Annotated in this window: 48 protein-coding genes (2 of these 48 cut by a window edge); 21 read left to right on the top strand and 27 right to left on the bottom strand. The window is 36.5% G+C overall.

Annotated elements, in window-relative coordinates; translation table 11 throughout:
* Positions 1-285, bottom strand: the 5' portion of a protein-coding gene (locus PKC55_RS03570; RefSeq protein ID WP_291129662.1) for a glycoside hydrolase family 20 protein. 2052 nt of this gene lie to the left of the window's left edge; 285 of the gene's 2337 nt are visible here — the first part of the coding sequence; the start codon lies at positions 283-285; its stop codon lies off the left edge, out of view.
* Positions 286-447: 162 nt separating this feature from the next.
* On the opposite strand from PKC55_RS03570, the gene PKC55_RS03565 reads away from it, so the two are divergent.
* The gene (locus tag PKC55_RS03565) at positions 448-684 is read left to right on the top strand and encodes a YecH family metal-binding protein (protein WP_291129659.1); all 237 of its coding nucleotides are present in this window, start codon (positions 448-450) and stop codon (positions 682-684) included.
* Between the two features lie 76 nt (positions 685-760).
* Here PKC55_RS03565 and PKC55_RS03560 read toward each other — a convergent pair whose 3' ends face one another.
* Together PKC55_RS03560 and PKC55_RS03555 are read right to left on the bottom strand one after the other, a co-directional pair.
* On the bottom strand, positions 761-1549 hold the full coding sequence (locus tag PKC55_RS03560; RefSeq protein ID WP_324371898.1) for a glycosyltransferase: 789 nt from the start codon (positions 1547-1549) through the stop codon (positions 761-763).
* The gene (locus PKC55_RS03555) at positions 1539-2234 is read right to left on the bottom strand and encodes a PIG-L deacetylase family protein (protein WP_291129653.1); all 696 of its coding nucleotides are present in this window, start codon (positions 2232-2234) and stop codon (positions 1539-1541) included. Before PKC55_RS03555 ends, PKC55_RS03560 begins: the two co-directional genes overlap by 11 nt.
* Positions 2235-2438: 204 nt before the next feature.
* Here PKC55_RS03555 and PKC55_RS03550 point away from each other — a divergent pair, with 204 nt between their 5' ends.
* Positions 2439-4787 carry an ATP-dependent helicase gene (locus PKC55_RS03550; RefSeq protein ID WP_296948217.1) on the top strand — a complete coding sequence of 783 codons (2349 nt, stop codon included), beginning with the start codon at positions 2439-2441 and terminating at the stop codon, positions 4785-4787.
* Between the two features lie 62 nt (positions 4788-4849).
* On the opposite strand, the gene PKC55_RS03545 is transcribed toward PKC55_RS03550, so the two are convergent.
* From PKC55_RS03545 to tamL, 5 genes are all read right to left on the bottom strand, one after another.
* Positions 4850-5458 (bottom strand): FKBP-type peptidyl-prolyl cis-trans isomerase, encoded by a 609-nt coding sequence (locus tag PKC55_RS03545; protein WP_291128283.1) that lies wholly within the window; start codon positions 5456-5458, stop codon positions 4850-4852.
* Positions 5459-5564: 106 nt separating this feature from the next.
* On the bottom strand, positions 5565-6749 hold the full coding sequence (locus tag PKC55_RS03540; RefSeq protein ID WP_291128280.1) for a MalY/PatB family protein: 1185 nt from the start codon (positions 6747-6749) through the stop codon (positions 5565-5567).
* A gap of 149 nt (positions 6750-6898) precedes the next feature.
* A complete protein-coding gene (locus PKC55_RS03535) occupies positions 6899-7534 on the bottom strand; it encodes a peroxiredoxin (RefSeq protein ID WP_291128278.1) in 636 nt (211 codons plus the stop codon).
* A gap of 131 nt (positions 7535-7665) precedes the next feature.
* Positions 7666-8487 (bottom strand): tetratricopeptide repeat protein, encoded by an 822-nt coding sequence (locus PKC55_RS03530; RefSeq protein WP_291128275.1) that lies wholly within the window; start codon positions 8485-8487, stop codon positions 7666-7668.
* A 129-nt stretch (positions 8488-8616) separates the two neighbouring features.
* The gene (tamL, locus tag PKC55_RS03525) at positions 8617-11031 is read right to left on the bottom strand and encodes a translocation and assembly module lipoprotein TamL (RefSeq protein ID WP_283686459.1); all 2415 of its coding nucleotides are present in this window, start codon (positions 11029-11031) and stop codon (positions 8617-8619) included.
* Positions 11032-11152: 121 nt separating this feature from the next.
* On the opposite strand from tamL, the gene PKC55_RS03520 reads away from it, so the two are divergent.
* A complete protein-coding gene (locus tag PKC55_RS03520) occupies positions 11153-11545 on the top strand; it encodes a VOC family protein (protein ID WP_135104009.1) in 393 nt (130 codons plus the stop codon).
* A gap of 44 nt (positions 11546-11589) precedes the next feature.
* Positions 11590-12342 carry an RNA methyltransferase gene (locus PKC55_RS03515; RefSeq protein WP_291128268.1) on the top strand — a complete coding sequence of 251 codons (753 nt, stop codon included), beginning with the start codon at positions 11590-11592 and terminating at the stop codon, positions 12340-12342.
* Between the two features lie 19 nt (positions 12343-12361).
* Here PKC55_RS03515 and PKC55_RS03510 read toward each other — a convergent pair whose 3' ends face one another.
* From PKC55_RS03510 to PKC55_RS03470, 9 genes are all read right to left on the bottom strand, one after another.
* Positions 12362-13555: a hypothetical protein gene (locus PKC55_RS03510; RefSeq protein WP_291128266.1), complete on the bottom strand. Its 1194-nt coding sequence runs from the start codon at positions 13553-13555 to the stop codon at positions 12362-12364.
* Positions 13556-13567: 12 nt separating this feature from the next.
* Positions 13568-15130 carry an MBOAT family O-acyltransferase gene (locus PKC55_RS03505; protein ID WP_291128264.1) on the bottom strand — a complete coding sequence of 521 codons (1563 nt, stop codon included), beginning with the start codon at positions 15128-15130 and terminating at the stop codon, positions 13568-13570.
* Complete coding sequence (locus PKC55_RS03500; RefSeq protein WP_324371888.1) at positions 15120-16565, bottom strand: LysM peptidoglycan-binding domain-containing protein; 1446 nt, start codon at positions 16563-16565, stop codon at positions 15120-15122. The genes PKC55_RS03505 and PKC55_RS03500 overlap by 11 nt, the downstream gene beginning before the upstream one ends.
* Positions 16562-17983 (bottom strand): GDSL-type esterase/lipase family protein, encoded by a 1422-nt coding sequence (locus PKC55_RS03495; protein WP_291128258.1) that lies wholly within the window; start codon positions 17981-17983, stop codon positions 16562-16564. Before PKC55_RS03495 ends, PKC55_RS03500 begins: the two co-directional genes overlap by 4 nt.
* 181 nt (positions 17984-18164) lie before the next feature.
* Positions 18165-18653, bottom strand: coding sequence for a pyridoxamine 5'-phosphate oxidase family protein (locus PKC55_RS03490; RefSeq protein WP_324371886.1), 489 nt, complete (start codon positions 18651-18653; stop codon positions 18165-18167).
* Positions 18654-18666: 13 nt separating this feature from the next.
* The gene (locus PKC55_RS03485) at positions 18667-19062 is read right to left on the bottom strand and encodes a hypothetical protein (RefSeq protein WP_291130070.1); all 396 of its coding nucleotides are present in this window, start codon (positions 19060-19062) and stop codon (positions 18667-18669) included.
* Between the two features lie 16 nt (positions 19063-19078).
* Positions 19079-20008, bottom strand: a complete 930-nt coding sequence (locus PKC55_RS03480) for a DUF3316 domain-containing protein (protein ID WP_291130071.1) — start codon at positions 20006-20008, stop codon at positions 19079-19081.
* The gene (locus tag PKC55_RS03475; RefSeq protein ID WP_291130073.1) at positions 19986-22715 is read right to left on the bottom strand and encodes a DNA gyrase/topoisomerase IV subunit A; all 2730 of its coding nucleotides are present in this window, start codon (positions 22713-22715) and stop codon (positions 19986-19988) included. Before PKC55_RS03475 ends, PKC55_RS03480 begins: the two co-directional genes overlap by 23 nt.
* Positions 22716-22973: 258 nt before the next feature.
* Positions 22974-23756 (bottom strand): TIGR02757 family protein, encoded by a 783-nt coding sequence (locus tag PKC55_RS03470; RefSeq protein WP_291130074.1) that lies wholly within the window; start codon positions 23754-23756, stop codon positions 22974-22976.
* A gap of 234 nt (positions 23757-23990) precedes the next feature.
* On the opposite strand from PKC55_RS03470, the gene PKC55_RS03465 reads away from it, so the two are divergent.
* Together PKC55_RS03465 and PKC55_RS03460 are read left to right on the top strand one after the other, a co-directional pair.
* Positions 23991-24860 (top strand): mechanosensitive ion channel family protein, encoded by an 870-nt coding sequence (locus PKC55_RS03465; RefSeq protein WP_283686471.1) that lies wholly within the window; start codon positions 23991-23993, stop codon positions 24858-24860.
* A 130-nt stretch (positions 24861-24990) separates the two neighbouring features.
* Positions 24991-26691, top strand: a complete 1701-nt coding sequence (locus PKC55_RS03460; protein ID WP_283686472.1) for a tetratricopeptide repeat protein — start codon at positions 24991-24993, stop codon at positions 26689-26691.
* Positions 26692-26761: 70 nt separating this feature from the next.
* On the opposite strand, the gene PKC55_RS03455 is transcribed toward PKC55_RS03460, so the two are convergent.
* Complete coding sequence (locus PKC55_RS03455; RefSeq protein ID WP_283686473.1) at positions 26762-27460, bottom strand: carbonic anhydrase; 699 nt, start codon at positions 27458-27460, stop codon at positions 26762-26764.
* 198 nt (positions 27461-27658) lie between these two features.
* Here PKC55_RS03455 and PKC55_RS03450 point away from each other — a divergent pair, with 198 nt between their 5' ends.
* Together PKC55_RS03450 and PKC55_RS03445 are read left to right on the top strand one after the other, a co-directional pair.
* Positions 27659-28612 carry an aldo/keto reductase gene (locus PKC55_RS03450; RefSeq protein WP_291130078.1) on the top strand — a complete coding sequence of 318 codons (954 nt, stop codon included), beginning with the start codon at positions 27659-27661 and terminating at the stop codon, positions 28610-28612.
* A gap of 74 nt (positions 28613-28686) precedes the next feature.
* Positions 28687-29454 carry a M15 family metallopeptidase gene (locus PKC55_RS03445; protein ID WP_291130080.1) on the top strand — a complete coding sequence of 256 codons (768 nt, stop codon included), beginning with the start codon at positions 28687-28689 and terminating at the stop codon, positions 29452-29454.
* A gap of 91 nt (positions 29455-29545) precedes the next feature.
* On the opposite strand, the gene aspS is transcribed toward PKC55_RS03445, so the two are convergent.
* From aspS to PKC55_RS03425, 4 genes are all read right to left on the bottom strand, one after another.
* Positions 29546-31300, bottom strand: a complete 1755-nt coding sequence (aspS, locus tag PKC55_RS03440) for an aspartate--tRNA ligase (RefSeq protein ID WP_324371878.1) — start codon at positions 31298-31300, stop codon at positions 29546-29548.
* Positions 31301-31319: 19 nt separating this feature from the next.
* Entirely contained in the window at positions 31320-31610 is a 291-nt protein-coding gene (locus tag PKC55_RS03435) for a putative quinol monooxygenase (protein WP_291130086.1), read from the bottom strand.
* A gap of 254 nt (positions 31611-31864) precedes the next feature.
* Positions 31865-32278, bottom strand: a complete 414-nt coding sequence (locus PKC55_RS03430) for a putative quinol monooxygenase (RefSeq protein WP_291130089.1) — start codon at positions 32276-32278, stop codon at positions 31865-31867.
* Between the two features lie 74 nt (positions 32279-32352).
* A complete protein-coding gene (locus PKC55_RS03425) occupies positions 32353-32859 on the bottom strand; it encodes a hypothetical protein (protein WP_291030320.1) in 507 nt (168 codons plus the stop codon).
* 368 nt (positions 32860-33227) lie between these two features.
* Between PKC55_RS03425 and PKC55_RS03420 the strand changes: the two genes are divergently transcribed.
* Positions 33228-33818 carry a sigma-70 family RNA polymerase sigma factor gene (locus PKC55_RS03420; protein ID WP_006842669.1) on the top strand — a complete coding sequence of 197 codons (591 nt, stop codon included), beginning with the start codon at positions 33228-33230 and terminating at the stop codon, positions 33816-33818.
* 136 nt (positions 33819-33954) lie between these two features.
* Complete coding sequence (locus PKC55_RS03415; protein ID WP_291130092.1) at positions 33955-34329, top strand: DUF805 domain-containing protein; 375 nt, start codon at positions 33955-33957, stop codon at positions 34327-34329.
* Between the two features lie 165 nt (positions 34330-34494).
* On the opposite strand, the gene PKC55_RS03410 is transcribed toward PKC55_RS03415, so the two are convergent.
* From PKC55_RS03410 to crcB, 4 genes are all read right to left on the bottom strand, one after another.
* Positions 34495-34890: a DUF1573 domain-containing protein gene (locus PKC55_RS03410; protein ID WP_291130095.1), complete on the bottom strand. Its 396-nt coding sequence runs from the start codon at positions 34888-34890 to the stop codon at positions 34495-34497.
* A gap of 126 nt (positions 34891-35016) precedes the next feature.
* The gene (locus PKC55_RS03405; RefSeq protein WP_291130098.1) at positions 35017-35694 is read right to left on the bottom strand and encodes a murein L,D-transpeptidase catalytic domain-containing protein; all 678 of its coding nucleotides are present in this window, start codon (positions 35692-35694) and stop codon (positions 35017-35019) included.
* Entirely contained in the window at positions 35691-41675 is a 5985-nt protein-coding gene (locus PKC55_RS03400; RefSeq protein ID WP_324371871.1) for an alpha-2-macroglobulin family protein, read from the bottom strand. The genes PKC55_RS03405 and PKC55_RS03400 overlap by 4 nt, the downstream gene beginning before the upstream one ends.
* Before the next feature lie 90 nt (positions 41676-41765).
* Positions 41766-42122, bottom strand: coding sequence for a fluoride efflux transporter CrcB (gene crcB, locus PKC55_RS03395; RefSeq protein WP_135104032.1), 357 nt, complete (start codon positions 42120-42122; stop codon positions 41766-41768).
* Between the two features lie 198 nt (positions 42123-42320).
* Between crcB and PKC55_RS03390 the strand changes: the two genes are divergently transcribed.
* The 11 genes from PKC55_RS03390 (at position 42321) to PKC55_RS03340 (ending at position 57207) form a co-directional block, all read left to right on the top strand.
* Complete coding sequence (locus tag PKC55_RS03390; RefSeq protein ID WP_291127031.1) at positions 42321-43220, top strand: GLPGLI family protein; 900 nt, start codon at positions 42321-42323, stop codon at positions 43218-43220.
* A gap of 25 nt (positions 43221-43245) precedes the next feature.
* Positions 43246-45873, top strand: a complete 2628-nt coding sequence (locus PKC55_RS03385) for a carboxypeptidase-like regulatory domain-containing protein (RefSeq protein ID WP_291127033.1) — start codon at positions 43246-43248, stop codon at positions 45871-45873.
* A 99-nt stretch (positions 45874-45972) separates the two neighbouring features.
* Positions 45973-47451 (top strand): DUF3943 domain-containing protein, encoded by a 1479-nt coding sequence (locus PKC55_RS03380; protein WP_324371867.1) that lies wholly within the window; start codon positions 45973-45975, stop codon positions 47449-47451.
* Between the two features lie 4 nt (positions 47452-47455).
* Positions 47456-47875, top strand: coding sequence for a GNAT family N-acetyltransferase (locus PKC55_RS03375; RefSeq protein WP_283686487.1), 420 nt, complete (start codon positions 47456-47458; stop codon positions 47873-47875).
* 383 nt (positions 47876-48258) lie between these two features.
* Positions 48259-49767, top strand: coding sequence for a hypothetical protein (locus PKC55_RS03370; protein WP_283686488.1), 1509 nt, complete (start codon positions 48259-48261; stop codon positions 49765-49767).
* Between the two features lie 176 nt (positions 49768-49943).
* Entirely contained in the window at positions 49944-51563 is a 1620-nt protein-coding gene (locus PKC55_RS03365) for an OmpP1/FadL family transporter (protein WP_291128912.1), read from the top strand.
* Between the two features lie 237 nt (positions 51564-51800).
* Positions 51801-52268 (top strand): SMI1/KNR4 family protein, encoded by a 468-nt coding sequence (locus PKC55_RS03360; RefSeq protein WP_291128914.1) that lies wholly within the window; start codon positions 51801-51803, stop codon positions 52266-52268.
* Positions 52269-53159: 891 nt separating this feature from the next.
* On the top strand, positions 53160-54044 hold the full coding sequence (locus PKC55_RS03355; protein ID WP_291128916.1) for a helix-turn-helix domain-containing protein: 885 nt from the start codon (positions 53160-53162) through the stop codon (positions 54042-54044).
* 544 nt (positions 54045-54588) lie between these two features.
* On the top strand, positions 54589-55710 hold the full coding sequence (locus tag PKC55_RS03350) for a DUF6080 domain-containing protein (RefSeq protein ID WP_324371862.1): 1122 nt from the start codon (positions 54589-54591) through the stop codon (positions 55708-55710).
* A gap of 7 nt (positions 55711-55717) precedes the next feature.
* Positions 55718-56602 carry a UbiA prenyltransferase family protein gene (locus tag PKC55_RS03345; RefSeq protein WP_291128918.1) on the top strand — a complete coding sequence of 295 codons (885 nt, stop codon included), beginning with the start codon at positions 55718-55720 and terminating at the stop codon, positions 56600-56602.
* Positions 56602-57207, top strand: coding sequence for an HAD family hydrolase (locus tag PKC55_RS03340; RefSeq protein WP_291128920.1), 606 nt, complete (start codon positions 56602-56604; stop codon positions 57205-57207). The genes PKC55_RS03345 and PKC55_RS03340 overlap by 1 nt, the downstream gene beginning before the upstream one ends.
* A gap of 57 nt (positions 57208-57264) precedes the next feature.
* Here the strand turns inward: PKC55_RS03340 and PKC55_RS03335 are convergent, their stop codons facing one another.
* On the bottom strand, positions 57265-57671 hold the end of the coding sequence (locus PKC55_RS03335; protein WP_291128922.1) for a M48 family metallopeptidase. It continues 442 nt past the right edge of the window; 407 of the gene's 849 nt are visible here — the last part of the coding sequence; its start codon lies beyond the right edge, outside the window — the gene reads right to left on this strand; its stop codon occupies positions 57265-57267.

Below are 57671 nucleotides of genomic sequence, written 5' to 3'. Positions count from 1 at the left end.
CGAGTTTTCAGATACTTTTTTATCTGTTACTTTTAGGCTCAAACCTGTACTCAATTTGAGGTACTCGGACAGAAATTCGGCTGTTTGCTTTTGTATCTCATCGCCTTTCGAATAACTAATCTGAGTGTTACTATTTAACGTGAAACTTTCATTTCCCGCCAAAGTTATACTTTGAGGTAATGGTATAACCTCGTAATTAGCCTTTAGTGGAATTTTGTTCTCGCATCCGGCTAATGTAGCGGTTACAAGTAAAAAATAACAAATGGTTTTAAGGGTTTTTCTCATGAACTTTTTTGATTTTAGATTTGAACACATAAAGATACAACAAAATAGAAAACTAAATAAAAATATTTTTTAAGTAAAGAGGAATACCTGTGTAACATATGTTACGTTTCTTCTGAGTGTTTACTCCTTATCTTTGTATGGAAAACTAAGAATAAGATAATTATGGAACAATTGCATGCTCATGAAGTACTTCATATGATGGAAGGAAATAATTACACGGAGTCTTCTTTAAAGGAAGCCATTATTGAACAATTTGGTAAAGATCAAAAGTTTTATGCTTGTTCAGCAGAAGATATGGATATTGATGAATTAATAGTGTTTTTAAAGAATAAAGGGAAATTTATGCCTTCAAATGATAATGCTTTTACTGTAGATGTAAGTAAAGTTTGTAGTCATTAGTTTAAACTGAAGAGTAGAACATATCCGATAGAAAAATAAAGTGACAAAAACAATGGTAAAAAACACCATTTTTTTGTCACTTTTTATTCCGATTAATGAGGCGAGCTCTTACTTCGGGATATGTATCTATAATATTATTCATATTCTTGTCATTGAGTTTTTTCCCTTGCGTGTTGTCATACATCAAGGCCTCAGTCTGAGACTCTTCTATGACTGTTATTTTCTCAGAGCTTCCTGCCGGAGCTGTTTTTGTACCATTAAGAATTGCCATTGCACAAAACCATAGGTCATCAGTTGTTGGACAAAGATTCATAAATATATCATCGCGGAAAACGTCCGAATGTAAAGAATGCGGCGGAAATAAAGTACCACCACCTGTTGTCGCTAGATTTCTAAATTTGGGTTTGCCTCCGTACAAAAATAGTCGCCATCTTTTACATCGCTTCCATGTTTCATATTTTCCAATATCCCCATTTTTAGTGGTTATTAACCTAATACGGCATCCGCAAATAGCATGTGGGTATCTCTGGTGTTTCTTTATCAATCTTTCAATTATATTCGGCGGATACAAAATATCATCATCGAATGTAACAATATTATCATCCGGAAACTCTTTTAATGCCGGAATCAATTTTTTAAATGATTTTATATCGCGTGCCCACCACCGGACTTCAAATTTTCCATTTTTTGCCAAATCAGTTAATGTTTGTGGCAATTGTCGATCGGGAAACTGTTCATCGGCCAGATACAGAATAACTTTATCCAGCGGTACCGATTGATTTAAAATAGTTTCGATTACACGGTGAACAGTCGTTATCCTAGCCGGATACGAAGTTAATGATCCTATCATTCTTTTATTTTCCATCTAGAAAAGTAATATCGTTAAACCGTTCATAAGGCTTGCCTGCATGTATACGTTCTTTTATATAATACTGGGCCGTTCTCTCTTTCCAATTTCTGCGAAATAGTTTTCGTAGGGTTTTCTTATACATCAACATTGCATCTAATTTCTCAGAAATTTCATTCTTTGTTAAATACACGTATGCATAATCGGCTGTCAATGGCGATTCCGTCTGTTCAATATCATAATAGAATTCTTCGTAGAAATAAACACGTCTATCCAGATCTTGAACTGCGATATTAACGATACGGTGATCTATATGATTACCGAGTCCTGCCGGAGCAATCAATATATCATCAGGCTTTGTATTTATCAGAATATAATCTCGGATTTTTTCTATCAAATCATACTCTGTAACTTCTACTGTGAATAACTTTTTCTTCGCCTGCTTCATCTGTTTTCTCATCCCTTTTCTATATACAACATCCAGAAACGGGGCATTTTTTACACTGCATTTTAATGCCTTGGCTGCATTCCTGTTTTCAGATTGTCTGTGTAATACATAATATGCATATTTGGGATGATACCATGGTATCGCTGTCATAATAGTCATTACGCAACATTCTTCTCCAGATTCAACGAGTCTGTTTATAACACCTCCGGACGACCCTATGGCATCGTCAAAATGTGGAGATATAAATACATACATCTATCTATTTCGATTTATGATTAATACTCTTGAATATTTATTTTACTGTAACAAAAACAAAGTTAGTAGATATATTCTTTCAACCTTATAATATTTATATAGATTAATTTGAAGAGTACGAAAAATACATGTACTTCTGTAGGTGATAAGCTTATTATTGTTCGCTGAAAAAGCATTACCTTTGTTATCCTATCTCAACTTTTTATGAATAACTTACTCGATCAATTAAATAAGCAACAACGCGAAGCTGTAGAATATAATAGCGGACCTTCTCTAATTATTGCCGGAGCAGGGTCGGGCAAGACTCGTGTATTGACATACAAAATAGCCTATTTAATGCAGCAAGGCTATCATCCTCAAAGTATATTGGCACTAACATTTACCAATAAGGCTGCACGTGAAATGAAAGAACGTATAGCGCAACTTATTGGTTGGCAATATGCCCGTTACTTATGGATGGGTACGTTTCACTCTGTTTTTTCACGAATCTTACGTACCGAAGCAGAAAGAATAGGATTTACAGCCAACTTCACTATTTTCGATTCTGCTGATTCCCGTAATCTTATAAAAACCATAATAAAACAGTTTCAGCTTGATGATAAAGTCTACAAGCCGGCACGTGTGCAATCGATCATATCGAATGCAAAAAATGCTCTGATATCTCCACAGATGTATGCTCAGAACAAAGAGCTTATAGAGTACGATCAGCGAGCAAAGATGCCCATGATAAAAGATCTATACAGAGAATATAACAATCGGTTGAGGGCATCGAATACAATGGACTTTGATGACCTTCTGTTTTATACCAACCGCTTGTTTCGAGACCACCCGGATGTGTTAGCTGCTTATCAGGAGCGTTATCAGTTTATACTTGTAGATGAGTATCAGGATACTAATTTTGCACAGTATCTTGTTGTGAAACAGCTTGCTGATGCACATCATCGAGTGTGTGTGGTAGGAGATGATGCCCAGAGTATATATTCGTTTCGTGGAGCCAATATTGAAAATATATTAAAGTTTAAGGAGGTATACCCGGAAGCTAAGATGTTTAAACTGGAGCAAAACTATCGTTCTACCCAGAATATTGTAAATGCAGCAAATAGTCTCATAAAACAAAATAAAGATCAAATAAAAAAGACAATATATTCCGAAAATGAAGAAGGAGATCGCCTCGAAGTGGCGAGTGCTTTCTCCGATTTTGAGGAAGGGGTGATTGTGTCTAATAAGATATGGGATCTGCGCCGTGATAAGAATGCTCCATACAGTGACTTTGTAATTCTATATCGTACAAATGCTCAGTCTCGTATTTTTGAAGAAGCATTGAGAAAGAAGAATATACCTTATCGTATTTATGGTGGACTATCTTTCTATCAGCGTAAAGAAATAAAAGATGTAATAGGATATTTTCGCATGGTGGTAAATCCGTACGATGAGGAAGCTTTTCGCCGTACCGTTAATTTCCCTACCCGGGGTATAGGCAATACAACCTTAAATAAAATTGCTGATGCAGCACGCCTGCATAATGTAAGCTTATGGGAGGTAATCAGCAATCCGTTGGGTTTCAATCTGGATGTTAATGCCGGTACTGCAAAGAAATTGGCTGGATTTAAAGAGCTGATAGAAAGCTTTATTTCCCAATTACAAGAACTCTCTGCTTACGAACTGGCTACCCGTATTGTGAAGGAAAGTGGTATTGCTTCTGATGCATACCAAGATCAGACACCCGAAGGTATGAGCCGTCAGGAGAACTTACAGGAATTGCTCGGAGGTATTCATGAGTACTGTGAAAGCCGTCAGGAAGAAGGTCTAGGCGGAATCGGATTGATGGACTTTCTGTCCGAGGTATCTCTTCTTAGTGATCAAGATACTGACAAGGAAGCCGATAAAGAGAAAGTGACCATGATGACAATCCATGCAGCTAAAGGATTGGAATTTAATAATGTCTTTGTCGTAGGGCTCGAAGAAGATCTTTTTCCTTCGGCTATGGCAAAGGATGAATTCAGAGGACTCGAAGAAGAACGACGTTTGTTTTATGTGGCAATAACACGGGCGAAGGAGTTTTGTATGATAACTTATGCGAAAAGCCGATTTCGTAACGGTCAGATTAATGCATGTAATCCAAGTCGTTTCTTAAGAGACATCGATACGGATTATCTGAATGTAAATGCCGGAGTACTCGGATCGGGAGGCTTTGGTGTTCTCAATCGTCCTGAGACATATACCAAAGAGCTGTTTGACTATTCATCCAATCCCCGTACTACTCATACGGAACGATCTGTACAAAGAGAATCAACTCCTCTATCCCAACCGAAAAATGAAAGCTTCGGTCAACCTAAATTTGTAAATGCTAGAACAGCTACACCTAAAGTGTCGGCTGGAAGTAATGCCGGAGAGGTAGGTGTAGGGGCTATAATCAAACACGAACGTTTTGGCATCGGAAAAGTGACCGCAGTAACAGGTGATGTAGATAGTCGTAAGGCAACCGTAGAATTTGAAAATTCCGGAGTAAAGCAATTATTATTAAAGTTTGCCCGGATTGAAATAATCGGATAAAAGAAAAAGACAGATGTTTTTTAGCATCTGTCTTTTATATATTATATAATGTCAATCAAATTTTAGTGACATCCACATCCTGAACCGCATCCGCCAGCTGTTTCTTTTTCGCTGCCGCATCCGCAAGAGTCTTCTTCTCCGTCGCCACAACCACATCCTGAACCGCATCCGCATCCACCACCTTGAGGTGCAAACAATGCTGCAATTTCTTCAGGTGTAGATTCTCTTACAGTTAGTACTTTTCCTGAGAAATTTAATGTTTCTCCAGCTAATGGGTGATTGAAGTCCATTTTTATAACATCTTCTTTTACTTCCACAACAGAACCATTCAAACGATTTCCGTTTGTATCCATCATTGGAACTGTATTTCCTTCAAAGATCACTTCTTTATTCAATACACCATCTTGTTCGAATATATTTCGTGGGAGATCAACCACATGATCATCATCGTATTCGCCGTATGCTTCTTCCGGAGTGAGTGTGAAATCGAAAGAATCTCCTTCAGCTAATCCATCGATGTTCTTCTCAAAAGCCTGAAGCATAGAGTCTGTACCAAAGATAAATTCAAGAGGAGTCTCAGCTGTAGCCTTTTCCATTAGTTCACGTTCCTCACCTTCACCAACTGTCAGGTCATAAGATAGAGCAACAAACTTATTAGTTGAAATTTTCATTTTATTTGTTAATTGTTTATATGGATTAATAACCAAGTCCTAAGACCTATTTTTACTTTATTTTTGTATGACAATAATCGTGCCCAAAATTGTAATAGAAACAATTCTAGTCACGTATTTGTTTTGCGTATACTGCCTTTTTAAGATTATCCAACGCTTTTTGTATGTTGGCTAAAGGCGTACCCACATTTAAGCGCATGTATCCTTCTCCCCCTTGTCCAAACATCTCGCCATCGTTCAGTGCCAATTTGGCATCGTCTACAAATAGAGAAACTAATGCCTTTTGAGAAAGATTCAGTTCTCTACAGTCTAGCCATACAAGAAATGATGCTTCAGGAGTCATTGCTTTTATTTGAGGAATATTCGTTTTTAGGTATTCGTCCACAAACTTGATATTATTCCATATATAATCTTTAGCTTGTGCCAACCATTCATCGCAGTGCTCGTATGCGGTTTGTGCTGCCAAATAAGCAAATATATGACCTTCGTCAAGCTCGCTGCTTTCTAAATATTTGTTGAATTTTTTTCTGAGTTCGTCATTCGGAATAATTGAATATGAACTTACAATACCCGCTATATTAAATGTTTTGCTGGGAGCCATGAATGTAATGCTGTTTTGCGCAGCTTTCTCTGATACACTGGCAAATGGAATATGCTTGTGTGGAGCAAAGGCCAAATCTGAATGAATCTCATCTGATATAACCAATATTTTGTGCTCGTAACATATTTCAGCTATATCAATTAATTCCTGACGTGTCCAGACTCTTCCACCCGGATTGTGAGGGTTGCAAAGTATCAGTACTTTACTAGCCGGATTGATTATATTCTTCAATCCTTCCAAATCCATTTTGTATTGTCCGGCTTCCAATGTTAGAGGATTGTCTACAACAATACGATGGTGCAAAGTCGGGATTATACGAAAAGGGTGATATACGGGCGGTTGTATTATTATTTGATGATCTTTGGACGTAAAGCAATCTAAAACGAAGGCTATTCCTTTTACTATTCCGGGAATAAATGTAATCCATTCTTGTTGGATTTGCCAGTTATGGTGGCGATTAACCCAATTTATAATAGAATTATAATATTCTTGAGATGCACAAGTATAACCAAAAATGCCGTGATGAGCTCGTTCGATGATGGCTTCCGTTATTGCCGGTGGGGACTTGAAGTCCATATCTGCAACCCATAAAGGAATGAGTTCGGCATTACCATAACGTGCCGCAAGAGCATCTGTTTTTAATGCATTGGTCCCCTTGCGATTGATAATTTCATCGAAATTATATTTCATTTTGAGTTAAATTAAAAATAACGAGTACAAAAGTATGAAAAATAAGGGCAATATATTCCTTTTATGTATTAAAAAGCCGTAATCAGAAGGACTACGGCTTTTATGAACTAAATTAACTTAAACTTATATCCGTTATAAACAAGACAGAACTAATGTTTATGGGATAAATAATCAGAAATCCCTTCTTGGGTTGCTTTTAAAGCTTTATCTCCTTTCTTCCAGTTTGCAGGACAAACTTCGCCGTATTCTTCAGTGAATTGAAGTGCATCGATTACACGTATAGCTTCGTCTACACTACGTCCCAGCGGCATGTCATTTACTACCTGATGGCGTACAACACCTTCTTTGTCGATCAAGAAAAGTCCGCGATAAGCCTGAGGCGCACCGTTGAATACATCTTCACCTTCATCGTTGTAGTCAAATGATCCTGCCAGTACATCATAAGCAGTAGAAATCATGAGTGATTGGTCTGATACCAATGGATATTTAACCCCCTTGATACCTCCATCATTTTGTTCTGTTTGTAACCATTTCCAGTGAGAGAAAGCTGAGTCGGTAGAAGCTCCAACAACAGCTACGTTACGTGATTCGAATTCTGCAATTTTTTCTTGGAATGCGATAATCTCTGTCGGACATACAAATGTAAAATCTGCAGGGTAGAAGAAAAACAATACATATTTCTTTTCTTTGTATTGTTCCAAAGAGAAGCCTTCTACTATCTCATTTCCATTCACTACAGCACTTGTATTGAATACGGGTGCTTTCTTTCCTACTAATACTGACATAATTACTTAATTTTAATTATTAGTTTATTTGTTATACTTGCAAATATAGAAGCATAATCTTAATAAATCAAATAGATAATAATTATGTTAATATTGATAAATGTTATGTTTGATGAAGGAGAGGCTTTTTGTTATTTGCACAATTTGAGAAAGTCGGCTACAATTGTTTGGCTAACTCCCATTTCCTGTGCTTTCAGAAAGTCTTCTTTAGCCAGACGTTTGTCATACTGAGCAAGTCTTAACTGACCTCTCAATAGATAGATAATAGGATCGCTGAAGCCTAGTTCCAGAGCCTTATTTATATCTTCATTCATCCGTGCCAGTTTGTTTAACTGCAAGTAGCATTCTGCTCTGTTGAAATACAGGTCTGCGTTGTTTTTGTGTTTGTATATTAAATCGCTGTATAGCTCTTCTGCCTCTTTAAATTCGCCTCTTCGTTTCATAATCAGAGCTTGTCCCAGTTTAGCTTGTAAATTATCCGGCGCTTCTTTTAAGGTCTTTTCAAAATCTTCTTCGGCTGCAAATATATTATTGTTATTGAGGTGCACTAGGCCTCGTCGATAAAGAGCTTCTATATCTTTCGGGTCGTTTAGCAATACCGTATTGTAGTCTTTCATAGCATCGTCATATCGTCCCATATCGCAATATAATGCTGCACGGCTATGTTTCAGGAAAGCCCGATCGGGATATCGTTCTATTGCTACATTATAAGATATAAGAGCCTCTTCGTATTCTCCCAAGTTTCGTTGTATTGTACCCAGGTTAACCATCAGCATGATATTGTTCGGATTCGCAGGTTCTTTACGCAATGCAGCTTTCAGAGCTTGTTCGGCAGCTGCATAGTCCTTCATATCTATGTAGTCCATGGCTCTATTCACCATATCTTCGTATGTCTGAGCCCAGGTAATAGTTGCGAAAGTAAGGAGTAGTAATAGTATGTATAATTTTTTCATCAAATAAATAGAAATTTTATTTATTGCAAAAGTACATCTTATTAACTCGCTTGCTTAAAACATATTGCCTAAAAAGAATTAAAACTTATAGGGCGGAGTCTTAAGATGTTATAATTTGCTAATGTAGTATTAGAAAGGATAGCCCACGGCGATGTGCCAAGCTGTATTTTTGGCTATGCGCCAAGGTTCCTTAATAGGCCATCGGGTTATATTGGGATCTCCCGAAGGATCATAAGCTTTCCATCCGCAATCTAAGCGAATAAGTACGAAATCGAAATTAAGGCGTAATCCTAATCCCCATGCTACAGCAACTTCTTTATAAAATTTATTTAATTTGAAAGCCCCATCGGGTTGATCTTCATAGTTCTTCACTGTCCATATATTTCCGGCATCGATAAAAGCTCCCATTTCTATAATCCAAAATAACTTACTTCTATATTCTACACTTGCATCGAGCCGTATGTCTCCCGAGTGATAATAAAAGTTGTCCTTATCATTACCATCTGCCGATTTTTTAAAATAATAAGACCCGGGGCCAAGTTCTCTTATCGACCATCCTCTTACACTGTTTGCACCTCCCGCAAAGAAGCGTTTTTGGATAGGTATCTGCTGATTATTTCCATACGGATAGGCTAGGCCTCCGCCGAGATGCCATGCCAGTGAGTTCTTTTCGTCTATTTGGTATGCTTTACTATAGTCTATAGTTGCCCGTACATATTGAGCAAAGTTCGTCCCGAATATTTGTCTGGAACCTAAAGAATCTGGTTTTGCTCCTGACATTTTAGCAGCTAGAGAGAGCAGGTTTCCGGCAGTTTCTATCGATGCTCGTAGCGAATATATTGGTTGATAAGACCGTCTGTTTACATTTGCTACATTGGTACGTGAAAAAGTATACCCTGTTCCCAGAATAAAGTGGTCTTTAAAACTATACTGTTTAGCTGCCGCAGAAAGTTTGCTTTCGAATGTTGAGTCGATAGATGGAAGGTGGATATAGCTGATCTCTATCAAATCAAATATATGGCGGTTAAGAGATTGTCGTCTGTCTTGCCATATATATTGCACTCCCGATCCTAATACGGTACGGGTAAAAAATCCCGGTCGCCGTTGGAATGAATAGCTCGCATTTAATTGCGTAGAGGCGTGTATCCTTCGTTTTTGTTCTTTACTCAAAAGAGGAAACATAAAGCTTGGGAATGTAAGTGATGTTTCTCCTCCAATTTCAAAATAGTTGTCAGAGAAGCTGGAGAAGCTAGGGGTAATAGCTTCGTAGGCTCCACGCAAACGTGCGCTGAACAGCTCCGATCCTTTAAATACGTTTCGGTGAAGATATCCTACGCTCGCTCCCACACCAAAATAACCGCCTGAGTTAGTGCCTTCCACCTCGGCAGAAATACCTTGCTTTTTATCCGGAACACAGGTAATCACGCAATGCAGTTTAGTCGAATCATTATCGATAAATTCGTAATAACTGATATTTATGTTTTTTAATATCTTAAGTTGAGCCAGCGAGCTGTATGTAAGGGATGTTGCATTCTCATTAAACAATGCTCCCGGCATGATATAACAATTATCCAAAACCGTTCTAGGACTGATGTAACGCTCTCTTGGTCCATACTTTATTTTATATCTACCTTCTTCGTATACACTTGTAGGTTCAAATTCATTAACGCTTTGGTCTGTTAAAGGATTATAGTCAACCAGAAAGACTACGTCTTCTACTATGTATTGTCTGTGAGGAACTTCTGTTATTTGTCCATCTGCCGCACGTGTAGCAAATGGCTCGATAGTCAGATCGAGCTTAACCATATTATTGCCGAGTGTGGTATCTGCATCAAATCCTACGTACTCTTTATTAAATGCATAGTATCCCGTTCGACGGAATAAAGATGATACCCGTTCTCTTTCCTGATCGAGAACATCCAAATCCAGTAAAGAGTTTTTGTGTACTAATGTGTTCCGAGATAAAATACTATCGATGCTCATTGGCAAATTTCCTCTGTCTCGTTTTCGGCTAATCAATGGCTGGTATTGCTGGGCAGGTATTATTGTTTTTTTTATTACACTGTCATTGATGTTGATAGTATAATCCTTTATACGATAAGGCGCCCCGGCTTTGATATCATAAATTACTTTTGCCTTTTTATTTTTTAGCTCTACTATGGGGGTAACTCTTGCATCTATATACCCTTTGTTAGTCATCATACGTTCCAGGTTGACTACTGTCTGCTCCAGCATAGTACTATCATATAGCACAGGGGGATCTCCCGCATTACGTAACGTACGATTAACCCATTTTGTGCTATCTTTTCCGGATAGGTTATATAAGAAAAGTGGTAGCTTGAATATTGCAAAGGTTTTATAGTTAGGTTTTTGTTTGATAAAGGTTTCCATATCCATGGTTGACATGACCTTTTTGTCACTCTTTACTGTAGTGCTTGCCAGTAAATATTCTCCGTCCGGGATATATTTCGTTGTACTGCACGACTGTATGAAGATCGTAAGAAGTATTACTACAAAGAAGGGAATCAAAAACTTATGTCTCATAGAAAATAACCTGAAGCAAACTCTATTTATTCAATTGAACGACAAATTTAGGGTTTTAATTGTTTCTTTTTGTAGTTTTGTTATTAAAAAGAGTATAAATTGATTTTAAATAGAATAGTTTATGAAACTTCACCATGCTGCTATTTGGGTTACAGACCTTGAAAAAGAAAAGGAATATTATGTTAAACATTTTGGAGCTCAAGCGAATCAACTGTACGAAAATAAAACCACAGGTTTCAGAAGCTACTTTTTAAGTTTCGAATCGGGCGGGCAATTAGAAATAATGCACAGAACGGATATTCCTGATAATGCAAATGATGTTGTGGGAACACAGCACAAAGGACTTATTCATTTGGCGTTTGTTGTTGATTCTATAGAAGAGGTGGATAAGAAAGCTGAGGAACTAAAGAATGCGGGATATCAGATATTAAGAGGTCCTCGGCAAACAGGCGATGGCTATTATGAGTTTGAAACGCTAGACCCTGAAGGAAATAGGTTAGAGGTAATGTTTTAGTTAGATTAAGGTATCGTGTGAAGTAAAATTTGGATAATAAATAAATGAGTTTAAGCAAAAATAAGCTGAAATATATTCGCTCTTTGAAAGAGAAGAAATATCGTGCCGAGTTCGGAACTTTTGTCGCTGAAGGTCACAAGATGGTAAGCGATTTACTGCCATTTATAAAATGTCAGTTACTCGTTGCTACTCCCGAATTTTTGAGATCGACAGATGTGGCAAATGTTGAAGAAGTAATAGAAGTGAATGATAGCGAGCTGGCTCAAGTGAGTTTTTTACAAAACCCACAGCAGGTGTTAGCTGTCTTCTACCAATCAGAAAATGTAGCTGATATAAAGATTGATGATGAGCTGGTTTTGGCATTGGATGGTATTCAAGACCCCGGCAATATGGGCACAATCATACGCTTGGCTGATTGGTATGGCATTCATCATATATTTTGCTCGCAAGATACTGTTGATGTCTACAATCCGAAGGTGGTACAAGCTACAATGGGGGCTTTAGCGAGGGTTAATATTCATTATACAGACTTATCAGATTTTTTGACTCGGAATAAACATTTGCCCGTGTACGGAACTTTTCTCGGTGGAGAAAATATGTACGAAAAAAAAATTACATCAGATGGAATTATTGTTATGGGAAATGAAGGCAATGGAATCCGTCCTGAAATAGAAAGATTGATTACTGAGAAACTGTATATACCAAACTACCCTGTAGGTAATCCCACATCGGAGTCGTTAAATGTAGCTATAGCTACAGCAATTATTTGCGCTGAATTCAGAAGAAGAAATTTGTAGTTATTAATAGGAGAGGGTATTAAAAGCCTTTTTCAACCAATACATAAGCTCTATATCTGTTGCTTCTGCTGATTGGGCATAACGAAAGGTATCCTGAGGTTATTTTGCCATTTTCTATTCGGATAGGGTGTTTTTCCTCCATCAAGAGATGGTTGTTATACATCTCTTCCGCTTTAGGATTAAAATCTATATAGAATTTCCCGCAAGACTGCGTAGCTATATAGTTTTCATACAACCGACAAGTGAGAAATCCCATATTGTATCGCATATTTATTTCAACGCAAGGATGTAATTTATACTCATTGTCTTCTAAATAAATAAGCATATCCACGCCGATACAGCCATTGTAAAGTGTTGTAAGCTTTTTAGATAATATGTTGATAAGCTTGCCCTTTACAGAATCAAGAAGGTCTAGCGATATCTTTTCAGACAATTGTTCTATGATACTTTCTTGTGAGCCTATATAATTTGCTTCGTAGCCGCCCTTCGCATTGGTATAAAAAAGAGAATAGCCTGCAAAGGCAATATTTCCTTTTCCATCTGCCATAAATTCCATGGCAAAATCCATTTGTTTATCTAAAACTCTTTCGATAGAGACACTCCCTTGTTTTTTTAGAATTCCATGTAATATCTGATTTTCGGTGCGGGTTAATCCTGTTGCCGGTAGCCATAGCAATCCCCTGCCGGAGGATGAATAAGGAGCTTTAGCTAATAGTTGATATGCCGAGGCATTTACAGCCCTGTTTATATTGTCCAGGTTTGTATAGAATTGTGGTATGATTGCTTGAGAGAGTAGGGGGATAGAGTTTATTAATTCAGACAGACAGTCTCTCGCTGCGAGCCTGCTGTTAAGATATTTATATTCTTCACTCCATTCAGGAATATCCAGATTAATTTCTAATTCCTTATTTAGTTCTTCGAAGTAGCGAATCGCTTGAGGAGATACTCCCCATAATGATACATTTGCATCTCTATATAGTGTCAGTTCGTTCTGAGATACTGGTTGAGCTAGGGTAGAGAATTTTTCTGTTAAGTATGAATAATATACTTCGTTTTTACTATCGACCAAAACTTTATCTTCCCGATCGGCGTACCATGCCGGCAGAAAAGACAATTCTTCTTGCATAGCCGCTATATTCACCGGAGGTGTATAGTAAGGCGACGCATTGTTGACTGCTGTCTCGTGCCCGGGATTAAAGTAGTGGATGTTCAACTAAATATATTTTTAGAATTGGAAATAAATAAATGGTTGTGGCCCGCTGGAGGCTGTTGCAAATATCATCCAAAAGATAAGACCTGCAAAAGCAGCTTTCCCGAATAACGGGATAGAGTCGAAGCCCGCTTTTATATTGTTAACCAATTTTTCGGGTAAGAAGTGCATAATATATCCTACAATCAGTAAGATAAATACATTTCTGTATCCTTCTATAATAACCAGCCATTCGTTCGGAGCAAATGTTAGTTTACCAATATTGGAAATAACGCTTCCAGCCAATTCGAAACTTCCGGCACGGAAGAATATCCAACAAAATGCTACGAAGTGAAAAGTTAGTAAGATACAGATTATGCGAGTGAAGCGGTTGTCAGGTATTTTTATAAATTGCTTAAAGAATCGCTCTATTGCCAGCATTGTTCCATGCAATCCGCCCCAAATAACAAATTTCCACGATGCACCATGCCATAATCCTCCTATCAGCATTGTCATGAATAGGTTGAAATAAGTTCTAATCTTGCCTTTACGATTACCTCCCATCGAAATATACAGATAGTCCCGCAACCAAGAGGATAGGGATATATGCCAGCGACGCCAGAATTCGGTGACTGATTGGGATTTATATGGCGTTAAAAAGTTAGGCGGTATCGTGAATCCCATCAACAGGGATAGTCCAATCGCAATATCTGAATAGCCCGAAAAGTCACAATATATTTGCAGCGTATATCCATATACAGCCATAAGGTTCTCGAATGCAGTATAGCTCATTGGTGAATCGAACACCCGATCAACAAAGTTGGTAGAGATATAATCTGATATAATCGCCTTCTTTATCAAACCGATAAGTATAAGGAATATAGCAGCACTTGCGTCTTCTTTGGTCAGATGCAGTTTATTCTTCATCTGTGGCAGAAAATCTTTCGCTCGTATAATAGGCCCAGCTACCAGTTTCGGAAAGAAAGTTATATAAAAGCAGAAATCCAAAAGGGAGTCGGCCGGTTTCATTTGCTTGCGATACAAATCTACAGCATAGCTTATCGCTTCGAATACAAAGAATGATATACCGATTGGTAATATAATATTATGTAATGCAAAGTTCCCATTGAAAATGGCATTTATATTATCGATAAGGAAATTCGTATACTTAAAGTATGCCAACATCAATAAGTTGCCGACAATAATAAGTGTCAATAAGAATTTTCGTGTTCCCGTTTTCTCAGATTCATGCATTTTTACAGCTAGCCAGTGTGTTGCTACAGCACAGATAACCAGTAGTACAAAATAGTTGAGCGGAAAATGAAATCCGAAAAGATTTATATCCATCGTATTTCCCCCTGCCAAATAGTAGAAGTAAAGAGAAAAAGCGATAAGGTATACTTTCCTGAAATGGTCGTGTTTCTTACTGGCTACATATACCATATAGAAGACAAGGAAGAACCCAAGAAAGAAGGCACTATTGAACAGGAGCGGTCGCGACGGGTCGTAAATAAAATATGGTGCTATATCGTTGATTACCTTTTCTAAAAAATCAGGTAAGTAGAAATCTCTTATACTTTCAAATATATTACTTATCATATTTGCTTTTATAATTATTGTAAGCGTTAAGAAAATCAGAAATAAATAATTGTCCCTGAGCTTCATACCCGCCGGTTGTGTAGTGTACTTTGTCGCGAGCTATCATCGATGCATAATCTCCTCTTGGTCTGATGGCAGAATCGCCACTCATGCGTGAGTATAAATCCCATACCGGTAGGTAATTAATCCCCATTAGAGCAACGCTATAGTCGGCAACAAATGTGTTTTGCCTGCCTTTTCGAAACATAGACGGAGGAGGGGTCATTACGAGTATAGTTGCATTTTTACAATATGCTTTTATATTGTTGATAAACTCATTCAGCTGAAAGATATACTCCGTGTCGCTCATTTTTCCGAAAGATTCATTTGTTCCAAAAGATAGGATGATAAGGTCGGGTTCGAGTATCGGTAGTTGTTTGAAAAATAGAGGATATTTAATGTAATCCGTCATTTTAGCGCCGTTTACACCTATTGTATGATATACAACTCCCGGCTCATTGTTTTCTATTACAAATCCGTTGAGGTTGTACATCGCCGTTTTACCATCGGGTACAAGGGTAATCCTGTTTATGGCGGAATCACTCGTATACGATGAGTAATATGGCTTGGATAACATATTCACAAATTTAAGATTCTCCGTATCCAAGTTGGTTTCCCTCGATCTAACCTGAACAGGCTTCGCTGTAGTTTTCGTTGGTATCTTAAGCGATTGGTTCAATCGGATTGTATTCGATTTCATTCCATTTGCTTTTTTTACCTGAGCAACTGTTACTCTGTATTTCCGGCTTATGGAAGACAATGTTTCTCCTTTTTTTACCTTGTGATATTTAATGCTTGTACCCGACGTTGAGCCTGTTGGCGCTGCTCCGGTTACTTCAAGAGGGTCGGCTGATATGCTCATTTTATAATGAGACTCTTTATCCGGATATATTACTTTAACATTGGTAAACTCATATCCTTCTTCTGTATATAGCTGCAATACGAAGTCGTTAGAAGAAGTATATAATGCAATTCCGCTAAGTCCTACGCCTACATCTGCTATCGGTAGTACATTCCTGAGGCTCTGCCAAGAGGCATTGCTGCTGTATCTTACATTTCGGGTTCCGTTTGTTTTTACCAGACTATAAGGAAAAGTAAAGCCATATCCTCCGTTTCCGAATTTGGACTGTAGTTCGCTTCTTATGGCATTCGTGAAAAAATCAGCTTGAATATGAGAGTCACCTATGTGGACAATATTAATCTTTCCTTTTTTGCTTTTCTCTAAGTTGTATAACTTATTGAAGATGGGATTTAATAATTCCTGATTCGCAAAAACATTATTCTTTATGTCCTTAACTCTTCTCGCATCTTTCGTTGAAGAATAGAAAAATGTAAGAGGGTAGAATAAGAATAATGTAAATAAACAGATTGTCCGTATTTTTTTCGAAAATATCATTTCTTAATCTCTGTTTCGGTCTTATGTTGTTTGTATTTCAGGTAGCCTTTATTAATCTCGTCGTAAAGCAATTTGGCTATCTTTTTCGAACCCGACGCATTAAAGTGGGTATAATCTTTATTTGCCAAATGATATTCATCGACCCATTTTACCATCGATCCATTGCCACCCATTAATTCATACAGGTTTATATAGCCCGATCCTGTTTTGCGTGCATAGTTCCTTTGTGCTTTTGCCAACGGAACTACTGCCGGATCTGTTTTCATTTCTTGTTCAATTTTGCTTGCCTTATCCGCTGTGGAAATAATCAGTATGTCAGCATTCGGGAAACATTGATGTAGGTTGTTTACAACCGTTGTCATGTTTTTTTCATACCAACTATAATTTAGAGTGCCATAGCCCAATACATTAGTTCCATATTGAAGAACAATGAGGTCGTACCCTAAAACTTTATCGAACGCATTCATTAGCGATGGATTGAGTATAGAAAGTGGAAGACCGGAGTTGCCACGCATGGAGAAATTGTCTACATGTACTCCTTGCCCGTCGTCGAAACTGAATCCATAAATAGGTATAGAGTCGGCATGAGCAAATGTAACCTGCAATGATTTTACACTTGAAGATGTAAGTGGCAGCGTATTGAGTAAATGTGAAGGGGTAAGCTTTTTGGTAGATACCGAGTCTTTGTCTGCACGAATCGTAATAGACGCATTTGCATTATTGGAACTACCATATAGAAGTATAGGATTATATAATGCAGTTGAATAGGGTTGAGCCTGAGCTTTATATTTTACCCAATAATTAGAGCCTGAACCACGTGTAAAGAATACCTGTCCATCTATCCCAAATGGTCTGGTTGGTTTCTTTACTTTTATAAAAGATTGTACAATCCATTCTTTTGAAACTTGGTGTGAGATAGATCCCCGTGAAGCAGCAGAAAGAGATGATATAGAAACAAAACCGACTCCGTGCCCTCCATAGTTTTTCTGGAATTCACTTCTGACGTCTTGTACAATATAATCGCCGTCGTTCATAGAATCGCCGAAATAGGCTATTCTTATTTTTCCTGACTTATTTGCTTCCAGCTGATGCAGCTTTTCATAAAATCGTTTTAGATTTTGATAACCATCTGCATTGAGCGAAGGGTTTATAGCTTCGTCTATTTCTTCGGGTTGGATGTTCAAACTGTCGGTTGTATTTGTGCTGTCAGCCTTGGCTATATGTGGAGAATCGTCAATAGCTGTAGTATCATTGATTGCATTCAGCATCAGGCTGTCTACAACAATATTTTCGGTTGTTATTTTATTCTCAGGGAATAAGCGGTTGGGAAGCAACTGTTTACAGAGTAAAAAGAAGCCTACGGATAAAACAATAAACAAGATTGCTTTTCCGAAGTAAGAATTATTAGATGAACTCACAATCAACAAATTAATAAGTTTTTATTGTTGCTACGATATATTTATAAAGTTGTGCAAAGCTAATCACTTTCTTTGAAAATCTATTTGAGAGAAAGTATAATTTAGCGATATTTTACTTTTCCCGATCTCCTCTATCTTGCTGCTATGAGGTACATATAGCTGAGCTTGGGTAAAAAGAAATTCAATGTGGACTATATTTTGCTTTGGCTGTTATGTGTTCTATTTCTATTTTGAATGTAGCTGTACGGCTCCACGATTTGTCTATGTATTTTTCTCCTATTTCTTCAAAGCCTTTTGAATATTTATTTACCAATAGCCTGAGAGCTTTTCGTTTTTCTTCATCAGATAGATTTATATCAGCTTTACCGTAGGATATAACACTTTCGTATAAGGTGGTGAATTGTTCCGCAATGGGTTTTGTTACACCTACTACACAAAATGATACCTTATTGTTTTGTTTTATCAGGTCTAGTTTCTGACCTTCGGGAGCACAATGAAAATAGAGAGTATTAGCTTCCTCATCATAAACATAACTGATTGGGATGCCATAGCCATATCCATTCTCGGATGTTCCTAAGCTAAGAAATCCGTATTCTGAAGTCTTTAATAGTTCGCTTATGCGAGCTTTATCTTCAAGTATTCTGTTTTGTCTTCTTACTTCTCTGAACATATTGGTTTAAATACTAATTGTTTAATCTTCTATTTATAGCTTTGTCTACCATATCGGAAATGAATACATGCCCAAAAACTCCCAGTCCGATTGTTGCTTCCTCATTATTCCAGAAAGCTTTTGTTGTAGAGAATAGGAAATAATTATTAACAGAGATATGATTATTCACCAATGGGTCTACACTGGGATGGCGGCCTACATATCCCGAACCCGAAGGGTCAGGTGGAAGCATAATGCTGTTTATTTTATGTCTAACGGCTTCTCTGTGTTTCTCTTCATCCGGATTTGTGATAAAGGCAATGAATAAGATGATAAAAAGAAGATACCTCTTTTTAAATAGATGTGATCCCTTTCTAGGTATCCTGTTCGGATCTTTATATCTTTTCTCTATTTCTTTTATATCTCTCATTTAAGCCTTTTACTGCTTATTGCCCATTCCAATAGTCGATACGGGCTTTTTCTTTTGGTTTCTTTACCCCTTCTATAGGGAATCCAATCACAAAGCTGTTTGTATACTGATGCGTTTGTATCTCATTTACTTTTGTCTGATACCATGAGCCCATATACCCCACTCTGATTGTATATTTGTTTATCGGGATATCCATTGATATGTAGTTGCGCAATGCTCGTTGATTGTGATAGGATGCGAAATTGACAAGTCCGACAGAGTTACCTAACGAAATCTCGTAGTACGATTGTCCGTATTTAGGAGAGAATAATATTCCCATAAACGGAGAATCTATTTGCCAGCGCACGGCACCCCATTTGAATTTATAAGATGCGGTAATAGACAGATTGAGATTGGAATATGCACGGGCAGAAGCCGGATTGTTTCCATTTCGTTCATTGTATAATACACCGCCATTTATATCCCATAGTCCTCCCAGTCCGAGGCGGAAGTTGTCAGTATTATACACCATGTAATGACCACCTATCCTATAGCTAAGAAGCGCCCAGTATTCCGATACGTTTTTTGCGGGATTATCTCCTTTCGAAAGATCCAGTTCGAATATCTGCTGTTTATAGAACTTATAATCAAACCACGTAGTACGGCGCATTTGCTCATACATCAAATGAATAGAGAAACCCTTGTACTCTAATGGCGATAGGTATGTATCGTACATGTTAGCAGAGCCGATAGAGACCGATAGGGCGTTGTTCGTCCTTAAAGGTATAGGAACCCCTAAAGAGGAATCATCGATAACTATCGTTCTCTTTTGAGGGGCATAACCTTCAATTTCTACTGAATCAAGAGCATGTGTTTTATCAACAAGGTTTTGAGCTTGTAAATTAATAAAAACGCATACACTCAGAAATAATAGAAATATATATTTATTCCTCCTCCTTATCATCATCTTTAAATAACGATTTCTGCCCTGTTATTTCATCCAAAATATCCGAGATAGGGCGATTGTCCACTTCATCATCATCATCGTCTATATGTACTTCAAATTTCTTTTCCTCTTCTTCTTCCGGTTCAGGAAAGCGGATAGGTTCAAGTTCTTTGATGTCGCCTATTTCGAATGTCGATAAACGCTTACCTTTAGCCTTGAAGCCTTTTACTGCAATAAATTCATCCGCATCTATTTCCAAGGCCTCACGATAACTGTCGCGCCCGCCAAAAGTGACAAGAATACGAGGATAAACAACGTCTGTAAGAATCTTCAGTTTCGAGTTCGGATTATCTCCAAGGAAATTCTGTTTTTTTGCAGAAGATTCGAATGTAAAGCGTTTCAGATACATAAATTGCTGGTCGGCATCAAACAGAACGGCTGTCCAATTTTTATTTACGTCGAATTTCTCGATACGGATGATTCCGGCTTCGTAGTGATTCGTTACATCGAAATTGGAGGTGTAAAATTCTCCATTGTCGTGTACAACCAATATTTGATCTTCGCTTTGGAATTCTCCAAGGAATTTGCCTCTGCCATCATAGTTTAGGCGCAACACATCCTGATCGAACCAAACTTTGCGTCCGCCAAGTGTTGATCCACCCTTTTGTTTCAGTGATATTTTATGTACTTCAGCTTTCGTTAAGATATTTCCCATAGACTGACGTCCTTTGATGACAATATCGCTAAAGTCTTTTTCGAATACAAGTATTTTTTGACGAGGTTTCGGCTTCAGTATTACTCGTATGGTTTCAGCTTCACCATTCGGGTTTGCGCTGAAATAGGTGATACGAGAACCGTCTTCTCCTTGTGTTACATCGTATTCTTTATCACGGGTTATTCCTGTTACGGCAAAGCGTTTAATATACGAAGGGCCATTCTTGCCGTGGCGATAGACCACGTTATAGATCGTGCGCTTGTCGTTCCGGCGGAAGACGTATAGATAAAGAATATTTTTACCGATAAACATCTTGTCGCTCACTTTTACAATCTTGTATTTACCGTCTTTGAAGAAGATAATTATATCGTCAATGTCGGAACAGTTGCAGACAAATTCATCTTTTTTCAGTGATGTGCCGATAAATCCTTCCTCGCGGTTGATATACAGTTTTTCGTTTGCTTCCACCACCTTTGTCGCTTCGATGGTATCAAAGCTGCGGATTTCTGTTTTGCGAGGAAAATCTTTTCCGTATTTTTCTTTCAACATTACAAACCATGAGATCGTATAGTCTACAATGTTTTCTATATTGTGCTTTATTTCTTCTATTTCGTCTTTATATCTGGCTATCAGCTCTTCTGCTTTGTCGGAATTGAACTTGAGAATACGTCCCATCTTGATTTCCATCAATTTGAGTATATCCTCACGTGTAATCTCACGGATAAACTGTTTTGCATACTTAGCTAATCTCTTATCGATATGCTCTACAGCCATATCCATATTGTCAGCATTCTCAAACTCTTTGTCTTTGTATATACGCTCCTCGATGAAAATCTTTTCCAGCGAAGAAAAGTGAAGGCTTTCTTCCAGTTCACTCTTTTGTATCTCCAGTTCTTGACGAAGCAGGCTTAACGTATTGTCTGTAGTATGACGGAGTATGTCGCTTACTGTAAGGAAATAAGGTTTATTATCTTCGATAACACAGCAGTTTGGCGAAATGCTTATTTCACAATCGGTGAAAGCGTATAGAGCATCTATTGTCTTATCGGAAGAGACGCCTGCTGCCAGATGTACCTGTATCTCTACATTCTGAGCGGTGATATCATCTACCTTGCGGATTTTAATTTTACCCTTATCGTTAGCTTTCAAGATCGATTCTACAACAGACGATGATGTACGACCGTAGGGAATGTCACTTATAACAAGCGTTTTGTTATCCAGTTTAGATATTTTAGCCCTAACCTTTACCGATCCGCCTCGCTCGCCATCGTTATACTTGCTGACGTCTATATAGCCCCCGGTTTGAAAATCGGGATAGAATGCAAATTTTTCTCCTTGAAGATGTGCTATGGCTGCATCGCAAAGATCATTGAAGTTGTGAGGAAGAATCTTAGACGAAAGTCCCACAGCAATACCTTCCGCACCCTGAGCTAGAAGTAGAGGAAACTTAACCGGTAGCGTAACAGGCTCTTTATTACGTCCATCGTATGATGGTTTCCATTCTGTGGTCTTGGGGTTGAAAATCACTTCCAAAGCAAACTTTGATAAGCGAGCTTCTATATAACGAGGAGCTGCAGCTCCGTCTCCTGTAAACACGTTTCCCCAGTTTCCCTGACAGTCTACCAATAAATCCTTTTGTCCCAGTTGCACCAATGCATCCCCTATAGAGGCGTCACCATGGGGGTGAAACTGCATAGTATGCCCGATGATATTAGCGACCTTGTTGTAGCGGCCGTCATCCATGCGCTTCATAGAGTGCATGATACGACGTTGCACCGGCTTGAAACCATCAGATATGTGAGGTACCGCACGTTCGAGTATTACGTACGATGCATAGTCGAGAAACCAGTTTTGGAACATACCCGAAAGATGTGTCTGATTGTCAGCCGTATCTTTTATCGGGACTTTATAGTCTGAATGGGATGCTGCATCAGCGTTCTCCAACTCATCATCCAATATTGGTTCGTCGTTATCTAAATTCTCTGGTTCGTCAATAATATCTTCAGGGAGCATATGTGTTTATTGGATTTAATAGCTACTAAAAAACTAGCTCAAAGATAGTTTTTTTTGCTTTGAATTCAAAATGAGAAAGGTGTTGTATATTGCAAATAAAAAAAATACAGAAATTTTATTTGTGTTTATTTATTTAGAATAAAATTGTCATATAATGAGGTCTTTGACATCTATAACAACTGAAATTTGAGAGCAGAAAGGTGACATGAAAAATATGTGTAAAATGTGTCACTTTTGTCACCTTTGTTACTTTTTATTCTAAGGGATAATACATTTTTCTTCAATAGAAATACCAAACAGAGCGAAGTCATATTTGGCAGGGTCGTTGATATCCAGTGTTTTTAGACTTTCTGTTAGTTCTAGCGCTGCCCTCCAATCGGGTTTGTCTCGTTCCAGCAGACCTAGCTTGCGGGCGGTACGTTCTACATGAAGATCGAGTGGGCAAATCAACTTGGATGGGCTGATTTGGTTCCATAACCCGAAATCGACCCCTTTGTTATCATCCCTTACCATCCATCGCAAGTACATATTCAGTCGTTTGCATGCTGATTTTTGAACGGGGGAGGGGATATGCTTTCGTGTACGGTGAGGTGCATCGGGATGAGAAAAGAAGTATGCCTGAAAGTGATTGAGGGCTGCCTCTACATTCATGTCGGAGGATGGGAAGAAAGCTTCCTCAAGGCTGTTGTATTGAGTGAAGTGTCTTTTCATAAAGTCGATACAGTATAGCAAGTCTGTATCGTTGAATGTTCTGTGTTTAAACTGTAGGAGTTTTTTTAAGTCTTCGTCACTATGTCCTTGTATGAAGTTGTATGGAGCGTTGTCCATTCTTTCTGACAACTCTTTACATTTATTGATAATGGTTTTGCGTTGCCCCCACGCAAAGATGGCAGCAAAGAAACCCATTATTTCTTTATCCTGTTTGCTTGTGAAGCTATGAGGAATGGAGATCGGATCGTTATCGATAAAAGTAGGGGTGTTGTACTGTTCTACTTTCTGGTCGAGGAAGTTTTTGAGATCAAATATATTTATACCTTTCACTTGTTAATCTATTTTGGTAGGACAAAGATATAAAAAACAAAAGAGCAGAAAGTCTTGCTCTTTGTCTGTTGCATGTTCGATAAATGCGAGATCATTTATCTACTCTTAGAAATGTACCATTCGAATCTGTAAAATTTGATTGTTAAAAATCTATTTTAATCCCGAATAAAATGACAATTGTATTGTATAAATATATAATTTTATGCTCGAATTATTGCACTTGTTATATAGTTTATGTTGTTAGATATATTTTCTACTGATAGTCTGTCTGTTGTGAATGCAGAAGCCACGGTTTCAACCCTCGATAAGTTGCTTGACTACCTGCTTGATGTTTCGGTGGCGCTAGGTACAAAAATTGTAGCTTCAATTATTGTATTTATTGTTGGCCGCTGGGTGATTGGGTGGATAAGAAAGTTTTTTGATAAGTTTCTACTTCGCCGACGGATAGAGGAAACAGTACGCTCGTTTTTGGATAGCCTGATCAATATTTCATTAAAGATTGTATTGTTTCTTTTTATAGTAAATATACTAGGCATTCAAACTACTTCTTTTGCTGCTATATTAGCTGCTGCCGGATTAGCCGTAGGTATGGCTATGAAAGATAATCTCTCTAATTTTGCAGGAGGTGTGATGCTGTTAATAAACAAACCGTTCAAAGTCGGAGATCGTATTGTTGCCCAAAGTACGGATGGTGTCGTTCAGTCTATTGGAATATTATATACTGTTTTGCTGACAGGCGATAATGTCACTATATTTATACCCAATGGCCCTTTATCTACCGGGAATATAACGAACTATTCAGCCCAGAAACAGAGGCGTATTGACCTCACGTTTAATATTAATTATGGAACAGATATTGACCTTGTAAAAAGTTTATTGCTATCAGTTATTAAAGAAAACAAATCAATAAACGATACCCCTACACCTTTTGTGGGTGTTACAGATGTTTCGAATGGCGTTATCAATGTAACAATACGGGTATGGGTGAATAGTGAGGATTATGGAAATACAAGTGTCTGTTTGAACGAGAATATATATAAGTCTTTCTCCGAAAAAGGGATCTATACCGCATCAACACTGAGTGTGAAAATGCTGAAAGATTAAAAAAAATTAAAAGTCTTAGGAATATTCAAAATAAGGTAATTGTATTTTATTTTCAGATGGAAATCAAGTAGCTTTGTGATACGAAGAATCGGAATTTAATAAATATATAAAACTAAATTACTTAAGTGTTATGAAAAGGCAGAAACTCATTCAATTCCTTTCGTTAGTAGCCTTTGTTGCTATCATAGCAACATCGTGCGGCAAAAAAACAATGCCTCCTTTGGCAAATTCTTTATTTACAACAAATCCTTCGCCGTTAGAATTGGTAGGGACTAAAGTTCCTGTTACAATAAACGGACGCTTTCCTGCTAAATGGTTCGAGAAAAGTACAACAGTTGTAGTTACACCGGTATTGAAGTATACAGGAGGTGAAACTCTTGGAACTCCTTATACATATCAGGGCGAAAAGGTAGCCGGAAACGGAATCGTAGTACCTTATGAAGCTGGTAGTGCTATAACAATGAAGTCTGAGTTTGATTATATTCCGGCAATGAAAAAATCGGAATTATTTTTACGCTTCGATTTTTACAGAGGCGGAAAACAAGTAGTTGGCTTTGGCGATGTAAAAATTGCTGATGGTGTAGTTGCAACTCAAGCGCTTGCAAATGCGGGCACTTCAGCTCCTGCTGTTGCTCCTGACGCTTTCCAACGCATAATCAAAGAAGCTTATGATGCTGATATAATGTTCTTGATCCAACGTGCAGAATTGCGTTCTAGCGAATTGAATTCTACAAACCTGAATGCATGGAAAGAATTGGTAAAAGAAGCAGATAGCAACGAGCGCAAGAAAGTAGATGTTGAAATTTCGGCATATGCATCTCCTGATGGAGGGTTCAAACTGAATGATCAGCTAGCTGAAAAACGTGAGAAGAATACAACAAACTATTTGACTAAAGAATTCAAGAAAAATAGTATTGATACTGAAATTAATGCTAAATATACAGCTCAAGACTGGGATGGATTCCAAAAATTAGTTCAAGCATCTAGCTTACAAGACAAAGATCTTGTTCTTAGAGTATTGTCTATGTATCCAGATCCAGAAACCAGAGAAAAAGAAATTAAGAATATCTCAGTTGTATACTCTGATCTAGCTGAAACTATTTTACCAAAACTTCGTCGTTCTCGCCTTTTGGCTAATGTAGAAATAATTGGTAAAACTGATGAGGAACTGAAAAATGTTGCAGTAAGCGGTAACCTTGGAGACCTTACAGTAGAAGAATTGTTATATGCTGCTAACTTGAATGGTGTATCTAAAGAGAAAGTATATACTTTCGTTACTCAAAAATTCCCTAACGACTATCGTGGATGGAATAACCTAGGTGCATACTATTATAAGAATGGACAAAACAGCAGAGCGGTTCAGGCTTTCAATAAGGCTGCTGAAGTTTCGTCTCGTGCAGCTGAAGCGAATATGAACTTAGCTTTAGTGTCATTGGCTGATGGAAATACTGCTAAAGCAGAGCAACTACTTGGTAATGCAGCAGGAGCTAACTCGTTAGGTGAAACAATGGGATTGATGTATATCCAAAAAGGAGAATATAACCGTGCAGTTCAATCGTTTGGTAACACTGTATCTAACAATGCTGCATTGGCTCAGATTTTGACTAAGAATTATAGCCGTGCTCAACAAATATTGGATGCAGTACCAACTAAAGATGCTACTACATATTATTTGGCTGCTATTGTAGCTGCAAGAACAAATAGTGCATCAGGTGTTGCCGGAAACTTGAAGTCTGCTATTCAGAATGGAGTTTCTCCAGCTGAGATAGCGAAAGATATCGAATTTGCTAAGTTCCTTACAAATCCAGATATTAAGAATATGTTATTCTAAAATAAAGCATATAATGAAAAAGCTCAGCCGCAAAGGCTGAGCTTTTTTATGATCAAAAACGAAGATTTTATTAAAGGTCTAAAAATTCAACCTCTCCTGATTCAATGTGGTAAATAGCTCCCACTATTTGAATCTTTCCCTCGTTATATTTTTCTGATAATATAGGTGTAGATTCTCTTAATTGCTTTACTCCATGTATAACATTTGCTTCGATAGCCTTTTGGTACTTATCCGAACCTTCTGTTTTGAAGACTTCGTTTTCTTCATCTTCACTGTTTAGCTTATTTACAATAGATTCTATATGACCTAATTTTTCAGCATGATCCGCATGCTGGTGATCCGGATTGTGCTTGATATCCATGAATGCTTTTACTGCACCACAACTGGTATGTCCTAAAACAACTATAAGCGTTGAGCCAAGATGTTCTGCAGCATACTCGATGCTTCCTTCTTCAAAGTCAGCCATAACATTACCGGCTGTACGGATTGAAAATAGATCGCCGAGTCCTTGGTCAAATATGATTTCAGGAGATACACGGGAATCGGAGCAGCTGACAATGACAGCAAAAGGCTGTTGCCCACTTTTGAGTTCGTCAACTCTAGCCATATCCTGATGTTGGTGTAATGGAGTACTTGATACAAAACGGAGGTTTCCTTCTTTAAGTAGAGCTAAAGGATTTTCATTTGCTTCTTGAGCATAAACAGAAACGGTAATCAAACAGAGTGTTACAGCTGTTAAAGTTAATTTTAGATAGTTTATAATTTTCATAAATGTTATGTATGTTAAAAAATCGGGTAAAAGTATATAAAGATTCGGCTCATAATTCTTTTCGATTATGGAAATATTAATGCTCCATTGTTAAATATTATGAATAGATAAGGGGTAAATAGTATCATCTAAAAATTTAATAAATACGAGAATCCTAAAAGAAAATAAACTATCTTTATTCAAAATAAAACGAAAACGATGAAATATAACTTTTGCGGAAACAGTGGGTTACAGCTTCCTGAAATCTCATTAGGACTGTGGCATAATTTCGGAGATGTAGATGATTTTGAAATGGCTACATCTATGATCTTACATGCCTTTGATAGTGGTATTACACATTTTGATTTAGCCAATAATTATGGTCCACCTCCCGGAAGTGCAGAGACTAACTTTGGAAAAGTGTTAGCTAAAGAGCTTAAAGGACACCGAGACGAGCTTATTATATCATCAAAAGCAGGTCACTTGATGTGGAATGGCCCTTATGGTGATGGCGGTTCGCGAAAATATATTATGGCAAGTATTGATCAGAGCCTGAAACGTACCGGTTTGGAGTATTTCGATATATTTTACTCTCATCGGTATGATCCTCAGACTCCGATAGAAGAAACGATGCAAGCCTTAGTCGATATTGTTCGCCAAGGGAAAGCTTTGTATGTAGGTGTATCAAAATATCCTCCGCAGCAGTTGATAAAGGCTTATGAAATATTGAAGTCACAGGATGTGCCTTGTTTGATTTATCAGGACAAGTATAGTATGCTTGTTCGCAATCCCGAAATTGAGCATATGGCTATTAATAAAGAATATGGAGTAGGGTTTATTGCATTTTCTCCATTAGCGCAAGGGTTGCTTACGAATAAGTATCTGCATGGTATTCCTGAAACTTCCCGAGCTCATAAAAGTCATGGCTTCTTACAGGAAAGTGAAATTACTCAGGATGTGATAAAACAGGTTTCTGCATTGAACGACTTGGCTCTACAGCGTGGTCAAACTTTAGCAGAAATGGCTTTAGCATGGCTGTTACATAACGAACAGGTTACATCTGTCATAATTGGAACAAGTTCTTTGAATCAGTTGAAAGATAATCTGAAGGCTAAAGATAATGCCAACTTTTCTGACGAAGAGTTGACCTTGATAGAGAAAATACTGAAGTAAAAAACATCCGTTTTTAATGATAAAAGAAGGATATATTATCATGATATATCCTTTTAAATTTTTATCTTTAGTATATGAAAAAGACAGTTATAGTCCTGCTCTTTCTCTTCATTGCCGGAATAAGCTTTTCTCAGAATAAAGATCAATATCCCATAGCTGTATATAAGCTTATGAAGGCTTATCCCGAGAGTATTGTGGCTTTTGATAATTCTAATATTGTCTTAAAAGACGGAAGAACTATCAAATATAACGAAGGAGGAACGAAGACTCACTCTGACCTGATGAACAGTAATGATCTAGGAGATATCTTTACATATCCTTACATCAAAGGAAAGGTTGAGAATATTTCTAAGAATTACGATCCGGGACGAATAAGAAATGAAGAGCTCTTAAAGTTAATGTATGGGTCTACTTCAGCGGAAGTGCAAGCTAATTTGGTTACCATCACTTGGTGTCCAACGCTTGTAAACCAGACTCTGAGAGTGACGAAGATAAATGGTGTTGCGAAGCAATTGCAGAAAGTATCGGACGAATTCGATAAGCATCCCGAGTTACGGGAATACCTGTATAGTTCGGGCGTATTTAACTGGCGAAAGATAAGAGGAACAAACAGGCTGAGCAGCCATAGCTTTGGTACTGCTATTGATCTGAATGTGAAATATTCCAATTATTGGCAATGGGACTGTCGTTGTAAATCAGAAGACGCAACTTTACAGTATAAAAACAGAATACCGCAACTTATAGTCGATATATTCGAGAAGTATGGATTTATTTGGGGAGGCAAGTGGTATCATTATGATACAATGCACTTTGAATATAGACCGGAGCTTCTTATCGACTGAGACTATCCAACCGATAACAACACGTGTTTTTAAAACGAGAAAGCGCTCTAACTTGATAGTTAGAGCGCTTTTGATTTATATAGGATATGTTTTATTCCTTTATTTCTACTTTCAAATTCAGCTCCTCAAGTTGAGCCGGATCAAGAGTTGCCGGAGCATCTATCATCATATCACGTCCTGAGTTATTCTTAGGGAATGCAATACAATCACGGATACTATCCAATCCTGCAAACAATGATACCAAACGATCTAAACCAAAAGCCAGACCGGCATGTGGAGGTGCTCCATATTTGAATGCATTCATCAGGAAGCCAAACTGTGCTTGAGCTTTTTCTTCAGTGAAGCCAAGTATATGGAACATCTTATTCTGTAGTTGACTGTTGAAAATACGAACGGATCCTCCTCCTACTTCTACACCGTTGATTACCATATCATAGGCATTGGCACGAACTACTCCCGGATCACTATCAAGTAAAGCTATATCTTCTTCTTTAGGACTTGTAAACGGATGGTGTTTTGCGAAATAACGTCCCAGCTCTTCATCTTTCTCTAACAGAGGGAAGTCGATTACCCATAGACAGTTAAACTGATTCTTGTCTCTTAGCCCAAGTTGATCTGCTACTTCTAGACGAAGTTCTCCTAGCTGTTTCTGTGCCTTTTCTGTTTCACCGCAGATAATTAGTATAAGGTCTCCTGGTTCTGCCTGACAGCGCTCTGCCCACTTCTTCAAATCCTCAGAGCTATAGAACTTATCTACAGAAGATTTTAATGAGCCATCCGCCTCATAGCGGGCATAGACAAGCCCTTTTGCTCCTATCTGCGGACGTTTTACATAGTCAGTCAGAGCATCAATCTGCTTACGGGTATATGAAGCTGCTCCTTTAGCGCAGATAGCTCCTACGTATTCAGATGAATCGAATACGACAAAATCTTTACCTTCTGTCAAGTCTTTTATTTCTACGAATTCCATACCAAAACGTGTATCCGGCTTATCAGAACCGTAATACTTCATGGCATGCGCATAAGTCATACGAGGAAAATCAGGAATATCAATTCCCTTTACAACTTTGAACAGATGCTTTGTTAATCCTTCAAACATATTTAGCACATCCTCCTGATTAACATACGACATCTCACAGTCGATCTGAGTAAATTCAGGTTGACGGTCTGCTCTCAAGTCTTCGTCACGGAAACATTTAACGATCTGGAAATATCGATCAAATCCCGAAACCATCAATAGCTGTTTGAATAATTGCGGCGATTGTGGAAGTGCATAAAATTCACCCGGATTCATACGAGATGGTACCACAAAGTCACGTGCTCCCTCAGGAGTAGAACCAATAAGAACAGGTGTTTCTACCTCAAGGAATTGACGTTCGTCTAAATAACGACGTGTTTCGAATGCTATTTTGTGACGAAGTTCAAGGTTTTTTCTTACCACATCGCGACGCAAATCGAGATATCTGTATTTCATTCTTAAATCATCGCCGCCATCAGTATTGTCTTCTATAGTAAATGGTGGTGTATCTGATGTATTTAATATTACAAGTTCGTTAACGATAATCTCAATATCGCCGGTAGACCTGTTGGGGTTCTTACTCGAACGCTCTTCTACTTTTCCTGTCACCTGCAATACGTATTCGCGACCTATTTTATTCGCTCGCTCGTACAAGTCGGCATTGATATCTTTACTGAATGACAATTGAGTAATACCGTAACGGTCGCGGAGGTCGATAAATGTCACTCCACCACCAAGCTTGCGAACAGCGTTTACCCATCCGGCTAACGTTACTTCTTTGTTAACATCTGCAAGAGTTAATTCTCCGCACGTATGATTCCTATACATATATATTATTTGATGATATTTAATACACTTTTTTGATTATATCTACAGACAGACTTTCCACTTTTCCTTCTATAGCTTTTACAAAAGCCTTGAAATGATCCGTATTATTGTGCTCATCTATTGCAGCCTGAGACTTCCAAACTTCTAGAATTGTATACTTTAAAGGACTCTTTACATCTTGATGCAAATCGTATGAGATATTCCCATCTTCTTTACGTGTGCCATCTACTACGTTTTGAAACACTTTTTCCAATTCTTCCTGAAATTCGGCTTTAACTACAATTACAGCAACAATCTTCAATTCTGTCATAGCTTTTATTCTTTTATAATCTTTAAGGTTACAAAAGTAACAAAAGTAACAGATATAAGTATATTTTCTGTTTGTTACTTTTCTTGTCTCGCTTTGTTTTTATGTGTTTTGAGACATCAAGTATTTACTCTATTCTTTCTGTATCACTTTTTGTCTGTCAGCTACCTATCTGTTATATCAAAGATCTTTATATTAGACAATCTTGTTATCTAAAAATACAAATCTAAGATATCTATAAAAGGAGGGGTAGGTGATTAATATACCAACTTTAAAATGCTTACTTCCGATTTTTCTATCATACCTTTCGAACCTTCTTTAAATGTTTTAAAGTGCTCGGTGTTATTATGATAATCTATAGCTGCTTGTGATTTCCATTCTTCAAGCATTACAAATTTTGTAGAGTCGCTAATATCTTGATGCAGATTATAACTGATACAGCCATCTTCTTCTTGGCTACCCTGAACCAATGTCTGAAAAATGGGTAGAATTTCTTTTATAGCCTCCGGTTTAACGGTCATTATTGCAACTATTTTGAGCTCATCTCCTGTTCTTTCGTCTTCCATATCCGATTTTATTACAATAGTATCGTCTTGTCCTGTCTGCGCCTTATGTGTACAGCCAGCTATTAGGATTAATCCTAATAATAAAGGAAATATAATTTTTTTCATAATCTGTTTTATATTTATAGTTCTGTTTTTATCTTTCAGAAATTTATACTTAAGCCTTTCCTTAGTTGAACTTCTTATTTAAGTTTCTTTCTTATTTCTTCTTCTAATTTACCTTTCTCTATTGATTTTTCTAACTTCTCCACGCTTCCATCTTTTTTCAGATATCCTCTGTTTTTTCGATAAAATGCTGCAACCGTTTCCAAAGCAGCTTTTGTACATAGGATATTATCTTTTGAGTAGTTGTTATCAAAAGAGTATCTAGTCCAACCCAGCATAAAAGGCATTAATAGTTCTGGATTAACTTTTATGAAATCTACAACTCGGCTATCTACTCCCACACTAACATTCGGTGTACCTGTAAGCCAGGCCATAAAAAAGGCATTTGCTTCTTGTCTCTTAATAGGCTCTTTTCCTAACGGCGTGTCTAGTAACCAGTCTATGGTCTCTTTTACTTGGGGTTCGTATGCCGTATAAGCGTCTTTACTTTCAAATTTATAATTCTTAGGAACTTCATATCCCTGAGCTAACAAACTTGTAGTTAAAACCGTAAATACTGCAAGGAATAACAGATGTCTTTTCATAATGATTAGTGTTTAATAGATTTCTATACAAATATATACAATGACGTTAATAGAAAATATTCGAAAGCTAAAAAACTTTCTTTTTTTCTTATAACATTCCAATTTATTGTTCGAATCTTATGCACTCTTAAGCGTCTTCTATTTTGGCATAGATAAAATAGTCTCATTCTTATTATCCTATCGATCAACATGACTACAAGAGACTGTATCTGATGTATCGCCTCCTTATTGTTAAATATTCTTTCTGTATTTGTAAGTTTGGTAAATTTATTCTTTATTTGCATCATTAACATAGTTTTATTTATAAACCTCAAAAAATCAACGCCTATAGAATAGACATTACTCTAAATTTTTAAATATAAGAGATAATGGAAACATTAATTACTATGACTGATGAACAATTGGTCTGTGATTATTCTAATGGCAACAATCTTGCTTTTGATATCCTGCTAGAACGTCATAAAAGAAGTGTATATAATTACATTTTTTTTACTGTGCGTAATAGGGAACTTGCAGAAGATATTTTCCAAGAAACATTTATAAAAGCAATCGTTACTATCAAGCAGGGACGTTATACCGAATCGGGTAAGTTTCGTGCATGGATTTCCCGGATAGCTCATAATTTGATTATTGACCATTTTCGTCAGGAGAAAAACGAAAATACGGTATCAAATGACGAGGCTCCGGTTGACTTATTAAATAACCCTACACTATGTGATGGCACTATTGAGGACGAACTGATCAAGGTGCAAATAACATCTGATATTAGAAAGTTAATATCTTTCTTGCCTGAAAATCAGCGCGAAGTTTTAGAAATGCGCTATTACCAAGATCTTAGTTTTAAAGAAATAGCAGACCAAACAGGGGTTAGCATCAATACGGCGTTGGGCCGTATGCGCTATGCCATCCTTAATATGCGCCGTATGGCAGAAGAAAATAACATTGTTCTTACAATGTAGCATTTTATTAAAGTAGTTTTTTTAGGTGAGAAAGGAAAAAGATGTGTTATAAATAACATTTCTTTTTCCTTTCATTTTCAGAATATTATATTATTTTTATCCCATATTTTTTTAATACTATAAAAACAATAAAATTATGGAATGGTATCTGAAAGTATTGAAGCAGTATGCTGACTTTAGTGGTAGGGCTAGGCGCACGGAATATTGGATGTTTTATCTTTTCAACTCTTTTATTCCGATAGGTTTGATGATTATTGGCGGCATATTATTCGCCATGAACGAATCTTCAATTCCTTTTATAATATGCATGGTACTGATTGGTTTATACAGTTTGGCCGTTTTTATACCAAGTTTAGCAGTTACGGTTAGAAGGTTGCATGATACAAATCATAGTGGCTGGATGTATTTTGTTTCACTTATACCTCTAATTGGTGGTATTTGGTTGTTAATCCTTCTTTGTACTGATGGCACCCATGGACAAAATCAATACGGACCCGACCCGAAAGAGTAATACGTAGATTCTATTTAAAGCTTCCGATGGTTATAAATAAAACCGTTGTGAAGTTAATAAGATACTAAAAACAAAACAGGAGAAAGACTAGTCTTTCTCCTGTTTTGTTTTTAATTGTTTTATAGGTTCTTAGCTGTTTATTATACTATTCCGGAACCTATTATTTTATTTGTTGCGAATAACTTCTCCTTTGATACGAACTTTGTAAACCGAATCAGGAACGTTTGTAAATACTGTAATTTCTTTAGTGAAAATTCCCGGACGGCCTGTTGTCGAATAAGTTACTTTTATTACCCCTGTTTTTCCAGGAAGAACCGGTTCTTTTGTGTAGTCTGGAGTTGTGCATCCGCATGTTGTTTGTACACGTTGAATTAGAAGAGGAGCAGTACCTGTGTTTTTAAACGTAAACTCGCAAGTAACAGTACCGGCACTTTCATCCACTTTTCCAAAGTCGTGTACATCTTTTGTAAAGACAGCCTTGGGAGCTTTATCTCCATTTTGAGCCATCATAAAGCTGGTAGATAATACCAAAGCCAATAGTATAAAACCAATCTTTTTCATATACCTAATTTTCTTTATTTTACTTTAAGTTATTAACTATGTAGTTAGGCATTAGCTATAACCGTCTTACAAAGTTAGTAATAAATATGACTATTTTTTAAGAATTTAGCAATATTTAGTATTGTACTAATTATATATCCATAACAGTAGAGGCTTTTTACTATCTTTGAGTAAAGCATCGCATTTGCGCATTGCCTCATTATTTATTACAGGACATCCTTGACTCCAACCTAATGGCAGATGATTTGGGTAAACTTCTTTATTCGCAACCGGATTGTGCGAATGAAGCACTATGATCCGTTTGAATGCATTGCTATTGGTTTTCTCTAAACCATGCAGTTTGTAGTGTACATTTATACCCCAAGTGCTATATGATCGTGCTCCTGTTTTATATTTACCTAATGAAGAACAATAGCTGCCCTCAACATTACTGAATACGGGTTTAGACTGTGTGCTCTTCTGTCCGTATCCATGACAACAAAGACTTTCGTATTTTATGCTGTCTTTTACAAAATCCCATACAAAGAAACGATTCTTGCCCGAGTGTATACTGAAATCAATCAGTATACAGTGTTTCGAGCTTAGTCCTTGTTGTTTACTATATACCTTGGCTTCATCTGCTTTTGCTTTAAGCCTTGCATAAAGTTTTTTTCTTTCTTCTTTCTTTTGTTTCGATTTCGAGGATTCTACTATTTCCCTTTCTTCGCTTTGTTTTGTCGATTTATTATTTGATTTATAGCAAATGAAAGATACAAAACCGGTAAAAAGCAATATTGCAGCTATTATCGGAAGATATGTTTTCATTCTTTTTCTTTTACAGTTACTTTTATTCCGGCTGTATGTGATACAAATTCCGGCGCATACATACATTGTATTGTTGTGATTCCATTAGCGTATTCACCTGTACGGTTTACATATACAGGGTATTCAAATACATAAGTTCCTTTTGGCATAACATCGAAGTAGAAGTTAGTAGATGCATCTTTTGACGTTTGGTAATACATCAATCCTTCATTCCATTTTATACCCGAAATCGTTTGAATAGGTTCGAAACAAGAAGCCCGCATGTCTTTCAGATGAACAAATTCCATATCCTTGTCTGTCCTAACAGTTAGGCGTACTACTACTTTATCTCCCACAGCAAGCGGATTGTTCTCTGTAATTTGACTTAAAGATTTACCTGTAGCTGTGTTGATTTCTTTAAATAACTGTTTCTCTACATTCAGGTCTCCTTTATGCGCTGTAATCTTATCCAAGTTTTCATAATATTGCCAGTATAAAGCTCCGTAAGACGGACGGGTATCTGATGTTGTCACCTCTACTTTACCCATTTCGTTTTTAATCTCGGCTTTGTCCCATACTTTTTTGAAATAGCCTGTTCCTACCTCTTTATTTTCGGGCTCTATTTTCTTATTTCCGACAGAGATCACAGGCGTTTCTTCACTTGCAAACCAATTAGACCCTGTGCTTAACAATGCAGTGATAGCATCTATCGAAGCATGCGTTGATTCCCATATCTGAGTTCGTTTCTGATTTATCAACCATCGTTTCAGCATATCCATTTCTTCTTGCGATGAACCAACTTCTTGCAGTGCATCCATTAAGAATGTATGTACACTGATTGCAGATAGAGACATAAATACCTGATTACGATTATTTGGCCAATACATACCTGTCTTTTGATTTTTAACAGCATATTCGCGTATTGATTTGATGATCTTATTGGCAAGTTCTTTCTCTCCATTTCTTTTTAATACAACCGAAAGGATAGATTTTTCGTACAAATCGAGTTTTTGCCAGTTTTTACTTGCTACATTCGTGTAGAATCTTTCGGCGGCACGTGTTGCCTGATCAATCGGTATGTCTCGGTAGAATGAACGGACATAGGCGTATTCTAACTGATTGGTTGATATGGACGATGTTTTCTCCCAATTCTTATTATTCTCTTTCAGGCTTTCAAAGTCTTTGAGTATTTGGCTATCAATAAATTTGAGAGCATTCATTTGCATTTCCTTCACATCCTCAGGATATTCTATTTGCCCAACTTGCTGTAGTTTAGCATAGCCATACAGAATATATTGGGTAACAGAACGGCTCGGGTACATCCCTTTGTACCACGACCATCCGCCTTCGTTACTGTTTTGTAGGTCTTGTAGTTTTTTGGTAGCTGCATCGGTCATCTGTTTTGTATTATTCAGATCAAATAATAAAGAAAGACGCTTCATTTGTTCTGCTTCGTTTTTGGCATCCAGCACCCACGGTGTTTCTTCTAACAGTACATTCTTCAACTCTTCATCTTTCTGTAGTTTCGATACGAATGTCTGTTTATCACCTCCTTGTTTTTTCCACGCTTCTATCATAGCACCCACTTTCGGATACTGACGGATGATGGAAGAACCGAGCGTATTCACATAATAACTAGCAAACCAGTTCACCGCATTTTCACTGGTAGGATTACTGAATGAAGGCAGTGCTTGTATAGCATACCATGCAGGATTGGATGCATATTCCAAAGTGAGTCTATAATTACTTGCAGTGGATGACGTATTGTTGTATAATTTATCGAAAGTAAATGTACTAGTTCCTGCTTTTGTAACATCTATAGGCATGCTTTCTGTCACCATCATACGGTTTGATAGAACAGCCAAAACATGTTGTTCTCCATCACTGAATGTTTCGTTTTGTGCTATAATGCGGCAACCGATCAGTTCAATGCTTTCGGGTACATCAAAAGTCCACTGGGCAGAGGTCGATGTTCCTTTGTCTACAGAGAATGTTTGTTCTTGATTTACAATTCTAAGATCAATCGCTTTATCTGTAGCAGGATCGAAGAATTCTATTTTTACATTTCCCGAGATAGCATTTTCTGACAAATTGGATATTTTGGTAGAAATACTAGTCTTATCACCCTGACGAACAAAGCGAGGCATATTCGGTGTCACCATCAGCTCCTTTTGTGTTATTACAAATTGCTCCAATGTTCCTACTCTCGAATTTTTGTCATGCGCCAACGCTCTGAAACGCCATGTTGTATTGCTTTCGGGTACAGTGAACGATATCAGAGTTTCGCCTTTTTCATTTGTTCTCAATTGAGGATAGAAAAATGCGGTTTCATTAAAGTTTTGACGGATTTGAGGTGTGGGAGCATTGTTCTCTTCATTGACAGTTTCCACTTGTCTAGTGATCGAGTCTGCTGCGAAGTAACCATCTAACCTTTTTGATTGAGCTAGGCGTGGAGGTGCAGGCGTTGATTCTACCCCCGTGACCATACTTTCATTTAATACAGCCATATCTGCTGCAAATATCCCGTCAGAACCTATACCGCTAGAGGTGATAATTCCGATACTTAGATTACTTTTTTCATAAATATATTCCTCAAAAGATTGATTGATATATCCAAACCAATTTAGTTGGTCAAATCTTCTCGCAGGTGTTTTTTCATCAGACGTACTCATTTCTGCCATATATAGCGAGCCTGTATAAAACCACTTAGATTGATCTACATTCCAATACCGTGATGGATAGTCGAACGAAATAGGATATATTGCTTCTTTTCCTATGTATGGGTGATTGAAATTCCAAGCCATATACGGATATAGCTTATCTAGTGATACATCGTACATAGATGCCAACACTTCGGCTATAGAAGGGGTATTGGTTGTATCTTTTACACTGATTGTCCATGTCTCTGCCTGTCCGGGACGTAGTTTATCACGAAAGACCTCAAGCTTAAGATTTAACTTCGTGTCGTTTTTTTCGGTTTCTTTTGCTAGTGATACATTTTGGTTGTATAGCTTTCCATCTTTTACAAAGGTGAATGACATGTATATCTCGTCTCCATATTCAGCCTTATAAGGAACAGTGAACAATTGATTCGCCTCACTCATTTTTATGAAGCGACGTTCAAATACTTTTTTATTGTTATTTAGTTGGTACAATACATATATATCTTTGTCTGATACTCCGAATATAACCTCAGCCGGCTTGTTGGGACTAAGAGATGTATTCTTTTTCACAAGCCATTCATTTGTCTTTATCGGTGGTTTTTTGTCGCTAAAACTGTATAAAATAAAATTAGCCTTTTCTTCTATTTGATTATTCTTACTATCAAGGGCTTTTACTTTTAATTGATATTTTCCCGATGGCAAACTTTGTAAAAAAGACTTTAATTTAGCTTGTTCTCCTGTTTCAAATCTGCCCTCAAATACTTTCTTGTTGATAGAATCATTTTCCGATAAACTATAAAGAATATAAGTTCCGGATGTCTTGATGTCTTCTCCTTGTAAATTTTTTGCACCTATATTTATTTTATTATTTCCCGATTTTTCTATCTGGCTAGGTATGTCTATATTGATAGCCATGGAAATATTGCCAACGTTAATAGAGTATTGGTTCGACTGAGTCTCTCCATTTACATCCGTCACTGTTGCTGTAACTTCAAATGTGTAATTCTGTTGGTTGAAAGGTGTATATCTTTTTTCGTCTGCAGGTTGTGGAGTAAATACAACTTCGAATGAACCATCGTCATTTGTTTTTACTTTTCCATCGGCAAAAGGAGCTTTATAACCTCTTCCCCAGCGCCAGATGTCCATCTGTTTGCGGGTAATAGTATAGTTTACATCCGCTTGTTGTAGGCTTACACCTGAATAATTTTTTGCATAACCTTTCAGTTTTATTTCTTCTCCGAAAGCATATGTTTCTTTTAATTTATCAAAGGTGATTTCAAAGGTAGGTCGTTTGTACTCTTCTACTTTGAAATAATTAGTTCCTGCTCCGCCGTCGGTTACCATTATGCTATATTGACCTAATAAACCCGATTGCGGTAAGATAAACTCTCCTGGTGCAGAACCGAATTCATTTGTGACGATCTCTTTTTCTGAAACCGTTTCATTATTCGCATCCAGTAACTCTATTGTACAAGTATGATTTGCTAATGTTTTGGACTCTTTGTCGATTACGATGGCTTTGAAGTAAACAGTTTGCCCGGGACGATATATGCTTCTGTCGGTAAATATATTAATCGTATTCTCTTGGGTGCTGTAAGGAACAGTACGTTCCCATCTGTATGAGTTTGAATTCAAATTTTCTGCTTGCAAGCACGAGTCTGCACCAAGTTCTACTTTGTATTTAGCCACAGAGTATAGGCTTTTGGTATCGCGTGAATCTATGAATGTTGCAATACCTATTTCATTTGTTTTTAATGTAGCTAGTAATATTTTTTTATCATCCTTTTTTCTGACTATAGAATGTATTTTTACTATAGCATCTTTTATTGGCTTGCCCGAATTTCGGGCAACTACAAATATTTCGTATTCATTCTTTGCGCTATTGCGGGAGAATGTCATTAGAGAAGAAACAATAAATTTGAATTGGTTGTCATCCCACTTATTATAAAGCATTTCTTCTTCTGCACCTTTTGGTGTTTCTTTGTTAAGTTCTTCAATAGTTCGGGTTGTGAATATGTACTCACCTGGTTGAAGTTTTCCTATATTCAGATCTAATGTATCAGCGTTGTATGTTGTTTTAGAAGTCAGATTCAGTAAGTATTCTTTTATTAAGGAATATTTTCCATTTAATTTTCTCAATAGTTTGAATGGTGCTATGCTATCTGTTTTTACATTTTTATATTCTACTTTTAGTCGGATTTCCTCATTCGGATATTGCAGATTTTTACCATTGACTAGAAGGATTGGAGATTCAAGAACGTTCAATTGTTGTCGTAAAATTCTCGCTCCATACGATTTAGGATATTTATCTAATCCTTTTTTCAACCATGCATATATGGTTTCATTTCTTTTAGCTATGTCCATACCATCCGCTCCGTAATTGTAAGCATCAACTATTTTAGCTATTATTTCGGAACAGTTTTCGTTTGATTCATATTTTTTCTCAAGTTTCAAATATGTATCCAATACGTCTTTTGGTGTAAATGAATTCGACTTGTTTTGAGTAAAAGTTATCTTACCAATCTCCATTGATATGATTGTTGCAGTCATATTTCTATCCAATAGATTTTTCAAATATTGCTGATAATATATATATGCAAGCATTCTATTACCCGAAGCTGACTTCATGTTAAGCTTAACGAACTCATCAGCCGGGAGGATTAGTTGTTTGATGTCTAAACCTATAAGGGTAGGGTCAAATTCACTGTTATCAATATTTTGTATATTCTCTGCTATCTCTATGGCTCTTTTTATCAAGAAGTCATACAATGTGGGAAATCTTTGAGTATCCTTACCAAGGTTGATTATATCATCATATTCTTTTGTTGTATGTTTTTTTAGTGTTGCAATATCTGCAACTGAAAGCTTGAGATGATCTGCAATTTTATTAACAAATATATTTCCTGTCCATTCTTTTATATCATCCGGAATTACATCAGAAAGGTTGGTACGTCTATTGATCTCCCAGCTATTTGCATTGTAGTAGTCTAGATAAGCTTCGGCAAGCATAGAGTTTAACAGTGCTTTTTCTGTAACATCATTTGACTGCCTTAGGAGGTTCTGGAGGTCACTTAATATGCCTTCATTATCACTAAAATCGATTTCTTTTTTGAACTTATTCTTATATATAAGTGCCTTTATTACTTGTGTATTGTTCTTTTCGGCGATTGCCATCTTCAGTACATCATCTACCGACTGTAATGCAGATTGGGGTAAGTCTTCAGATGCAAGTTGCTCTATGTTTTTCCATTCATTTTCATATTTATTGTTAGAAGTTTGTGATCTCATAATGCTACTTAATGAAAAGAATAAAAGAATAAAGAATAAATGCTTTTTCATATTATTATGTTTTGTATTTCTTATTAATATATTATAGATGAAAAGGAGGTGCCAAAAGCACAATCAAAAAAGTTAAATATATATAATGTGTTATTTTGTTAGGTACATTCCTAGCCAAACGGCAGATATTCCGATAACACAGCTTGCCAATACATAAACAAATGCCAGTATTGATTGGTTGTTGTTTGCCAATGTTAAAGTTTCGCTAGCAAAAGTAGAGAATGTAGTAAAGCCTCCGCAAAATCCTGTAATAAGTAGCATTCGTAAATTGTTGGAGGGAACCAGATTTGCAAATAAGCCGATACAGAAGCATCCGAGAATGTTGATTAGAAATGTAGCTAATGGAAAAGGAAATGGCTCAATCCTTACGATAAAAGCAGATGTAAGAAATCTCAATATACTTCCTACAGCCCCACCAAGTCCTACTAGTAATATTTGCTTAATCATTTTCCAAAATTAATTCAATATTTTCTAACTTTTTACTTTTAGAGATGATAAATAGAAGTAACTGATATATTTCATATTCCAGTCATTCTAAGTAGCGAAACTTTTATTTTGGTGTTTTGTCTATTTTGTTAGACCTAAATATTGTCTGTCTAATTTTTTAGACTATATTTGTCGGAGAACTTTAAAAAAAGAAATAATATGAAGAAGATATTTGTTTTATTGATCCTTTTATCTGCTTGTATGCAAGCTTTTTCACAGAATATATCTGCAAATAATGTGAAAGTTGTTAAACTTGATAAAGGTAATGTTTCATCCGAAAATCTTGATGAAGCCGGTATTCGTTGCTACTACAAGTTCGTGCAGCCGGTAACGATAAGTCAGAAAACTGAACAGAAGATAGACACTCTAACACTCGATATCGGAGCAAAAGTGTCCCATTATTATGATGCTACGAGAGCTAGACGCGATTCGATTTTTGGTGATTTTATGAACAACAAGCTGAATCCGGCAACAATACAGAGTATTTCGGTTGTGAAGAATGGAGATATGTCGTCGTTTGATAGTAACGTGGGGACAACATTCGAATCGGAAGAGAAAGGTGAGACTGCACATTTGTATAAAAAGAAGCAAGTCGGTGAGATTATAATTATAGACAGATCCGAAGATGCTCCTAATAAATATAAATGTATAGATAAGGTTTCTTTTCAATGGGATATAAAAACGGATACCTTGACTATTTTGGGCTATTTATGTCAGAAAGCGAGTACAACTTTTAGAGGCCGAACCTATGACGCTTGGTTTACCTCTGATATTCCGGTAAACGATGGTCCTTGGAAGTTTTATGGACTACCCGGGCTGATTTTAAAAGTGAATGATACCGAAAATATTTTCTCTTTTGAGATTATAGGTTTGGAGCATTTAACCCCAACTATAGAAATTTTATTGGCAAAAGAGGATTATATCAACGCCAGCCTTAAGGATTTAGATAAGCTCAAAAAAAAGAGATCCGGGGGTATGGCAGTGAATGTTAATGGAGGCAATGTTATAATGGTTCGTAAAAAGAATAATAATGAGTACATATCATTAGAAAAGGAATAACCGGTTGCCTGATGTGACATAAAACATGAAAAGATATTTTTTCCTCTTTCTTATTTTGATTTCGGCTATGGCTCAAGCTCAAACTATAATAACAGGAATAGTTCGTGATGAGAAGCGTAATCCTATAGCAGACATAAATGTTACCTTACAAGAGAAGTCGGGGCGGCTGACTCTTGGCTTTGCTATGACTGACGTGAAGGGTGCATACAAACTCGAATATAAAGGCAAGGCTGATAGTATTGCAATTACTGTATCTGGCTTTAATGTGCAGAAGCAAACTAAGATTGTAGAAAATAGAAATCAGAATATAGACTTTTCTATAGAATCGGCATCTATTTTGTTGAACGAGGTAAAAATAACACCCCCTAAAATCAGGCAAGCGGGTGATACGTTGAATTATCTTGTAGAAAGCTTTTTAGGTCTTAATGATAGAACAATCGGTGATGTGCTGAAAAAGATGCCTGGAATAAAGGTTCAGGAAAATGGCGCGATTTTATATCAGAATCGTCCTATAAACAAATTCTATATAGAGAATGCCGATCTGTTGCAAGGGCGTTATGGTATTGCTACAAACAATATCGATGCAAAAGATGTATCAACCGTGCAAGTGTTGGAAAATCACCAACCAATAAAAGCTCTAAAAGACAAAGAAATGTCGGAAGATGCAGCTATTAATCTGAAGTTGAAAGATTCGGCGAAAGGGACTATCATTGCGAATGCACAGCTGGGATTAGGTGGTTTACCCTTGCTTTGGAACAACGAATTGACAGGGATGTACATAGCTAAGAAGTTGCAGAATATAACAATCTATAAGGGAAACAATTCGGGTGATGATGTCACTCGAGAGTTGACTTCTTTTTATTCGAATGATGCTTCCAATATGGATAAAGGAGGTCTTCTGGCTGTGCAGAGCCCCTCATCTCCATCCATAGCAGAAAAACGGTATCTGAATAATCAAGCAAATATATTGTCTGCGAATAGTTTGTGGTCTTTAAAGAATGATTATCAATTGACCACCAACGTTAGCTACCTGAACGATCTGCAACGAAAAGACAGCTATGCTTTTACTGAATACTATTTGGCAAATGATAGTGTTTTGAAGATAGAAGAATACATGAACTCTCGCCTAAGAAAAGAACGGTTGACTGGAGATATTCAATTGAATGCAAATAAAGACAAATTTTATTTTAATAATCTTTTGAAGCTTGAGGGTATATGGGATAGGGAGAGAGGAGATGTCATTTCTGCTGATAGCGTTGACCAATATCTGAAAAAGCCGTACTATAGTATTAATAATACCTTCAATATGGTGAAGACAGGAGAAAAGTATACATGGAACTTTTATTCTTTTTTCGGATACAATTCATCTGCGCATACATTATCTATAGAGCCTGTGTTGTATCAAGATTTGTTAAGTCCTCCGACTTATTCGTTAAAGATGATACAGAGTGTAGAACAAGATAATTTGGCTGCATATAATAAGGTCTCATTAGGGTTCGGCAAAGGAACTTGGAAGCAGGAGTATGCTGTAAGCATGCGTACTGATATACAAGGTTTAAGTTCTGAATTGGGAACAGATAATACTACAAATGTGGCTGATTCATTGAAGAATAATCTCCGACAAGGTAAATATGAGCTAATCTTTAGCCCCGTTTATACCTATGCTAAAGGAAAGCTAAACTTTGTGTTGTCATTACCTTTTAATTACACACTTCTTGATGTAAAGGACAATATTTCCGATGAAAAGCGTCGCAGAAATAATTTTTCTTTTAATCCTTCTTTATTTCTTCATTATAAAATATCTGGTTATTGGACGTCTTACTGCAACTACAGCTATAAAACTTCTATCGGTAAGATCAACCAACTGTATAAAGGATATATTCTATCGTCGTATCGTAGCTTGTTGAAAAATGACGGGGATGTTTTTCAACAAAAGGCGCATAATGCAAGCGCATCTTTGTATTATAGGGATCCTATTACAACTCTATTTGGAATGTTTAATATTAGCTATTCCAATGTTAGGACGAACCTTTTGTCTGATTATTCTTATTTGGGAACCCTTACCTTACGTTCTTCAATTTTAGCCCCTTCTACTACCGAAAGGCTAGGAGCAGATATGCACCTCAGTAAAGATATTGAAACGTTAAGCTCAACTGTTTTTCTGGGAGGGAACTATACGATTAGTCGCTCTTCTCAGGTTACACAAGGACGATTTATCGATTATAATAATCAGGGATATTCTTTTTCTCCTCGTATAATAACTAAGATAAGCCCTTCTGTTAATTTACAATGCGAGTTTAAATATTCACAAAGTATTAGTAAGGTGAAAAATGAGGAAAAAACATTTGATCCAATACGCACAATGTCTCATAATGTTCAGCTGAGTATATTTCCATTCAAGGGGATGTCGCTTAACTTGAAGTGTGAAAGTTTTTATAATAATGCAATTATATCGGGAAGTCGATCTATGACATTTGGTGATATAAGTGCAAAGTACAAGTATAAACAATTAGAGTTTATGTTTGAGTACACAAATATATTCAATTCCAAACAGTTTGTTTCTGCTTCATACAACGATGTCAGTCGTTATTATTCTGCATATATGTTGAGGCCTACAGAGGTATTGCTAAAAGTTAGATTTAAGTTAAAGTAGCGATTTCAATAAAAAAGCGATACTATATGTATCGTTACAAGAAGCAATGAATTATATTTGCTACTTGAATTTAATATTTTTAATAAATCAGGTTAATCGATGCAAAATAAGTTTCTCTTATTCTTTACATTTTTATTAATCTCATTTTACGCTCAAGCTCAGTTTGCTATTCGTTATCAGGTGGCTCCACCTAAGCCGGCTGACTCGATTGACATAGCTTTTTATTCTAAGAAAAAGTTTTGGGAAGCGGCAACTCAGAATTTTGGCTTGAATATGGCTATCTGGGGATTTGATCGGTTTGTAATGAAGGAAGATTTTGCATATATAAATATGCATACTATAAAGAAAAATCTAAACGGTGGTTTCGTTTGGGATAATGACCAGATGGGAACAAATATGTTTCTGCACCCTTATCATGGTAATCTATATTACAACTCGGCTCGTTCCAGAGGCTTTAATTATTGGGAGTCGGGGCTTTTTGCCCTCGGTGGTAGTGCTATGTGGGAATTGTTTATGGAAAATGAGTATCCATCAATAAATGATATAATAGCAACGCCTATTGGTGGTCTATCGCTTGGAGAGGTGCTTTATCGGACGTCCGATCTAGTGTTGGATGATCGCCGCGAAGGAAGCCATCGCTTTGGACGCGAATTAGCAGCCTTTGTAATAGCTCCAACCAGAGGGCTGACAAGAATACTGAATGGAGATGCTTGGCGTAGACGTTCTACTACTGGCAAACAGTTTGGAGTGCCCGATGTAAGTGTAGAGGTATCTGCCGGAGTTAGAGTTTTGGAGCTGAAAGGTGAGATTCTCGACAAGGGGGTAGGGGCTGCAATGGATGTAAACATCGAATATGGTGATCGATTTTCAGATGAGAATGAAAAACCCTATGATTATTTCACCTTTAAGAGTAATCTCAATATACACAGTTCGCAGCCAATGCTTAGCCAACTAAATATTATTGGTCGACTGTATGTAACAGAATTGGTAGATACAAAAAATGATTTTCTAAGTTTAGGATTCTATCAACATTTCGATTATTATGATTCGGATACAATATCAGATGTTTCGGGTAAAATTCCATACAAGTTTTGTACTCCTGCATCATTCGGGGCGGGGTTCATCTATCAAAGTAAACGTATACAGAATGTAGGATTTAATGCATTTATGCATACAAATCTGGTGTTGCTTGGTGGAGCACTTAGCGATCATTATGTGGTAGATATGCGTAATTATAACCTTGCCAGTGGTTTCAGTACAAAGTTAGGTTTTAATCTGACGTATAAGGATTGGATCAGTATGTCGGGTAATTATGAGGTCTATCGTATGTTTACTTGGAAGGGGTATCCCAAAGATATAGATTGGGATAATATTGATGTCCATGAGTTTAATTATCAGGGGGATCGATCGCAAGCAATTCTACATGCGATCAGTCTTCGTACAGATATAAAATTAAGAAGCCATTTGTTCTTAACGGGTATATATTACAACTATATGCGCGACACAAATTATAGATATTTTGATGATGTATTTTCTAAAACATCAGAAGGTCGATTAATGCTAACATATAAATTTTAATAAAATGATTATTTCCGAAGCCCCATATGAAGATGTTTTGGGCTTGCGCAGGCAAGTGATGTATCCGGATAAAGATATTGAGTTCGTAAAATTGCCTGACGATGACAGAGGTTTGCATATTGGTGTATACGAAAATGATGACTTAGTGTCTGTTATGTCTATATTTCTGCATGGTAGAGATGTTCAGTTCCGAAAACTAGCAACTCGCAGCGAAATGCAAGGTAAAGGATATGCTACAGCTCTAATGGAGTGGCTTATATCTTATGCAAACGATTTAAAGCTAGATCGTCTATGGTGTAATGCTCGCAGTGGTGCAACTGATTTTTATAAAAAATTTGGATATAGTGAAACCGATGAATTTTTCTCTAAAAATGGCTATGATTATATTGTAATGGAGAGAAAATTCAATCATGAATTCGCTTAATGTGGCTTTTTATAAAAATACGCTTTTTCTTTTACCACACCACGTCCTCTATAATTCGAAGAATAAACGTAGCTAAAAGTAGCTTCTAAACCAAGAAGCATCTTTTTTATTGGTATAAACGAGGTTAAGTGAAGAAATAACCTAAGGATAACTATTTTTAACACAATAGGGAGCAACATAGGTTTGTTTCTTCGCATCTTTAGTATATATAATATTGAATTGAAAAATAAAAGTCGTACATTTGTTTTATATACCATAAGATCTTACTGTAAGTTTTAAACCTTTTGACGATTGTTTAGTCTAAGATATATACATAAAAGTATATTGTACAGTAAGTGAATACAAAACTAAATTAGTAAATAATAATTATAGGAGAGCAGATTATGAAAGCTAAAAAAATGTTTCTAATGATTCTCGTGTCAGCTATACCGTTCTTGGCTTTTGCTCAGGAATGGGATGACATATATGCTACTTCTAAATCGAAAGAATCGAAACAGAAAGAAGTAAAAGTAAAGACTACTGCTCCCCAAAAGCAAGTAGACCAAACTCAGGTTTTGGTAGTGAAAGACAATGGGGATATAACATTAGAGCGAACAGGGAATGTGAATATCGATGTAGATGCTTATAACCGTAGAGGTAATGTAAGCGTATACGATTCCGAGCAAACACAGATGCCTGACGACTCTATTGTAAACGCAGATGGATATAATGATTATGAATATACCGATCGTATAGTAAGATTCCACGATCCCGCTAATAGTGTTAAAATTTCTAGTGATAACGAGATTAATGTATATGTTGTAAATGACACATATAGCAACTATTATCGTAATCGAGGTTGGAATTTTAACGTAAACTTCGGCTGGGGCTGGGGAGGATATGGATATTATCCTTGGTACGATTCATGGTATTCCCCTTCTTATGCATGGGGATGGTATGATCCTTGGTACTATGGCTCTTGGGGCTGGGGTTGGAGCAGACCTTGGTATGGAGGCTCTTGGGGTTGGGGATGGAATAGTCCTTGGTATGGTGGCTGGTATTCCGGCTGGTACGGCGGCGGAGGCTGGTATGGCGGTGGACATTATCATCGTTCAAACTATTCGTATTCGGGACGTCCACGATATAGCTCAAGCGGCAGATACTCGGCTTACAATAATTCAGGACGCTATAATTCCGGATATAATAACTCCGGCAGATATTCTTCATATAGTGGAGGACGTGGTTCTTCTTCTAGTGTAAGTACTCGACCATCATATAGTTCGGGTAGAGGATCAAGTAACGTAAGTACTCGTCCATCATATAGTACTGGTAGAGGGTCGTCAAGTGGTGTGAGCACCCGTCCGGCTACTCGTCCAAGCTACAATAGCGGAACATCTACAGGTAGAGGATCGTCAAGCGGTATTAGTACACGACCTACTACTCGTCCAAGTTACAATAGCGGAACATCTTCGGGAAGAGGTTCTTCATCCGATGTAAGTACTCGTCCGAGCACACGCCCAAGTTATGACAGCGGTTCATCAAATAGTAGCCGTCCAAGTTACAATAGTGGTTCGTCCAACAGTACACGCCCAAGTTATAATAGTGGATCGTCCGGTAGTTTCTCAAGACCAAGCTATAACAGTAGTAGCCCATCAAGGAGCTCTTCTAGTAGCAGCCGTCCAAGTTACAACAGTGGCAGTTCTTCTAGTAGCTCTTCTAGTAGCCGTCCAAGCTATAATAGCAGCAGTTCATCTTCTTCAAGTTCACGCCCAAGTTATAGTAGTAGTTCTTCTAGTAGCTCTTCTTCAAGAAGCTCAGGATCTTACAGCTCCGGTAGTTCTTCTTCGGGACGTTCTTCCGGTGGAGGATCATACAGTGGCGGCGGTGGTAGAAGTAGTAGCGGACGCAGATAATACGATCGTATCATAATAAAAATATAAAAGCTGTTTCAACAAACGTGGTTATTGGAACAGCTTTTTATGGAAAATATAAGAAAATAGAACATTTAATATACTCTGAAATGTGTATGTTTCGTTTCGAAAGAGTTTAAACATGCAAATTTCATCTGTTAGATAAAAAATATTGAAATATGAAAAAATTATCATTATTAATGCTTGCTGTTGCCTTTTCGGTAGGAATGGTTTATGCTCAAAATGAAATGGATGCATACAGATTTTCCAAGAACGATTTAACCGGTACGGCAAGATCTGTGGCTATGGGGGGTGCATTTGGTGCACTGGGAGGTGATATCTCCGGTATCGCAATAAATCCTGCCGGTATAGGAGTTTATCAAAAGTCTGAAATTGTGACAACAATGAATTTTCAGAATACAAAGTCACAAGGTCAGTTGAATATAGGTAAGCAAAATGAAAATAAATTTACTTTTGCTTTTGATAATTTAGCCTTTGTGGGAACTTTTCCTTTATATGATGACGTAGTTCCTTTTCTTAATTTTGGATTTTCTTATAACCGATTAAAAAGCTTTGATAGGAAATATGCCGTAATGGGCGATAATACTCGATCTCTTACCGGTTATATGGCTGGTAGAGCCAATTTTAATGAAGTTCCAGCTTCACGCTTATCTCTAAAAGATAATGACTTTTGGGGAGTGTGGGACAGTCAGGATTGGTTGACGGTATTAGGTTACAATTCTTTTTTGATAAATGAAGGTTCTAACGGAGGTAGCTATAGTCCGGCAATATCAAACAACGTTTCTAATGATTTGTTTGTGGAAGAGAAAGGTTATATTAGTTCATATGATTTCAATATCGGAACTTCTTTCTCTGATATCGTAAGCGTTGGTGCTACAATTTCTATGACAGATATAAACTATCGTCTCTATTCTCAATATACAGAGTATATGCCTGATGGAAATGGCGCATTGGCAGATAATCGCAGATTTGATTTGTATAATTGGAATAGAACGGATGGAACAGGTTGGCAAGTAAAAGCTGGAGTTATAATAAAACCGGTTCAAGAATTCCGTATAGGTATTGCTTACCACTCGCCAACATGGTATAAAATGACAGATCATTTTGCTGCCGATTTGAGTCATAATTTATCAGGAGTATCTAGCTCTAGTCTTGATCCCGATTATGTAGCAGGAACAGTAAAAAGCTACGATGGGCGGGAAGATGCTGTTTTTGATTATAAATTACGTACACCCGATAAATGGACATTTAGTATGGCGGGAGTTATAGGGACAAAGGCTATCATAAGTGCAGACTATGAATTGACAAACTATAAGAATAATATGAAGCTGTTTAATCGTAACAGTAAAGCATTTACCCCGGATCCGAATGAATATATTAAAAACGATTTCAAAATGGCATCAGCCTTACGTGTTGGTCTTGAATATCGTTTTACCAGCAAATTTTCAGGTCGTGTAGGTTATTCATGGGTGCAAAGTCCTTTTGACTCAAAAATAAAGAATAATGGAAATGAGGTTACTACAGATCCTCGTCCTGTTACACAGTATGCATTCGACGCCGATACTCACTATATCACTTATGGATTAGGATATCAATTTATTCCTGAAAGAAGAGGTAAATCCGATTGGTCGAATGGTTATTTTTACACAGATGTTGCCTTTGTAATGAAATCTCAGAAGGCAGATTTGTATTCTTTTGCAGGAGCAGATAAGGCTTCTTTGAAGACAAACTCATTCCAAGGGCTATTGACTTTAGGGTATAAGTTTAGTATGAATTAGACTATTCTAGAAAACAAAATTAAATAGAAAAGGCATGCTTTAAGCATGCCTTTTCTATTTAATAGCAGAATGTTTCTGAGCTCGAAAGTTTTATTTTGCTACTGACAAGTAAGGTCGTATTTGATTTTGAATTGTATCTTTGTAAATATATTTATGTGGAATTATTAGTTTAATTGGTCATTTGTTAACTTTTAAGCTAAATGTATTCTGTATCTCAAACAATTAAAATTAGTATAGATGCCCCCCGCGTATCATAAGTTCCTTGAGTTATTCAGAGCTAATGAATATAAGATAAAACACGGAAAGAAGGGTGTAGTAAAGCAAGAGTGGATTGACTACACGGAGCAAGAATTAGGATTTTCTTTACCTGACTCTTACAAGTGGTGGTCGCAGGAGTTTGAATACTTCAAAGTGGAAGATGAATATATTAAATATGTATCTCCTCCCGAAAATTATAATATTGCAGATGTAGATAGCATTTTATATTTATACAAGTCTCAGACGATAAATAACGCCACATCTCAGAATGAATTGACTATTTTGGAAGAAGGAGAGGGGGATGCTTTGTATTATTTCTTAATTGAGCCCGGGCTAAAAGGCAATGAGTATAGGGTCTTTTGTCGTGATTATATGAATGAAGATGATGATTTTTATGCGGATGATTTTTTAAAGTTTTTGGAAATGAAAATACATCAAATGAAATAATACACAGGCTTAATATAAGGGTAAATTACAATCAAAGATATATATGATGCTATAAGGTAAAAGTTATAGCATTTTTTTACTCCTTAAAAAGTCATATTTCAATGTTTCTGGAAAGGGGCTAATCTGTTTATATGTAGATTGTTAGTTGTTTTGTTTTGTGCCAAAAAGTTGTATGCTATTGTTATTGAAGCGAGTCTTTGCTAACTATGCATTATAATTATAAAATAATCAGAATCTTGAAATAGAATAATATATTCACTCTTACACTGATGATAATCTAGCAAGGTATATAAATATTGATAATAATTTTTTAGTGAAACATTTGTCTATATGACAAAGCCTTGTTATAAGGTAGTTATAAAGTTCCCGAAAATGAGGATTGCTTTGGTTGTCCTCTCACCGTCCTGAGATTGCCCGTCTCAGGACGGTTTTTTATGAGTTATTTAATCGATTGGTATCATTCAAAAGATTAACAAAGCAAATAGAAACACTATGATGATATTCGTGTAAACGAGATTTTCTAAATATATATCTAGGTTCTGCTGGGAGTTTATCTTCAAAAAAAATAACTATTTATCAAAATAATGAGTTTAAAGATTAGTAGACTTACAGTTTAATACAATTGAGAGTAATTATATCTTTTTTCTTGTATTAATGCTCTGTTATTGAATCTTTTATTAAAACTATCAATGAATAAAGAAAAAGGATCGAAAATAACAGAAAATCTCTATCTGTAAAAGAAGTGAAGAGTAAAGGTTTAAATAATTATAAATATTATACTAAAAGTCCATTTATTTTCGCTATTAAGAAATTAAATTCTATATTTGCACCGTGAAATATTAAGAGCAATATTTCATGATAAATAACACATAACAAAACTAAACTAAAGTCATGCTAGAAAAGGAAAGTAACGAGCTTGGATATTCGTTAGAGAACGAATTTAAATTATATAAGAATGCTCACTCTTTACCAGTTCCTCATTTAGCATTTTGTACGACTTTTGGTATAGTTGGTATTTGTCATGAAGGAGCTATTACTATCGAAGTCCATCAGCGTCAAGAAGAGCATCGTTTTGTAGAAGGAGAGATGATCGTTTTATTGCCAAATCAGACTATATCGGTAAAAGATAAAAGCGACGACTTTAAAATTGATTATTTTTTACTTTCCCAAACAATAACAGATGATATTCTAGGTGGTATTTCACGCTTTTCGCCACTATTCTTCATATATATGAGGCAAAAGCACTTTTACAAACTGACTAAGAATGAGATGTCTCGGTATTCTGAATACTATAATCTTGTTAATGAAAGATTTCTTACGTCAGACTGTATGTTTCAGCGGGAATATATAGTAAGTTTAATAAGACTTTTTTATTTGGATGTTTATTATAGTTTTAAGAATAGCTTATTGTCTGCGAATGCTACTCCTTGTTCGAGGAAAGAGAACTTGGCATATCAATTTTTTCTTTTAATACTAAAGCATTACCACGAAAATAAAGAAATGTCTTTTTATGCGAAGCAATTGGATATAACACCCAAGTATCTTTCTAAGGTGATAAAGGATGTAAGTGGTCGATCTGCCAAAGACTGGATTGTAGAATATACTTTGTTGGAAATAAAATCGTTGTTAAATAATACAGCGTTAAATATTCAGGAAATAACATTGGATACGCATTTTTCGAGTCAAGCTTCTTTAGGTAGATTTTTTAAAAAGCATACAGGACAGTCTCCGTCGGAATATAGGGCGAGGCTCGACACTCAGATAGGTATGTTTTAGAATATTGATCAGAGGTAAATAAATGCTTCGTAAAGGATAGAAAAATAAATAAAAATATATTGTGTAGTTTTGTAAAGTTTGTGTTAAGGTTGGGGTCCTGCAAGTCGTGAGATTAGCAGGATTCTTTTTGAAGCAACTTCATCACGAAACTCCATTATTTTATAAACAAAACAAGATACTATACTTCTTATTCCAACAAAGATCAGATTTTAATAATAAATTTTTGACACAGTTTGTACAGTCTAATTCTTTAATTTTCAATTATTATCTGTGTGATTTAAAAATAATTAATGTAATTTTGGCTTTTATTTTTTGAGTTTGCCTATCAAACTTAATAAAGATCGGTGTATCCCAGACTAACACTTACTTACATAAAATATGAATAAAAGTATTCGTTTTAAAATTACTGATTTTAAATTTTTATCGAAAGCCCTTTTGCCCCAGAAAAAAGAAGAGAAGTTGCTATTCTTTATACTGCTATTAATTTATTTATCCTATTCGATATATATAGCATTAAGTACATCTGTGATAGATAATATGTCGTATGAAACAGCTTTTATATTTTTCTTATGATAACCCCTTAATCTTAAAGTTGGGACGAACACAGATAAGCGGGCATCCTCTCCTGATGTTATTTTATTACCCTTTTGTTCTTATTGGCAACGGACTTGCATATTTAGTTACATTCAAAGCTAAAACTCTCCTTTTTGTTTTATTATCCTCCTCGATGATCAGTATGTCCTCTGTTTATATTTTTCGATATCTGAGAGAGATCATTGAAATAAAAAGGTCTGTAGCTTATTTGATAACATTATTTTTCGCATTTTTTTCTACAAACCTACTCTTGAGCTTTACACCTGAAAGCTTTACGCTATCTGCTATATTTTTGGCATTTAATGTTTATTATAATTCATCTTATATAAAGAAACAAAAATCACCCCCATTTCTTTCAAATATAGTTTTAGCAGATTTTATTTTAGGGGGAATTACACTTACTAATGTTGCAAAAGGTATTGTCCCTGTGTTATTTTTTAAAGAAAAGAAAATAAGTATATTAAAGAAGGTCGTTTTGCTGGGGGTAATATTTCTTGCAATATTATCTATTGTTCAGCTTATTAGTATAGTTTTTCTTTCGAAGAATTTTTTTGAGTCGATTTTCATACACAGAGAATCTTTTACCAATAGCGCTTTGGGAGGCTCCTCTTTATTCCAGATGGTTTTTACTCATTTTTTTGGCTCTCCAATCTTCTTTCCTCCAATGATGAATTATACAGCTTACAATTCAACGATGCAGTATATAATTGAAGGAAATTATTCTTATTGGTGGCAATATACATTCGTTGCTTTAATACTAGCAATCATTGTAGCTTCTCTGGTAAAGAATTATAAGAACCCTTTTGTCCAAATGATTTTCTTACTATTCCTTATCGATATTATTATACACTGTGTAATGAAATTTGGTATCAATCAGCCCTTTATCTACGGTGCACACTGGGTGTATTGTATTCCTTTATTATTCGGATGGCTGTATAATAAGTTAAAAGAAAAACAAGCAAAGGTCTTTGTCGTATTCTTGATATGCATGTTTGTCGGTTTGATTATAAACAATCTGTATCATCTCACGGATTTTATTAATATGGCACAATCTTTATATCCAACAGAATAAACAAATAATGAATAAAGTAAAACACTATTTACAATTGATGCGAATACATCAGTGGGTAAAGAATTTTTTCATCTTTTTACCTCTATTGTTTTCTTTTAAAATGGATCATATTTCATTGTTGATTGCCGATTTATGGGCTTTTGTAGGCTTTTGTGTAATAGCTAGTTCTATATACATTATCAACGACTGGAACGATATTGCAACAGACCGGCTTCATCCCGAAAAACGAAATAGACCTTTGGCTTCGGGAGCTATAAATAAAAAAGAGGCATTGTTGATGATTCTTAGTTTAGTGGCGGTCAGTATATCTGTGTATATATTTGTTTTAGGAAACTATATCGCATTGGCATTATTGGTGTCTTATTTTATTCTAAACATATTTTACTCGCTAAGGTTCAAATATATACCGGTTATTGATATTAGTATTGTGGCTATAGGATTTGTTATCCGTATATTTATAGGTGGGGTTGTTACAGATACTCCTCTTTCTCGGTGGATTGTGGTCATGACTTTTTTGTTGGCTATATTCTTGGCTTTGGGTAAACGGTGTGATGATGTAGTAATTTATGAGGAAACAGGAGATAAAGTACGTAAAAATGTCGATGGGTATAATATTCCATTTCTGAATGTAGCAATTGTGGTTGTAGCCGCGGTAATGATGGTTGCTTATATTATGTATACTATTTCGCCGGAAGTAACACAACGTAATGGGGATAATCTTTATCTGACATCCTTTTTTGTGTTTGTAGGGTTGTTCCGATATTTACAAATCATATTTGTGGAAGAAAGGAGTGGTAATCCAACATTGATATTCCTCAAAGATAATTTTATCCGTATCATTATAATCTTATGGATTATTTCTTTCTTTGTTATCACAAAATTCTTTAGGTAATGATAGATGCAAATTCATCGAAGATAATAGCTGTTTTCGACTTTGACGGAACCATAACGACCGTAGATACCTTATTCGATTTTATTCGCTTTTATTATGGATTTCCAAGGTTGATTTGGGGGTTGTTTGCTCTCTCTCCTGTTCTGATCTTATTTAAACTAGGGTTTATCCCAAATGATAAGGCAAAAGAACGGCTGTTTTCTTATTTCTTTAAAGGAAAGACATTATCGGAGTTTAATGCTATTTGCGAAAAATACAAGAATCGAATAAATCAGAGGTTAACATCACAAGCGATCGATAAGATCAGATTTCATCAACAGGAAGGGCATATAGTGCTCATTAATAGCGCATCTATTTATAATTGGATTTTGCCTTGGGCTCAATCAGTCGGTATTGAGAACGTTATCGGTACGGAGATTGAAGTTAAAGAAGACGTAATAACAGGGAAGTTCAAAGGTGAAAATTGCTGCGGAGTAGAGAAGGTCAAACGTTTCTTGGAACTTTATCCTTATAGAGATACTTATCAGTTATATGTATACGGCGACAGTAGCGGGGATAAACCGTTGTTAGATATTGCTGATTTTCCGTTTTACAAGGAATTCTAAAATAAAAGAGACTACCTCTTACACGAAATAGCCTCTTCTGTTTTATGTTTTATTCAATTAGAACTTCCATTTGTTAGATGTTTTTGACGAATTCGTATTCGTTGCTCCTGTTCCACCTTTATAGTATTTCATAGCTTCAGGCAAATTTTTTTCTATCTGTTGGATACGTGTGTTGTCTGAAGGGTGAGTACTCATAAATTCAGGAGTGCTACTTCCTTGCTGCGACATGCGAGTCCAAAATGCAGCAGCCTGACTCGGGTTGTATCCTGCCATTGCCATGAATATCAGACCAAGTTTGTCAGCTTCTAATTCTTGTTTGCGCGAATAAGGTAATAAAATTCCATATTGAGAACCGAGCCCAATTGCTGCAGCAGCGGCTTGCTGCACCCCGGTAGAAGTTCCTCCGAGAGCTGTACCTATTGCAGCTGTACCATATTCAGTCATCATTTGTTGGCTCATACGTT

Source organism: Dysgonomonas sp. (assembly GCF_035323175.1).
Classification (GTDB): domain Bacteria; phylum Bacteroidota; class Bacteroidia; order Bacteroidales; family Dysgonomonadaceae; genus Dysgonomonas.
This window is presented reverse-complemented; position numbering and strand designations above follow the sequence as displayed.

What these genes read in the sequence shown, in the direction of transcription:
- PKC55_RS03515 (WP_291128268.1), top strand. Translation starts at nt 11,590, where the DNA reads ATGAGTTTAAGCAAAAATAAGCTGAAATATATTCGCTCTTTGAAAGAG.
- PKC55_RS03435 (WP_291130086.1), bottom strand. Translation starts at nt 31,610, where the DNA reads ATGACAGAATTGAAGATTGTTGCTGTAATTGTAGTTAAAGCCGAATTT.
- PKC55_RS03355 (WP_291128916.1), top strand. Translation starts at nt 53,160, where the DNA reads ATGCTAGAAAAGGAAAGTAACGAGCTTGGATATTCGTTAGAGAACGAA.
- PKC55_RS03465 (WP_283686471.1), top strand. Translation starts at nt 23,991, where the DNA reads ATGTTGTTAGATATATTTTCTACTGATAGTCTGTCTGTTGTGAATGCA.
- PKC55_RS03560 (WP_324371898.1), bottom strand. Translation starts at nt 1,549, where the DNA reads ATGGAAAATAAAAGAATGATAGGATCATTAACTTCGTATCCGGCTAGG.
- PKC55_RS03505 (WP_291128264.1), bottom strand. Translation starts at nt 15,130, where the DNA reads ATGATAAGTAATATATTTGAAAGTATAAGAGATTTCTACTTACCTGAT.
- PKC55_RS03450 (WP_291130078.1), top strand. Translation starts at nt 27,659, where the DNA reads ATGAAATATAACTTTTGCGGAAACAGTGGGTTACAGCTTCCTGAAATC.
- PKC55_RS03545 (WP_291128283.1), bottom strand. Translation starts at nt 5,458, where the DNA reads ATGAAAATTTCAACTAATAAGTTTGTTGCTCTATCTTATGACCTGACA.
- PKC55_RS03565 (WP_291129659.1), top strand. Translation starts at nt 448, where the DNA reads ATGGAACAATTGCATGCTCATGAAGTACTTCATATGATGGAAGGAAAT.
- PKC55_RS03360 (WP_291128914.1), top strand. Translation starts at nt 51,801, where the DNA reads ATGCCCCCCGCGTATCATAAGTTCCTTGAGTTATTCAGAGCTAATGAA.
- PKC55_RS03430 (WP_291130089.1), bottom strand. Translation starts at nt 32,278, where the DNA reads ATGAAAAAAATTATATTTCCTTTATTATTAGGATTAATCCTAATAGCT.
- aspS (WP_324371878.1), bottom strand. Translation starts at nt 31,300, where the DNA reads ATGTATAGGAATCATACGTGCGGAGAATTAACTCTTGCAGATGTTAAC.
- PKC55_RS03490 (WP_324371886.1), bottom strand. Translation starts at nt 18,653, where the DNA reads ATGTTCAGAGAAGTAAGAAGACAAAACAGAATACTTGAAGATAAAGCT.
- PKC55_RS03405 (WP_291130098.1), bottom strand. Translation starts at nt 35,694, where the DNA reads ATGAAAACATATCTTCCGATAATAGCTGCAATATTGCTTTTTACCGGT.
- PKC55_RS03540 (WP_291128280.1), bottom strand. Translation starts at nt 6,749, where the DNA reads ATGAAATATAATTTCGATGAAATTATCAATCGCAAGGGGACCAATGCA.
- tamL (WP_283686459.1), bottom strand. Translation starts at nt 11,031, where the DNA reads ATGAGACATAAGTTTTTGATTCCCTTCTTTGTAGTAATACTTCTTACG.
- PKC55_RS03370 (WP_283686488.1), top strand. Translation starts at nt 48,259, where the DNA reads ATGAAAGCTAAAAAAATGTTTCTAATGATTCTCGTGTCAGCTATACCG.
- PKC55_RS03400 (WP_324371871.1), bottom strand. Translation starts at nt 41,675, where the DNA reads ATGAAAAAGCATTTATTCTTTATTCTTTTATTCTTTTCATTAAGTAGC.
- PKC55_RS03375 (WP_283686487.1), top strand. Translation starts at nt 47,456, where the DNA reads ATGATTATTTCCGAAGCCCCATATGAAGATGTTTTGGGCTTGCGCAGG.
- PKC55_RS03365 (WP_291128912.1), top strand. Translation starts at nt 49,944, where the DNA reads ATGAAAAAATTATCATTATTAATGCTTGCTGTTGCCTTTTCGGTAGGA.
- PKC55_RS03555 (WP_291129653.1), bottom strand. Translation starts at nt 2,234, where the DNA reads ATGTATGTATTTATATCTCCACATTTTGACGATGCCATAGGGTCGTCC.
- PKC55_RS03480 (WP_291130071.1), bottom strand. Translation starts at nt 20,008, where the DNA reads ATGATGATAAGGAGGAGGAATAAATATATATTTCTATTATTTCTGAGT.
- PKC55_RS03530 (WP_291128275.1), bottom strand. Translation starts at nt 8,487, where the DNA reads ATGAAAAAATTATACATACTATTACTACTCCTTACTTTCGCAACTATT.
- crcB (WP_135104032.1), bottom strand. Translation starts at nt 42,122, where the DNA reads ATGATTAAGCAAATATTACTAGTAGGACTTGGTGGGGCTGTAGGAAGT.
- PKC55_RS03520 (WP_135104009.1), top strand. Translation starts at nt 11,153, where the DNA reads ATGAAACTTCACCATGCTGCTATTTGGGTTACAGACCTTGAAAAAGAA.
- PKC55_RS03460 (WP_283686472.1), top strand. Translation starts at nt 24,991, where the DNA reads ATGAAAAGGCAGAAACTCATTCAATTCCTTTCGTTAGTAGCCTTTGTT.
- PKC55_RS03340 (WP_291128920.1), top strand. Translation starts at nt 56,602, where the DNA reads ATGATAGATGCAAATTCATCGAAGATAATAGCTGTTTTCGACTTTGAC.
- PKC55_RS03345 (WP_291128918.1), top strand. Translation starts at nt 55,718, where the DNA reads ATGAATAAAGTAAAACACTATTTACAATTGATGCGAATACATCAGTGG.
- PKC55_RS03385 (WP_291127033.1), top strand. Translation starts at nt 43,246, where the DNA reads ATGAAAAGATATTTTTTCCTCTTTCTTATTTTGATTTCGGCTATGGCT.
- PKC55_RS03535 (WP_291128278.1), bottom strand. Translation starts at nt 7,534, where the DNA reads ATGTCAGTATTAGTAGGAAAGAAAGCACCCGTATTCAATACAAGTGCT.
- PKC55_RS03485 (WP_291130070.1), bottom strand. Translation starts at nt 19,062, where the DNA reads ATGAGAGATATAAAAGAAATAGAGAAAAGATATAAAGATCCGAACAGG.
- PKC55_RS03420 (WP_006842669.1), top strand. Translation starts at nt 33,228, where the DNA reads ATGGAAACATTAATTACTATGACTGATGAACAATTGGTCTGTGATTAT.
- PKC55_RS03350 (WP_324371862.1), top strand. Translation starts at nt 54,589, where the DNA reads ATGAAACAGCTTTTATATTTTTCTTATGATAACCCCTTAATCTTAAAG.
- PKC55_RS03415 (WP_291130092.1), top strand. Translation starts at nt 33,955, where the DNA reads ATGGAATGGTATCTGAAAGTATTGAAGCAGTATGCTGACTTTAGTGGT.
- PKC55_RS03390 (WP_291127031.1), top strand. Translation starts at nt 42,321, where the DNA reads ATGAAGAAGATATTTGTTTTATTGATCCTTTTATCTGCTTGTATGCAA.
- PKC55_RS03455 (WP_283686473.1), bottom strand. Translation starts at nt 27,460, where the DNA reads ATGAAAATTATAAACTATCTAAAATTAACTTTAACAGCTGTAACACTC.
- PKC55_RS03380 (WP_324371867.1), top strand. Translation starts at nt 45,973, where the DNA reads ATGCAAAATAAGTTTCTCTTATTCTTTACATTTTTATTAATCTCATTT.
- PKC55_RS03500 (WP_324371888.1), bottom strand. Translation starts at nt 16,565, where the DNA reads ATGATATTTTCGAAAAAAATACGGACAATCTGTTTATTTACATTATTC.
- PKC55_RS03445 (WP_291130080.1), top strand. Translation starts at nt 28,687, where the DNA reads ATGAAAAAGACAGTTATAGTCCTGCTCTTTCTCTTCATTGCCGGAATA.
- PKC55_RS03475 (WP_291130073.1), bottom strand. Translation starts at nt 22,715, where the DNA reads ATGCTCCCTGAAGATATTATTGACGAACCAGAGAATTTAGATAACGAC.
- PKC55_RS03425 (WP_291030320.1), bottom strand. Translation starts at nt 32,859, where the DNA reads ATGAAAAGACATCTGTTATTCCTTGCAGTATTTACGGTTTTAACTACA.
- PKC55_RS03410 (WP_291130095.1), bottom strand. Translation starts at nt 34,890, where the DNA reads ATGAAAAAGATTGGTTTTATACTATTGGCTTTGGTATTATCTACCAGC.
- PKC55_RS03550 (WP_296948217.1), top strand. Translation starts at nt 2,439, where the DNA reads ATGAATAACTTACTCGATCAATTAAATAAGCAACAACGCGAAGCTGTA.